Source organism: Pseudomonas sp. IT-P12 (assembly GCF_949767465.1).
GTDB lineage: Bacteria > Pseudomonadota > Gammaproteobacteria > Pseudomonadales > Pseudomonadaceae > Aquipseudomonas.
This window is the reverse complement of the sequence record NZ_CATKPY010000011.1, coordinates 169189-226459: the sequence shown is the minus strand read 5'-3', so window position 1 is coordinate 226459 and position 57271 is coordinate 169189. Positions and strand designations below refer to the sequence as shown.

Genomic DNA, 57271 nt, shown 5'->3' with positions numbered 1-57271 from the left:
TTATCGCCCGCGCCGTTCTCCCTACAGTCAGGTGAATAACCGTCAACGAGGCGCCATCGATGCACACCCCACTGGACAAGTCCCTGAACGCTTTTGCCCGAGCCGACCTGCTGCAAGGTTCGACGCCCATTCAACGGGCCGAACGACTGGAACGGCGGCTGGGTCTGGATTCACAGGGCATTGGCCTGTTTCTCAAGCGTGACGACCATATGTCCCTGGGCGGCGGTGGCAACAAGCTGCGCAAACTTGAATTTCATCTCGGCGCGGCGCAGCAGGGTGGCGTCGATACGATCATCACCGTCGGCGGCGTCCAATCCAACCATGCACGCCTGACTGCCGCCGCCTGTGCCCGTCTGGGCATGGCCTGCGTATTGATCCTGACTCGCTCGGTGCCCAAGACCGATGTGGACTACGAACTCAACGGCAACGTGTTGCTCGATCAATTGTTTGGCGCCGAGCTCCAGGTGCTGAACGCGGGCGCCGACGCACTCGCCCTGGCGGAAACACGGGCCGCGCAGCTGCGTGACGCTGGGCGCCAGGTACGGGTGATTCCCATGGGCGGCTCGACCCCGCTGGGCAGTCTGGGCTATGCCCGCTGTGCCGCAGAGATTGCACGCCAGGAGAGCGAGCTCGGCCTCACCTTCAACCAGGTCGTGGTGCCCAACGGCAGCGCCGGCACCCACGCCGGGCTGGCCGCCGGTTTCCAGTTGCTGGGACGCGGCACATCGATCGTCAAGTCTTATTCGGTGCTGTCGGACAGTCAGTCTTCGGCGACGCGCACCCTGAACCTGACCCGGGACACCCTGGCATTACTGGACAGCCATGCCAGCCCGACGGCCGAGGAGATCGTCATTGACGGCAGCCAATTGGGCGCCGGTTACGGCCTGCCGACCCACGCCATGCAGGACGCCGTGCGCCTGATGGCCCGCGCCGAAGGCTTGCTGATCGACCCGGTGTACTCCGGCAAAGCCTTTGCCGGCCTGCTGGCCGACCTACGGCAAGGGCATTTCCGCGCCGGCGACAATGTGCTGTTCGTCATGACGGGCGGCACCCCGGGGCTGTACGCCTATCGGGAAACCTTTCAGGCCTAGGGCTCAATCATCCCGCGTCAGCACTTCGAGCAATTCAATCTCGAAAATCAGGTTCGAATTCGGCGTGATCTTGCCCATGGTGCGTTCGCCATAAGCCAGATGCGCCGGCACCAGCAGTTTGCGCTTGCCACCGACCTGCATGCCCATGATGCCCTGATCCCAGCCCTTGATCACCCGCCCGGTGCCAATCACGCACTGGAACGGTTTGCCCCGGCTGTAGGAAGAATCGAACTCGGTGCCGTCTTCCAGCCAGCCGCGGTACTGGGTCGTGATCAGCGCGCCTTTGACAGCGGTTTTGCCGTCACCCGGCTCGATGTCGATGATGTGCAGTTCGTCGCTCATGTTTCCACTCATTCTCTGTCACCCAGCTACGGGCTGCGGACGCAGGTTTTCGCAGAAATTGCCTTCGAAGGCAATCCATCGAGCCGAGGCCGTTGCGCCTGCGCCCATGGCCGGCGACCTGTCGCGCTCACTCGCGGAGCGGATTGTGTCAGGGCCGTTGCTGCAATTGCGCGGGTGTCTGGTCTACCATAAGCGCAATGACCCGCAATGATGGCTCGCCATGATGGCACCTGTTTTCATCTGGATCAGCGCAGCACTCGCCGCAACGGTGTTGTTCCTGGTCGCCCTGTTGATCTGGCGCGAGCGTTCGCTGCGCAAGCAGTTGGCCGAATGTAGAGCGCTGCTTGCCGGTTTTCCCGAACGCCAGGCCAGCCCGGAGAAAGGCGACGTCGAACGCTACAAGCGCAGCCAGTATTTCGCCCGCATCGGCACCTGGGACTGGGATGTCGACACGGAGCGCCTGTACTGGTCCGACGCGATCTTCGGCATGTTCGGGTTCAAGATCGGCGAAGTCGTGCCCTCCTACGCCCTGTTTTGCAGCTGCGTGCACCCCGAGGACAGGGAAAGGGTGCGGGCCGGTGAACTGCGTTGCCTGGAAACCGGCGAGAATCATGACGAGGAGTACCGCGTCATCTGGCCCGACGGCACCATTCGCTGGCTGCGCGAAACCGGTAATGTGGTGAAAAACGCCCACGACGAAACGATCAAGATGATGGGGGTGGTGCGTGACATCACTGAAGAAAAAGCCTCCGCCAGCTACTTGCAGCACCTGGCCCACTTCGATCCGTTGACCGGCCTGCCCAATCGCCTGGTGCTCGAGGAGCGTCTGTCCAGTGCGCTGGAACAGGCGCGAACCAGCAACACGCGGGTGGCGCTGGTGTTCATCGACCTCAACGGTTTCAAGGCCATCAACGACCGTTACGGCCATGCGGCCGGCGACCGCGTGCTCGTCACCATGGCCACACGCCTGAAACGGGTATTGCGCTCGACCGACACCGTCGCCCGCATCGGTGGCGACGAGTTCGTGGTCATCCTCCAGGGTCTGCCGCAGGCCGGCAGCCTGCAAGACGAGGCGCGCGTGATCTGCCAGAAGATCTTCGTCGAACTCTCACCCCCCATCGCCATCGGCAGCGAGCACCGCCACATCGGCACCAGCCTCGGCGTCGCCGTGTTCCCGGACCATGCGCCAAGCATGGACCGCCTGATTCACATTGCCGACCTGGCGATGTATGAGGCCAAGCGCAGCGGGAACAACCAGTATCGGCTGGGTGGGCAGACGGTCTGTTGACGTCGCTCCGAGTGAAGTGCCTGACCTGGCAACCTGGCTGACGCGCAGTCCATCGCGAGCAGGCTCGCGTTGTTCGAAAGGGCATCGGCTCTCAACCATTGATCCGCCTTGCGCATCAATGCATGCCAACAATGCACTTATCATATCGATCTCCCTGTTCCACCATTCGCCTCAATAAGAACCGTGCGCCGCGACCAGGTGGTGCACGTCATAACAGCGGTGGAGTACAGGTCAATGACTGCAGCAATCCCTTCCGGGCGTTCCCGCGCCGGCGCCATTTTCCGAGTGACATCGGGCAATTTCCTCGAACAGTTCGATTTCTTCCTTTTCGGCTTCTACGCCACACAGATCGCCGCCGTGTTTTTCCCGGCCAGCAGCGAATTCGCCTCGTTGATGATGACCTTTGCCGTGTTCGGCGCGGGCTTCCTGATGCGACCGCTGGGCGCGGTGGTGCTCGGCGCCTATATCGATGACGTCGGTCGACGCAAAGGCCTGATCGTCACGCTGTCGATCATGGCCAGCGGTACGATCCTGATCGTGCTGGTGCCCGGCTACGAAACCATCGGCCTGTTCGCCCCGGCCATCGTGCTGGTCGGCCGCTTGCTGCAGGGTTTCTCGGCCGGCGCGGAAATGGGGGGCGTCTCGGTGTACCTCGCGGAAATCGCCACGCCCGGCAACAAGGGCTTTTTCACCAGTTGGCAGTCGGGCAGCCAGCAAGTGGCAATTATCGTCGCGGCAGCCCTGGGTTACGGGCTGAACCAGTGGATGGCGCCGGCGATGATTGCCGATTGGGGCTGGCGTATTCCGTTCTTCGTGGGTTGCATGATCGTGCCGTTCATTTTCTTCCTGCGTCGCAACCTGGAGGAAACCGAAGAGTTCGCCAAGCGCAAGCACCGGCCGCGCATGGGCGATGTGTTCCGCACGCTGGCGCAAAACTGGGCGCTGGTGCTGGCCGGGATGATGATGGTCGCCTTGACCACCACGGCGTTCTACCTGATCACCGTCTACGCCCCGACCTTCGGCAAGACCGTGCTGCACCTGAGCACCTCGGATGCGCTGCTGGTGACCCTGCTGGTCGGTGTGTCGAATTTCTTCTGGTTGCCGATTGGCGGGGCATTGTCTGACCGTGTCGGCCGACGCCCGGTGCTGATCGCCATGGCGCTGCTGACACTGGCCACGGCCTACCCGGCGCTGACCTATCTGGTCAATGCACCCAGCTTCGTCAACATGCTGCTGGTGCTGCTGTGGCTGTCGTTCCTTTACGGCCTGTACAACGGCGCGATGATCCCGGCGCTGACGGAAATCATGCCGACCGAAGTGCGCGTCGCCGGTTTCTCCCTGGCGTACAGCCTGGCAACGGCCGTGTTCGGTGGTTTCACCCCGGCGATGTCGACCTTCCTGATCCAGTACACCGGTGACAAGGCCGCACCCGGCTACTGGATGAGTTTTGCTGCGCTCTGTGCCCTGTGCGCGACGCTGTATCTGTATCGCCGCGCCTCTGGCCGCCTGCAACCGGCGATGTCCTGAACCCGACCTTTTTCGAGAGACCGAACATGAAAAAACCATTCAACCTCGCCGCCCTGGCGCTGATGGCCAGCCTGGGCCTGAGCAGCCTGGCCCAGGCCGAAGAAATCCGCGTCATGACCTCGGGCGGCTTCACTGCCGCCTACAAGGTCCTCGGCCCGAAGTTCGCCGCCTCCACCGGCAATACCCTTGACACCGCCCTGGGCCCCTCGATGGGCAAGGCGCCGGAAGCCATCCCCAATCGCCTGGCCCGTGGCGAGAAAGCCGATGTGGTGATCATGGTCGGCTACGCCCTCGATGACCTGATCAAGCAAGGCAAGGTCGACCCGGCATCCCGCGTCGAGCTGGCCGATTCGCGGATCGGCCTGGTGGTGCGCGAAGGCGCGCCAAAGCCGGACATCAGCTCAGAGGCGGGCCTCAAAAAGACCCTGCTCGACGCGAAGTCCGTCGCCTACTCCGACAGTGCCAGCGGCGTGTACATCGAGAGTCAGTTGTTCAAGCGCCTGGGCATCGAGGAGCAGTTGAAGCCCAAGTCGGCGATGGTCCCGAAAATCCCGGTGGGCTCGGTGGTCGCCACCGGCGACTATCAACTGGGCTTCCAGCAGGTCAGCGAATTGCTGCCGGTGCCGGGGGTCAGCTTCGTGGCGAAGATTCCGGAGTCGCTGCAGTCGGTGACGCGTTTCGCCGCCGGCATTCCGGTCGGCGCACAACACCCGGCGCAAGCCCGGGCGCTGCTGGACTACCTGGCGTCCCCGGTGGCGCAAGCGGATGTGAAAGCCACGGGGCTGGATTCGGTCACTCGCTGACCTCGACCTTCATCTGCACCACCAGGCGCTCCAGTTCCAGCGCCGCCGGGGTCAACGTACGGCCCCGGCGCTTGATGATCCCGACACTGCGCATCACCTGCGGCTCGGTCAACGGCACCCGGGTCAGGATCGGGTGGTCCGCCGCCGGCATGGCCATCAGCGGCACTGCCGCCACGCCCAGCCCCGCCTCCACCAGACCGATCATCGTCGTCACATGCCGGGTCTCGCAGATGCTCTGGCGCTGCGGCACGATGCCCGTCAGCGCCTGGTCCAGCAGAAAGCGGTTGCCCGAGGTTTTATCCAGCGATATGTAATCCTGCCGGTAAAACTCGTCCCAGGTCACGCTGCTGCGGCCCGCCAGCGGATGATCGCGGCGGCAGGCAACGACATAGCCCTCCTGCACCAGCGGCTCGAAGTCCACTTCAGCCTCCAGGGTGCCCATGAAACTCAGGCCGAAATCCGCTTCGCCATTGACCACGGCGCTCAATACATCGTGGGCGCTGGAGTCGAGGACCTTGACTTTGATCCGCGGAAACTGGCGGTGGTAATGGGCGACGACCCGCGGCATGAAGTAATACGCCGCCGACGGGACGCAAGCGACCGTGACGTGGCCAAGCCGGGTCGAGGCGACTTCACTGATGCCCAGCAGGGCGACATCCAGGTCATCCAGCAAGCGTTCGACGCTGGGCATGAAGCCGCGACCGGCCTGAGTCAGGCTGACCTTGCGCGTGGTGCGTTCGAACAACCTGACGCCGAGGGCGTCTTCGAGCTTCTCGATGCGCCGGCTCAGGGCGGGCTGGGAGATGCGCACAGCGTCGGCGGCCTTGCGAAAACTGCCCTGTTCGACCACGGCGCGAAAGGCTTGCAGGTCATTGAGGTCGAAGTTGATGGCCATGCGGCAGGCTCGGGGGCGTTGGAAAGATTGATCAGCTTATCCTATGAATGTAACTTTTTAATGCAAAATGTAACTGAGTTTGTGACGTTTGCGTGGTCCTCATCGCGAGCAGGCTCACTTCCACAGGCCTGCGCCGGTCTCGTGGGAGCGAGCCTGCTCGCGATGGCGGTTGCTGACGCAAAGCGCTTCACCCTTTATTCTTCCCGCCCCCCGCCTCACCGAGTTCTGGAGTTTCGTCATGCCCCATGAAGGCAACCTGTTACAAGCCGCTGTCGTGTTTCTGTTCGCGGCGGTGCTCACCGTTCCGCTGGCCAAGCGCCTGCAACTGGGGGCGGTGCTGGGCTACCTGTTTGCCGGTGTGATTATCGGGCCGTCGGTGCTCGGGCTGATTGGTAACCCGCAGAGCGTCAGTCATATTTCCGAGCTGGGCGTGGTGTTGCTGCTGTTCATCATCGGCCTCGAGTTGTCGCCTCGGCGCTTGTGGGTAATGCGCAAGTCGGTGTTTGGCGTGGGCCTCGCGCAGGTATTGCTGACCGGTTCGGTCATCGGTGTCGTCGCGCTGTTCCTGTTTGGCCAGCCGTTGAACAGCGCCATCGTGCTGGGACTGGGCCTGGCCCTGTCGTCCACCGCCTTCGGCCTGCAAAGCCTGGCCGAACGCAAGGAGCTGACCAGTCCCCACGGACGGCTGGCGTTCGCGATCCTGTTGTTCCAGGACATCGCCGCAATTCCCTTGATCGCCATGGTGCCGCTGCTGGCGGGCGGCGATCACACCACCAGCGCTGCCGAGGACATCAACCATGGCTTGCGGGTGCTGGGCAGCATCGCTGTGGTGGTGATCGGCGGTCGCTACCTGCTGCGCCCGGTGTTCCGCGTGGTGGCTCGCACCGGGCTGCCGGAAGTCTCCACCGCCACCGCCCTGCTGGTGGTGATCGGCACCGCGTGGCTGATGGACCTGGTCGGCGTGTCCATGGCGCTGGGCGCCTTCCTGGCCGGGTTGCTGCTCGCCGACTCGGAATATCGCCACGAACTGGAAGCGCAGATCGAACCCTTCAAGGGCCTGCTGCTGGGCCTGTTTTTCATCAGCGTGGGCATGGGCGCCAATCTGAGTTTGCTGCTCAGCGCACCGATCACGGTGTTGGGGCTGACCCTGCTGCTGATCGCCATCAAGCTGCCGCTGCTGTTTGTGGTCGGCCGGCTGGCTGGCGGCCTGGGCAAGGTCAGCGCGATCCGCCTGGGTATCGTGTTGGCGGCGGGCGGCGAATTCGCCTTCGTGGTCTTCAAGATCGGTCGCGACCAGGGCCTGTTCGAACCACGTCTGTACGATCTGCTGGTGCTGACGATCACCCTGTCCATGGCCGTGACGCCGCTGTTGCTGCTGGTTTGCGCGCGTCTGGTCAGCCCTAAGGTGCAGCCGGTGGTGGTGCCGGAGAAATTCCGCGAGATCGACACCGACGAACCCCGCGTGGTGATTGCCGGCATGGGCCGGATGGGCCAGATCATTGCCCGTATCCTGCGGGCACAGAACATCAAGTTCGTCGCCCTCGACACATCGGTGGAAACCATCGAACTGTCGCGCAGCTTTGGGGGCGTACCGGTGTTCTACGGCGACCCGATGCGCCCGGAAATCCTCAGCGCCGCGAAGGTCGAACAGGCGGAGTATTTCATCATCGCCACCGATGATCCGGACGCCAACATCAAGACCGCCGAGGTGGTGCACCGCCTGTACCCGCACATCAAGATCATCGCCCGCGCCCGGAACCGTCAGCACGTGCACCGTCTGGTCGACCTGGGCGCCGAGGCGATTCGCGAAACCTATTACTCAAGCCTGGAAATGAGCCGGCGCACGCTGGTCGGCCTGGGCCTCACCCAAGCGCAGGCCGATGCCCGGATCAAGCGCTTCAAACACCACGATGAGCAGGTGCTGGAAGCCCAGCATGCGGTGTATGACGATGCGGCGAAGGTGTTGCAAACGGCCCAGGAAGCGCGGGCCGAGCTGGCCAAGTTGTTCGAGTCGGATCAGCTTGAGGAGCAGTCGGCGAAGAACTGAGGCATCCTTGAGGCCGCCATCGCGAGCAGGCTCGCTCCCACAGAGGTTTGCGCCGTCCTTGCTCGCGATGGCGTTCCGAGAAGCGTAACGATGAACCGACATTTTTCAAGGAAAACCCATGGCAACTGACCAACCCGCACCGGCTCTCAAGGAAATCTTCAACGCCGAGCGTCTCACGCACATCGCCACCGAGATGAGCGCGGTCTATCCCGAATTCAACGCCCGGGCCTTCCTGAAAATGGCCAACGACGGACTGTCCGAGCTGTCGATCATGCAGCGCATGGCGCGGGTCAGCGAGTGCCTGCATGCGACATTGCCGATGAGCTACGAAGCTTCGCTCGAGGTGTTGCGCGCCCTTGCCCCGCGCCTGAACAGTGGCTTCGTCAGCGTCTCGCTGCCGCATTACGTCGCGACCTACGGCCGCCATGCCTTCGAGTTGTCCATGGAGGCGCTGAAGTACTTCACCACCTTCGGCTCGGCGGAATTCGCCATCCGTTTTTTCCTGCGCAGTGATTTCGAGCGCACCCTGGCCGTCATGCAGGCGTGGTCGCTGGACGAAAACGAACACGTTCGGCGCCTCGCCAGCGAGGGTTGCCGGCCGCGCCTGCCGTGGTCGTTTCGGCTCGAGCAGGTTCAGGCCGACCCACGCCTGGCGGCCGCGATACTGGACAACCTCAAGGCCGACGACAGCCTCTATGTGCGCAAGTCGGTGGCCAACCACCTCAACGACATCACCAAGGATCACCCCGACTGGGTGCTGGACACCCTCGAAGGCTGGTCACTGGACAACAAACACACCGCGTGGATCGCCAGGCACGCGCTGCGCAGCCTGATCAAGCAGGGCCACCCGCGTGCATTGGCAATCATCGGCGCCGGTGGCAAGCCCGAAGTCGAGATCATCGACGTCAAGGTCGAACCGGCGGTCATTGCGCTCGGGGAAAAAATCACCCTGTCGTTCACGGTCAGGTCCACGGTCGAGAACAGCCAAAGGCTGGTGATCGACTACGCCATCGACTACGTGAAAGCCAACGGCAGCACCTCGGCGAAGGTGTTCAAGCTCAAGGCCTTGACCCTACCGGGCAAGGCCCGCGAGTTCCTCACGCGGGGCCAGCACATCAAGGAACTGACCACCCGCCGGCATTACGCGGGCCGACACGCGGTGCATGTCCTGGTGAACGGCGAGCGGCTGGCGAGCACTGCGTTCGAGATCCTTCCCTGAATCCCGCCTTTGCAGGAGCGTCGACCGGCGCCGCCTAAGGTTGATCGGCGCCCAGCAGTAGCGCCTGTTCGCGCTCACACAGCTCGACCACGTAATCCCACATCACCCGCAGCCGCACGGACTTGTGCAGTTCGCGGCGGGTACTGATCCAGTAGCTGCGCAGGATGCTTTCCTCCGGGAACAGCGGCACCAGTTGCGGATCGCCACTGACCATGTAGCACGGCAGCACCGCAATCCCCATGCCTGAACGTGCCGCCTGTTGCTGGGCGATCACGCTGGTGCTGTGAAAGACCACCTGCGGGTTGCGGCAGAAGCTGTTGAGAAACATCAGTTCCTGGCTGAACAGCAAGTCATCGACATAACCGATCCACGCCTGTCGGCCGAGGTCTTCACGACTGCGCAGCGGCGGTGCGCGGTCGAGATAGGCCTGGCTGGCGTACAGCGCCAGCCGGTAATCGGTCAGTTTGCGCGTGACCAGCATGTCGGCCGACGGGCGTTCGAGGTGGATGCTGATTTCCGCCTCGCGGTTGAGGATGCTGACGAATCGCGGCACCGCCACCAGTTCCACCTCCAGCCCCGGGTAGCGTTCGAACAGCCCGTTCATGCGGCTGGTGAGGAACATGATGCCCAACCCTTCGGTCACACCGACGCGAATCTTGCCCAGCGGCGCGGTGGATTGGGTGATCTCTTCCTGGGCCAGCAGCGCGACGTTTTCCATCGCTTCGGCATGCTTGAGCAGCGCCTCGCCCGCCGGCGTCAGCTCATAGCCCTGGGCATGCTGGACGAACAGTGCGGTGCCGAGGCTCTTTTCGATGGCCTCGATATGCCGGGCCACGGTGGCGTGGGTGGTGTGCAAGCGGCGTGCGGCAGTGAGCAAACGCCCGCTGCGCTGTAGCTCGAGAAAAAACCGCAGGTCATTCCAGTCGAACATGAAGCGTCCCTCAGGCGCACGCTGTTTAAAAACGAACAACGGCTGCGCAAAAACAAACATTCTTTTAACGAAAGCTAACAACTAGGATGACCGATAACAAGAACAACAACAGAGGTCAGGGATGCAGACTTCCCTTGATGAATTCGACTACATCGTGGTCGGGGCCGGGCCGGCCGGTTGCCTGTTGGCCAATCGCCTGTCGGCCAACCCGCAACATCGCGTGCTGCTGCTCGAAGCCGGCGGGCGCGACAATTACCCCTGGATCCACATTCCCGTGGGCTACCTGTTCTGCATCGGTAACCCGCGCACCGACTGGTGCTTCAAGACCGAAGCGCAACCGGGCCTGCAGGGCCGGGCCCTGAGTTATCCGCGAGGCAAGGTGCTCGGCGGCTGTTCCTCGATCAACGGCATGATCTACATGCGCGGCCAGAGCGGCGACTACGATGGCTGGGCTGCCGAAGGCAACCCCGGCTGGAGCTGGAACGACGTACTGCCACTGTTCAGGAAAAGTGAAAACCATTTCGCCGGTGATTCGCCCTTCCACGGTTCCAGCGGCGAATGGCGCATCGAACGCCAGCGCCTGTCGTGGCCGATTCTCGATGCCTTTCGCAGCGCGGCGGAGCAGAGCGGCATTGCCAGCGTCGACGACTTCAACCAGGGCGACAACGAAGGGTGCGGCTACTTCCAGGTCAATCAAAAAGGCGGGGTTCGCTGGAATGCCGCCAAGGCGTTTCTCAAACCGATCCGCCAACGGCCCAACCTCACCGTCCTGACCGAGGTTGAAGTCGACCGCGTGTTGCTGGAAAACGGCCGCGCCTCGACGGTGAGCGCCCGCTGGCAAGGCCAGGTCAAGCGCTTCAGAGCCCGCCAGGAAATCATCCTGTGCGCCGGCGCCGTCGGCTCACCGAGCATCCTCCAGCGCTCCGGCATCGGCCCTCGCCCGCTCCTGGAAAAACTGGGGATAGGCGTGGTTCACGCACTGCCGGGGGTGGGCGGCAATCTGCAGGACCACCTGCAACTGCGGCTGATCTACAAGCTGGAAAACGCCCGCACCCTGAACCAGATTGCCGGCAGCGTGTGGGGCAAGATGGGCATGGGCCTGCGTTACCTGTACGACCGCAGCGGGCCGCTGTCGATGGCGCCGAGCCAACTCGGGGCGTTTGCACGCTCGGGGCCCGAGCAGACGTCGGCCAATCTTGAATACCATGTGCAACCCTTGTCGCTGGAGCGCTTCGGCGAACCGCTGCACCCCTTCCCGGCCTTCACCGCGTCGGTCTGCGACCTGCGCCCACAAAGCCGCGGGCGCGTGGACATCCGCTCGGCCGATCCGCAGCAGGCGCCGCTGATTCAGCCCAACTACCTGAGCCACCCGCAGGACCTGCGCGTGGCGGCCGATGCGATCCGCCTGACTCGGCGCATCGTCCACGCCCCCGCCCTGCAGGCCTTCAAACCGGTGGAATACCTGCCCGGCGAAAGCCTGCAGAGCGAAGAACAACTGCACGAGGCGGCCGGCCGCATCGGCACGACGATTTTCCACCCGGTCGGCACCTGTCGCATGGGTCACGACAGCGATGCGGTCGTCGATGCGCAACTCAAGGTCCACGGCATCCCCGGCCTGCGTGTCGCCGATGCCTCGATCATGCCGCGCATCACGTCCGGCAACACCTGCTCGCCTACGCTGATGATTGCCGAAAAGGCGGCGCAGCTGATCCTTGACCCCACCACGAGGAGAACCCCGTCCCCCATGGAACTGGCGACAAATCCCTGAACCAAAGGACAGAACACTGTGGGAGCGAGACCGGCTTGGCGGTCTGGCTCCCACAGGGGTACGACAACAGCGGCGCCCGCCCACAAGGCAGGCGCCGACAGTGGAACAACAAAAACAATCACTGTGAGGGAACCGATATGTCAGAACACGTTCAGCCGCTCAACATCACGCGCAGTGCCGAGATCGGCCGCGACACGCGCAAGGTCATCTTTGCCTCATCGCTCGGGACAGTGTTCGAGTGGTACGACTTTTTCCTCTATGGCGCCCTCGCAGCGGTGATCAGCAAGCAGTTCTTCGCCGGGGTCAACGACACCACCGCGTTCATCTTTGCGCTGATGGCCTTCGCCGCCGGCTTCATCGTGCGGCCCTTCGGTGCACTGGTGTTCGGTCGCCTCGGCGACATGATCGGCCGTAAATACACCTTCCTCGCCACCATTGTCCTCATGGGCCTGGCCACCTTCTGTGTCGGGCTGCTACCGACCTATGCCAGCATCGGCATCGCCGCGCCGATCATCCTCGTGGTGCTGCGCATGCTGCAGGGCCTGGCCCTGGGCGGCGAATACGGTGGCGCCGCAACCTATGTCGCCGAACACGCGCCCATCGACAAGCGCGGCTTCCACACCAGCTGGATCCAGTCCACCGCCACCCTCGGGCTGTTGCTGTCGCTGCTGGTGGTGCTGGGTTGCCGCTACTTCACCGGGGACCAGTTCGAAGTCTGGGGCTGGCGCATTCCGTTCCTGTTTTCCATCGTGTTGCTGGGGATTTCCACCTGGATCCGCCTGAGCCTGCACGAGTCCCCCGCGTTCGTGAAAATGAAAGAGGAAGGCAAGCTCTGCAAGTCGCCGCTGCGCGACTCCTTCGGCAAATGGGAAAACCTCAAGGTCGTGTTGATCGCGCTGTTCAGCATCAATGCCGGCCAAGCAGTGACCTTCTATGCCGCGCAGTTCTACGTGCTGTTTTTCCTCACCCAGTTCCTGAAGATGGACCCGGCACTGGCCAACAGCCTGCTGATCATCAGCGTGACCATCGGCGCACCGTTCTTCATCTTCTTCGGCTGGCTGTCGGACAAGGTCGGGCGCAAACCGGTGCTGATGCTCGGGCTGCTGCTGGCCACCGTGCTGTACTTTCCGATCTTCAAGACCCTGGCCCACTACGCCAACCCGGCCATCGACCAGGCCAGCCGCCAGGCCCCGATCACCGTACTGGCCGACCCGGCCACCTGCACCTTCCAGTTCGACCCGGTGGGCAAGGCCAAATTCGACAGCCCTTGCGACAAGGTCAAGACCTTCCTGGTCAAGCAGGGCCTGCCCTACAGCAGCGCTGCAGCACCGGCCGGCAGCGGCGTGCAGGTCAGCATCGGCGACGTGAAAATCGAAGGCTATGACGAAGCGGCCCTGCGTGGCGCGGTGACGCTGGCCGGGTATCCATCACAAGCCGATACCCAATCGATCAACAAGACCATGATCGTGGCGCTGATCGTCGCGCTGATCATCATCTCGGCCATGTGCTACGGCCCGCTGGCGGCGTTGATGGTCGAGCTGTTCCCGACGCGCATCCGCTACACCTCGATGTCCCTGCCCTATCACATCGGCAATGGCTGGTTCGGCGGGTTCCTGCCGACGGTGTCGTTCGCGCTGGTGGTGTACACCGGGGACATTTTCTATGGACTCTGGTACCCGGTGGTGATTACGGCGGTCAGCCTGGTGGTGGGGCTGATCTGTCTGCGTGAGACCAAGCAGGTGGATTTGAACAACAACTGATCCATCGGGTGCCGCTCGCTCTGTGGGAGCGGCTCGCTCGCGAAGTGGACGTGTCAGCCAACGAAGAGGTCAACTGACAGTCCGCTTTCGCGAGCACGCCCACTCCCACAAGTGGTCGGCTTTTCGCTACTCTGACACCCCGCACCATCGCCCCGCCCTCCACCCGAACGAGGCCCCATGATCATTTCATCCGCATCCGACTATCGCGAGGCAGCCCGTCGCAAGCTCCCCAGGTTTCTCTTCGACTACATCGACGGCGGCGCGTATGCCGAGCACACGCTGAGGGCCAACAGCGCCGACCTGACCAGCATCAGCCTGCGCCAGCGCATCCTGAAGAACGTCGAGACCCTGAGCCTGGAAACCCGCCTGTTCGACCAGCCGCTGTCGATGCCCATCGTCCTCGCCCCTGTCGGCCTGACCGGCATGTTCGCCCGGCGCGGTGAAGTGCAGGCGGCCAAGGCTGCGGAAAACAAAGGCATCCCGCTGTGCCTGTCGACGGTCTCGGTGTGTTCGATCGAGGAAGTCACCCGCCAGACCGAGCAAACCATCTGGTTCCAGTTGTATGTGCTCAAGGACCGCGGTTTCATGAAAAATGCCCTGGAACGGGCCAAGGCTGCCGGGGTGAAAAACCTGGTGTTCACGGTCGACATGCCCACCCCCGGCGCACGATACCGTGACGCGCATTCGGGGATGTCCGGACCTTTCGCCTCATCGCGCCGCCTCCTGCAAGCCATGACCCGGCCTGACTGGGCGTACAACGTCGGCCTCATGGGCCGCCCGCACGATCTCGGCAACATTTCCAGGTACCTGGGCAAAGCCGTCACCCTGGAAGACTACATGGGCTGGCTGGCCAACAACTTCGACCCGTCGATCAGCTGGAGCGACCTGCAGTGGATTCGTGACTTCTGGCAAGGCCCGATGATCATCAAGGGTATTCTCGATCCCCAGGACGCCAGGGATGCGGTGAGCTTCGGTGCCGATGGCATCGTGGTATCGAACCACGGCGGACGGCAGCTGGACGGCGTGCTCTCCACCACCAAGGCATTGCCGCCGATCATGCAGGCGGTGGGCGATGACCTGACCGTGCTGGTCGATTCGGGCATCCGTTCGGGGCTGGATGTGGTGCGGATGCTGGCACTGGGGGCCAAGGGGGTCTTGCTGGGACGTTCAATGGCCTATGCGCTGGCCGCCGATGGCCAGCGGGGCGTGGAAAACATGCTGGATATCTTTGCCAGGGAAATGCGTGTGGCGATGACATTGACCGGGGTGACGTCGATTGCGCAGATCGATGAATCAACGCTGGTGCAGGCCCTGCGCTGAGTGCAACCCTCCGAATCTGAATCGCCGCGCCTGGACGCGGCGATTTCAGGCGGCCTGGAAACTCGCTGTGAACGACACCATCAAGTTGCGCGGATCACCGTCATTCGGTGCGGTCCGCGTCTTGATGACACGCACCAAGGTGTCCTGTGCCAGGCCAGCGGCATCGGACGCATTGCCCGGACGCTTGCGCAGCCAGCCGTTGAGCCAAGCGTGGTGGACCGGCAGCAATCACTCGACATCCTTGAGGATTTCGAACGTCACCTGGTCGGGATAGAACGCGACGTAATTCTTGATCTGCTCGACCGAGATCTTCGGCGATTCATAGCTCCACACCGCATTCGCGCCCTCATGCCCCGGAATCTGCAGGCTGAAGTAGCTCGCGTCGCCCTTGTACGGGCAATAGCTGGTGTGATCGGTGCGGGCGAAATATTGCTCGTCGATGTCCTCACGCGGCACGTAGTACACCGGCGGATAATTGGCCTCCAGCAGCACCAGCGCGCGCGTGGACGCGGCGACCTGAATACCGTGGAACTTCACCAGCAGGCAGCCGGGCTGCTCGGCGATGGTAATGACGGGGCTGGGGCCGGAGTTCTTCATGTAATGCATTCCTCGGCAGGATGATGGACCGGTGGGAGCGTGCCTGGTCTTATCGTCGCACCGCTGCGATGGGTCAGGCCGCCGCCCCGAAACTTGAGACGGCACCTGTCAGGTATAACCCAATTTTCGCCATCGCGACGGACGTACAGCCGAACGGGACGGTAATGATCGGAAATACGGAAGCTGTACATCCATACAGATAAAGATTGCTCCTTCGCCCATCACACGCCATCCTGTGCACCTCCCGGCAGTTGATGAACGATGGTGGTTATGCGGCTGTTCCTCTGTGAAAAACCTTCCCAGGCCAAAGACATCGCGGCCGTACTCGGCGCACGCCGACGCGGTGAAGGATGCTGGCTGGGTACGGGCGTCACGGTGACCTGGTGCATCGGCCATCTGCTGGAGACCGCCGCGCCGGATGCCTACGACGCGCGTTACAAGCGCTGGGTGCTTGCCGACCTGCCGATCATTCCCGGCACATGGAAAATGACCGTCAAACCGCGCACGGCCAGCCAGTACAAGGCGGTCAAACGCCTGCTCGGCGAAGCCGATGAACTGGTGATCGCCACCGACGCCGACCGTGAGGGAGAGATGATCGCCAGGGAGCTGGTGGATCACTGCCGTTATCGCGGGCCGATTCAGCGCTTGTGGCTGTCAGCCCTGGACGATGCCTCGATCCGCAAGGCACTGGCGGCATTGAAGCCCGGGGCCGAGACCTTCAGCCTCTACCATTCCGCGCTGGGCCGCTCGCGGGCCGACTGGCTGATCGGCATGAACATGAGTCGGCTGTTCACCCTGCTCGGGCGTCAGTCGGGCTATCAAGGGGTATTGCCGGTGGGCCGGGTGCAGACACCGACGCTGCGACTGGTGGTGGATCGCGATCGCAGCATCGCTGACTTCGTCCCCGTCGCCTATTGGGCCATCGACGTGCAATTGCTCCATCAGGGCACCTCGTTCACCGCACAGTGGCGCGCCCCCTCCGAGGCGTGTGACGACCAGGACCGCTGCCTCAACCAGGCCCTGGCCCAACACGCCGCCACGGCACTGGCCGGCGCGGCGAGTGCCTGGGTGATCAAGCTGCGCACCGAGCGCCTGCGCGAAGTGGCGCCGCTGCCGTTCGATCTCGGCACGTTGCAGGAGATCTGTTCGAAGAAGCTCGGCCTCGGTGCCCAGGAAACCCTCGACATCGCCCAGGCGCTGTATGAAACCCACAAGCTCATCACCTACCCGCGCAGCGATTGCGGCTACCTGCCGGTCAGCCAGCACAGTGAAGCGCCGGCGATCCTGGCGGCGTTGAGGCAGGCGGATCCGACGCTCGACGCCTTGCGCGACCACCTGCTGCCCCAGCGCCGCTCCCGGGCGTGGAACGACGCAAAAGTCAGCGCTCACCATGGCATCATCCCCACCGCTGCAGCACAGAACCTCGGCCGGCTCGCGGGCAAGCAGCGCGCGGTCTACACCCTGATCCGTGCACGCTACCTGGCGCAATTTCTGCCCGATCATGAATACGACCGGACCCAGGCCGACTTCGACTGCGCCGGCCAAGCCCTGCGCGCGGTCGGCAAGCAGATCGTCGAGCCCGGTTGGAAACGCGCCCTGCCCGAGGCTCTCGCACCGGCCAGGGGACGCGAAGCGCCGGCGCCGCAGACCTTGCCGAGACTCAGCGAAGGCGCTGAATGTGCGGTGGCCGACGTGAAGCTCAAGGACCTCTGGACCCAACCCCCCAAGCCGTTTACCGAAGGCGACCTGATCAAGGCGATGAAGAACGTCGCCAAACTGGTGCAGGACCCGGTGCTCAAGCAGAAACTCAAGGACACCACCGGGATCGGCACCGAAGCGACCCGCGCCTCGATCATCCAGGGCCTGCTCGACCGTGGCTACCTGGTCAAGCACGGCAAGGCGCTGTCCGCAACTCCGGCCGCTTTCAGCCTGATCGATGCGGTGCCACGGGCGATTGCCGACCCTGGCACCACGGCGATCTGGGAACAGGCGCTGGACATGGTGCAAAGCGGTGAAATGAGCCTGGAAGAATTCGTCACCAAGCAAGCCGCGTGGATGAGCAAGCAGGTCGCCCGCTGCGCCGGCCTTAACCTGACCATCAGCGGCCCGGCAAGCCCCGCCGGGCGCGGTGCCACGCCGTGGAAAAACAAGCGCAAGACGGCCAAGCGCAAGCCTGCCAACGGTAACAAACGCGCGGGCAAACCGGCGGGCAAGGCGTAATGCACTGCCCCGCGCCGAAGCTGCACTGAGTTCCCCTGCTCATTCCAAACAGCTTTGTCGGACAATATGTAGTGACCGAAAATAATCACTACAAAACCGTTGACGCCTTCGATTTGCCCTTGCATGATGCAGCCATCTCCCCGATCGGGAGTAAGGCAACACGTTTGAGCAAGCTCGTCTGACCGCCGAGCTGTTTTTCCCGGATACACGCTGCCCACAAGGCAGATTGAAGAAGCTGACCTGGCCTGAACGTCCAGTACAAGGACGAGAAGCGCTGGCGATCAATCCTCATGAAGCTTGTGGCCGACCTTGAAACGTCGGTAGTGGCCTGAAGGTTATCGCTGCTTCTCTTCGTTGTGACGCAATTGCGTAGCAGTTATTCAACACGACTACATGCAACAGACGCGGGACCCCGCCCTTTCTGGTGGACGAACGCTGACGTCCTGGTTTCGGTGCCAGGGATCAACTAACCGATGGGCTACCTGTATTAGCGAATCAACTTTGAAAGATTACCAAATGGTCAAGGGGGCTTTAATGATGAACCTGAACAATCAACCAACCATCGATGAATTGGCTCGTATGTTCGCTGCGCAAAAAGACAGCCATGACAGCCATATCCTGTGGGTCAGCAAGTCGGGCCAGGTTCAGATCGACTGCCTGGCGCCGCATGCCCACGAAGCCGAGTTCGACCAGAACCACCAGAACCTGGCGGCCCGCCTGAAGATGTACCGTCGCGGCCAGGGTTATGTCGGCAAGAAAGCCGCAGCCGACAAGGACTACATCGGCAGCGTCCTGCAGACACTGAAACAGGCCTGGGAATCGATGCAGAACAAGAACGAAGTTCAGGTGATTGACCGGTTCTATTAATTAATCGCCACAGACAAGGCCCCGCTCGACTGTTCGAGCGGGGCCTTTTTGTTTGCCGCCTGTTTGCCAAACAACGCTATCGTTAAGCACACGCGATGTTGTTCATTGGAGGCATGCAATGAGAAGTAAGCTGATCGTTCCGATGTTGCTGCTGTTGGCGAGTAGCGCCCAGGCAAACAGCGTTCAAGGCATCCCGTCATTCGCCGTGGAGTGCCCCGGCAAGTTCCTCGTCCAGGCGGATCAGGACGGGCCGGTGCTGATCAACAGCAAGGAAGCCGACACCAAGGCCATCACCGACCGCCGCTTCGAGGCCAAGGGCTCCGGTATCACGCTGTCAATCGTACTCGCCGATGACGACTCGGTGGAGGTGTCCTCGACCGGCAAGGCCAATGGAATGTGCCAGTCAGTCGACGATTGACGACTCGTCGGACGGCTCACGCCCAGGGTCGGTTGGGACACGGGAGCGCCTCGGCGACCTGGGCGAATCCGCCGTGATCGGCAACCGCCAGCAGATAGCGAAAATGTCGCAGCTGCATGAGGCGATCGCCCATACGCCGAGCTTTAGCGTTTGACCGACAGATCGGACTGGGTCATTCGACTGCGCACGGTAAAGACGCCGTCACCGGAGAGAATCGCACTGCGGGCGAACAGGCGGCCGCTTTCCCAGTTCGAAAGCCCCAACTCCGGCTTGTTCAGCGCGTACTGCCCGTCGACCCAGCGAGTGATGCCGTTACCCACAAACGGTGCGTTGACCGCATTGTAGAAACGCTCATGCGCTTCGGGCGTCTCACTGATCAGCGACACGGTGAATTGCGGGCTGTAACGATTGAACAAGGCGATGGCACTGTCCAGGTCGTCGACGATCTTCAGGCTGACCTCCGGGGTTTCTTCCCATTCCCACTCGCGGCCCAGTTGGTCCTCCGGCAGCGGCTCGGCCATGGCCTCAGTCTGATAGCCTTCGGCGCGGCAGACGTCGACGGTCGCGTGCCGCCAATCGTAGGGCAGGCAGGACTCGCTGCCCTCGACGATGTGCAACTTGCAGCTCTCGTCCCGCGCGGCGCCCGCCTCTTTCAGTGCGTGCAGGAACAGCGGCACCAGTTCTGCGGCGCGGTCGCGGTGGATGAGGCAGACGTTCAGGGTGTTGCAGACCTTGCGATCCAGGGAGTTGCGCACCACAGCGGCAAAACGTGTGGCATCGGCGTCCTGGTCGGCGATCAGCCAGGCGCCACCGGTGCCGTGCAGGCTCACGGCGGTGCCGGCCTGTTGCGCAATACTGCCCAGTTGGCTGACGGCACGTCCCGACCCTCGGGCCACCGCCAGTGACAGGCGGCGGTCGGCGAACATCGCCCAACCGGCAGCGTGGTTGATGCTTTCCACCAGAGACACCGCACCAACGGGCAGGCCAGCCGCCTCCAGCGCCGGGTTCAGTGCATGGGTGACGATGGCCTGGGCCGTGCCCAGGGCATCGCTGCCAATGCGCAGTACGGCGGTGTTGCCGGTGCGCAATACGCCTGCGGCATCGGCGAAGACATTCGGCCTGCCCTCGAAGACAAAAGCGACGATGCCCAGGGGAGAAACCACCTGCTCCACCTTCCAGCCTTCATGTTCGACGCAACTGATGACTTTGCCGCGGGTGGCCGGAGCATCGCGCCAGGCCCGAAGGCCGGCGATCATGTCGCGACGCATGCGCTCATCGGCCAACAGGCGCGTGGTCGAACGCCCCCGTGTCTTGGCCCACTCGATGTCGGCCAGGTTGGCGGCCTCGATCAGGTCCCAACAGTCCTGATTCTCGAGGCGCTGGGCGAACAGGTCGAAAAACTCGCTGATCGCCTGGTCCGAAACGGCCGACAACGCGGTAAAGGCCGCCTCTGCCCGTTCGATCGCCAGCGCCGCCGCTTTCTGGTCAGCCACGGGAATCAGCAGCAATTCGCCGCTGACCTGCTCGACCAGCAGATGGTCCCCGGGCTGGAAGCGCAAGGCCAGTTCGGGGCTGACCACGGTGACGCGGTTGCCGGCGAATGGGATTGGCGTACCAGCGATTAGACGTTCGAGCGCAAGAGACATGAAACGGTTTCACCATGCAGGGAGCGGTTGGGAAAGGTATAGCAAAATCCCGCCGGGGTAAAAGCGCCAATTGGGTCTCGTTTGCAGGCTCGCTCTGAATCTTGAATGTGGGAGCGAGCCTACTCGCGATGACGGTGTATCTGACACGCTGAATGTGATGCTGCCGATGTCATCGCGAGCAGGCTCGCTCCCACAGGGGGACGTGTGATCGCCCGAGTTCTGTATCGCACTGTGTACACGCCCGTCCCCGACACACCGCGCCGACAAAACCCCGCACCGAAGACACATCGCGGATACACCCGATTGATGAAATGTGCCTGTCGGTCGGCTCAGCCGGTCACTGCACTCAACTCACTCAATGCACGGGGTATCACCATGTTCAAACTCTCGACGTCCTCCCTGACACTCGGCCTGATCGTTGCTGGCGGCCTGGCCCTGGCCAATGTCGCATCCGCCTCCGAATCCGAAGCGTTCAGCATGAAACAACTGGCCCACGGCTACAGCCAGGCCCAGGCCGACAGCGCCGAGAAACCGGCTGAAGGCAAATGCGGCGAAGGCAAGTGCGGCGCCGGCGAGTAACCCCTGCGCGGGGCTGCCCGGCCCCGCATCCCTGACTGAATGGAGACCCAGTCCATGAACGCTGCAATTTCATCGGCCGTCAAAGGCCTGCACCTGAATCTCGACCGCGCCGGTGCCTGGCTCGCCCCCCTGACCCTGAGGCTGTTCATCGCCTGGGAATTTTTCGAGTCCGGCCTGGAAAAATGGAATGGCGAAAATTGGTTCGCCGATATCCAGGAGCGCTTCCCGTTTCCCTTCGATCAACTGCCGGCCACGCTGAACTGGGAACTGTCGATGTGGGCCGAATTGATCTGCGCCCTCGCCATCCTGGTCGGGCTCGGCACACGGATTTCGACCCTCGTGTTGATTGTGGTGACCGTGGTCGCGACCGCTGCCGTGCACTGGCCCGCCGATTGGTCGAGCCTGAGTGAACTTGCCCGGGGTTATGCCATCACTAACAAAGGCTACGGCAATTTCAAACTGCCGCTGATCTACCTCGCCGCGATGCTGCCACTGCTGCTGTCCGGCCCCGGCAAGCTCAGCCTGGATGCCTTGCTCAGCCGAATTTTCTGGCGCCGCGCCGCGCACTGAAATGTTAACGTGGCAGCCTGTATGTTCCACCTCACTTGTGCAGTACACAGGAGCCACCATGAGCGTGACCACCCAATGGATCGAGATCGACAGCGCCGAAGGTAAATTCGGCGCTTACCTGGCGATTCCGCATACCCGCAAAGGGCCCGGGATCGTGCTGATCCAGGAGATTTTCGGTGTCAACGAACACATCCGCTCCGTCGCCGAGCAATACGCCGCGGACGGTTACCTGGTGCTGGTGCCGGACCTGTTCTGGCGCAACGGCCACCGCATCGAACTGACCTACGACGAGGCCGGCTGGAAACGCGCCGTCGAATTGATGAACGCCACCGACATCGACAAGGCACAGAAGGATATCGAACTGACCATCGACGCCCTGAAAGCCCAGCCGGGCCTGGACGGCGGTATCGCTTCGATCGGCTACTGCTTCGGCGGCCTGCTGTCCTACCTCACCGCCGCCAACGGCCTGGTGGACATGGCCATCGCCTACTACGGCGGCGGTATCCAGAATCAACTGGACCGCGCCGATGAAATCCAGGTGCCGCTGCTGATGCATTTCGGCGAAAAGGACAGCCACATCCCCCTCGAAGCCGTGGAGCAAATCGCTGAACGCTTCGAGAACAACGAAAACGTGGAAATCGTTGTGTACCCGGAGGCCGAGCACGGTTTCAACTGCTCGCATCGCGACAGCTACAACCAGCGCGCGGCGGCCGAGGCCCATGGCAACTCGTTGATCTTCCTGGGGATGGAGTTGCCGTAAGCAGGCTGCGACCGTAACGCTGACGCTGACGCTGAAACTGTAGGAGCGAGCTTGCTCGCGAAGATCGTCAATGATGACGCTGAGTGCCTGACACCCAGCGGCGCTTTCAAGATCTGCGCGAGCAAGCTCGCTCCCAAGTTCGGGGCGTGATTAACGGGCTTCGCCCCCCTTGGGCTTATAGAAGAGAAACATCTCCGTCTCGGTGGTCTTGAGGTACTTCTTCGCCCAATCGGGTTTCACGTTGCGGTCGTGAAAGTACATCGCACCGTTGGTTCGGTCGTTGAGTTGTTTGTTCAGGGCCTTGCGCGCGATTTCCTTGGCGATCGCGTATTGGGTGGCCTCCTGGACGGTGTCGGGACGCCCGTCGCACCACCAGGAAAACTGGCAGTTCTTGCTTTCCGACCCTTGCTTGACCACCGCGCACACCGTGTCCGGAAAGCCTTCGTGCCCCAGTCGATTCATCACCACGCTGGCGACCGCTTCCATGTCGGCGGACGACTTGCCTTTGGCTTCCCAATAAATGGAGCGCGCCAGGCAGGTGATTGCATCGTCCAGGGGGGCCACACCGGCGGGATCGACCGCCTGCACTTCCGAGGTGGTGATGGCTTCGGATTTGGCGACCGGTAAATCACCGCCCTTCTCCGCCGCCTTCTCTTCCAGCACTTCGGCCTTGTTTTCTGCGGCTTCCTTCTGTTCCTGTTCAGTGGCCGATACCTGGCTGCTGAGTAGCGTGATTGCAATGCAAGCGGCTAGACAGATAAATCGCATGATCAACCCTTCCAGTTGAGTCCGATTCAATCAACACAATGTCGGCACACAGCAGTCGTTCGGGCGACATGGCATGAGTGTAGTTGCCAAATGCCATTCCGCTTGAGGGCCCACCTGCTGTATTTCTCGCGAAAGGCATTGCGCAAACGGGGGTGTCATCGCGCATCATGTGCGCAGTCTGATCGAGGGAGATTTCCATGCCTGTCCTGCCATCCGCTTTGCGTCTTGCCACGTTGTCGTTGAGCCTGTTGTTCGCCGGGAAGGCGCTGGCGGTCGACGAAAAACAACTGATCGATTCGATCAACGATTACCGCAGCCAGGTACAGCGTTGCGCCGGCCAGGTGTCCTCGGAACTGCCGCCGCTGGCGGGCGACCCTCGACTGGCACTGTCTGCCACCAGCATCGGCAACCTGCAACAGGCCATGGTGAGCGCGGGCTACCCGATGAAAAACGTGCAGGCGATCAGCTTGTCCGGCCCACGGGATGCGGCGTCTGCGATGAAAGCGATCCAGGAGAGTTTTTGCCAGATCGTGCTCGACCCGCAATTTGTCGACATCGGCGTGAGCCGCGATGACCGCGACTGGCGCATCGTGGTCGCCCGTCCGCTGTTGAGTGCGCGCCTGGGCACCTCCCAGGCTGAAGGCCAGAAGCTGCTGGCCGAGCTCAATGCCGCCCGCAGCCGGCCACACCAGTGCGGCACTCAATCCTTTGCCGCCGCGCCGCCGCTGACCTGGAACCCGACGTTGGCATCCGCCGCCGAAGAGCACTCGCGCTCCATGGCCAACAACAACTACTTCGACCACAAGGACCGCGACGGCCGTACGCCGGGGGACCGCGCTGAGCTGGCGGGCTACAGCGGGGTACAGGTCGGCGAGAACATCGCTGCCGGCCAGGACACCGCGTCGCGGGTGGTGGCGGGCTGGGTGGCCAGCCCCGGCCATTGCGCCAACCTGATGAATCCGCAGTTCCAGGAGCTGGGCGCGGCTTATGCAGTGGACCCCAAGAGCGACTCGGGCATCTACTGGACCACGATGTTCGGGGCGCCACAATGATCGTCCGCCCCAAACCCAACCTGATCAACATTCTCACGTCGCTCAAGGGTTCGATTTTCAAGAAGATCGTGCTGCGCTGCCTGATGGTGACGCTGCTGGCTTCCGTCATCGTGCTGGTGGAAACCCTGCAACCGAATTATTTCGCCAAGGTCAACGCAACGCCGTTCACTTTGCTCGGTTTGTCGCTGTCGATCTTCATGAGTTTTCGCAACAACGCCTGTTACGACCGCTGGTATGAAGCGCGCAAGGCCTGGGGCGACATGATGGTTGCGATCCGCTCGATGATCCGGGAAACCCAAGCGATCAAGGACGTGACGCAGCGTCAGACCCTGCTGCGCAACCTCTGCGGATTCACCCACGCATTGAATGCCAGGCTGCACGCAAAGAATGAACTGCAAGCGGCTGGCGACTGGCTTGAGCCAAGGCCGGACGCCAACGTACCCAACATCAGCGCACGCATTCTTGATCACGTCGGCCAGCAGTGTTCGGCACTCGGCGAGGCCGGTGCGATCAGCGAATGGCGCTACACGGTCATGGCCAGCCACCTGACGAGCCTGACCCACGCTCAAGCAGTGTGCGAACGGATCAAGCACACGCCTTTACCCTTCGCCTACACCCTGTTGCTGCACCGAACCACCTACCTGTTCTGCATCCTGCTGCCCTTTGCCATGGCCGAATCCCTGGGTTGGCTGACGCCCCTGTTCACCGCCATCGTCAGCTACACCTTCTTCGGCCTGGACGCGATTGGCGATGAGCTGGAGGACCCGTTCGGTCGCGACGAAAACGACCTGCCAACCGAGGCACTCGTGCGCAACATCGAACGCGAGGTCCTCGCGACGCTGGGCGAAACCGAGCTGCCGCCGGTCCTGGAACCCGTAGACTTCGTGTTGAGCTGAAGGGTTCAGACCTGAGCCTGGATGACCTCGACACCCAGCTTCCGGTAGTCGTTGATATCGCCCGACGCCACGTGACGCTCGGTGATCAAGGTCTGAATGCGGTTGCAGGGCGCCACCACAAAGGGTTCGACAGCGCCCAGTTTGTCCGCCGTAGTGACCGCTATCACCTGGGAGGCGCTGTCGATCAGCGCCTGTTTGACCGGCACTTCATCGAAATGCAACGAACTGATACCCACCTCCGGATGGATCGCGCAGACCCCGGTAAAAAGCACGTCAGCCTTGATCCCCTGCAACAGCCGCAGGGTCTCGTGACCGCTGACGGACATCGTCGCGAGGTTCAGTTGCCCGCCCGCCAGAATCACTTTGATACCCGGGTATTCAGCAAGAATGATCGCAGTCATCGGCGATGGAGTGATGGCGGTCAGGGTGATGTCCGGACGTAGCGAGCGGGCGATCTGCAAGGTGGTGCTGCCGGAGTCGAACATCACGATCTGGCCGTCCTCGACCCGGCTGGCGGCGATCTGTGCCAGGTGGGTCTTGACCTCATCGGTCTCGCTGACCCGGGTAAAGTAATCCTTGCCGGTGTCCTTCGGCCGGGGCAGCGCCCCACCGTGCACACGCTGCACCAGACCAGCGGCGGCCAGTTCCGAGAGGTCGCGGCGGATGGTGTCTTCGGAAACATCGAAATGCTGACTCAACTCGCCGGACATGACCTTGCCGTCACGTTCCAGAATCAACAGGATTTTCTGCCGACGCACAGGCGGCAGCTCGGTGAGGGAATGCGAATCTTGCATGTTTATGCCTGAGAGTGCGGGTTTGTGCGAGATTAGTCAAACCCTTTCACAAAGGCAATCGAACCGCTGTGCTCAGTTGCTGGCGACCTGGGCGACATTGCCTGAAGTCACCAGCGCCTTGAGCGATGCATCGAACTGTTGCAGCGCGTTCACTTGCAGCGCAGTCTGCTGTTCGATCTGTGCAGCGATCTCCGGCGCGGCCTTGCCCTGCACCCACACCGATGGCATCTGCTGGGTGCGCGAGCCTTCGGCCTTGCCGATGTACTGCAGGTTCGAATCATAGAACTTCGCCATGAACCGCGCCTCGACCTGGTCGTTGCGCTTGGACACCAGCCGGCTGTAGGTGTCCAGCATCACCACCACGTCCGGGTGCGCCTGCACCAGTGCGTCGAGGTTGTCGTAGACGGTCACCGAAGCGAACTGCTGGTGCAACGAACTCAGCAGCCAGTTGATCGCCCGTTTCGGGTCGGAACTGCTGACGAAGGCGTTGCTGATGCGCGCGTCCAGTGCCGGGTTGCTCGCGCCCTTGAGCGCGACCGAATGGTATTGCTCAAGGTAGTCGAGGGTATTGAGGGTGTTTTCGCTGTAGAGCACGCCCACCGATTGGCCCGACTGGAAACTGACGGCGCTGTCGGCGACCGGCAGGAAGTGACAGGACGGTTCGGCAGCATTGACGGGCGTGGTGACAGCGGCACTGCCAGTCAACACAGCAACAAGGGCCAACCAGGTGGGAATTCTCATCGCGCAGCTTCCTTCGGGAGCGGATTCGGTATGCGCCTATCTTCCTCCCTTGCCGGAAAAACAGAACTTGCGTTTATTGATGGTCGCCATCAACTAAACGAATGATTGGGCGCATCCGGTCACGAAACGACAGGACAAAACTATTTTCCGACATACAGCAGGTGTTTTTCAGGCTCCTTGCTAACCTTTTATTCCGGGCAGCCGATGGCTCTGCATCAGGAAAAGGAGCAACACAGATTGAGAAACAACCAACCAGTAACGCAGCACGAAGTTGCCCTGGGACCTCAGCAGAAACTCATCTCGACAACCGACGCACACGGGGTCATCACCTACTGCAATGACGCCTTCGTCGAGATCAGTGGTTTCAACAGGTCAGACCTGATTGGAGCGCCCCAAAACATTGTTCGACACCCCGATGTGCCCCCTGCCGTCTTCGCCCACATGTGGAGCGCGCTCAAGCAAGGCAAACCCTGGATGGGCATCGTCAAGAACCGCTCGCGCAACGGTGACCATTACTGGGTCAATGCCTACGTGACGCCCGTGTTCGAAGGCAGCAGGATCGTCGGTTACGAATCGGTCCGGGTGAAACCCGACGCCGACCAGATACGCCGCGCCGAACAGCTCTACAAACGCATCAGCGACGGCAAGGCGGTGCTGGGGGCCAGCGATAAATGGCTGCCTGCCCTGCTCGACTGGCTGCCCGTGCTGGCGATGGGCGCGGCGGGCACACTGGGTGGCGCGCTGCTGGGCACCACACCGGCCATTGTTCTCGCGGTCGCGGTGTCGGTGCCGATCGGCCTGCTGGTGTCGCGTCGGCGCAATCAAGGTGCGCTGCAGGTGTTGCAGATGACGGAAGCCACCACGTCCGACGCGTTGATCGCAAAGATGTACAGCGACGCCCACGGCCCGCAGGCACGCCTGGAAACGGCGTTCGTCAGCCAGGCCTCGCGCCTGAAGACCTGCCTGACCCGCCTGCAGGACACCGCCGAACAGCTGAACGGGCTGGCGGGCAGGTCCGACGGGCTGGCCGCCGACAGCTCCCGTGGCCTGGAGCGCCAACGGGTCGAGACCGAACAGGTGTCGACGGCCGTCAACCAGATGGCCGCGACCACCCAGGAGGTGGCCAGCCATGTCCAGCGCACGGCGGATGCCACCCAGGAAGCCAATGTGTTGACCGGACGTGGGCGCGATGTTGCCCGCGACACCCGCGAAGCCATTCAGCGCCTGTCGGCGGTGGTCGGCGAGACCGGGGAATCCGTGGCGCAACTGGCCAGGGACAGCAATGAAATCGGCATGGTGGTCGATGTCATCAAAGGCATTGCCGATCAAACCAACCTGCTGGCCCTGAATGCTGCGATCGAAGCCGCCCGAGCCGGTGAGATGGGGCGCGGTTTTGCCGTGGTCGCCGATGAAGTCCGGCAACTGGCCCAGCGCACCACCGAGTCCACGGCGCAGATCCACGGTTTGATTTCCAAGTTGCAGCACTCTTCCAGCAACGCGGTGAAGACCATGGAACACGGCCAGCGCCAGGCCGAAGAAGGCGTGAGCTGGGTACTCGAGGCGGACAAGGCGCTGGTGGGCATCAGCGACGCTGTCGCGAACATCACCGAGATGACCACGCAAATCGCCGCCGCGACCGAAGAGCAAACCGCCGTGGCCGAGGAGATCAGTCGCAACATCACCACCATCGCGACCCTGGCCGATCAAACGTCAGAGCAGGCCCGCCACTCTGCCGACCTGAGCAAGGAGCTGACGCAAACGGCGCAGACGCAGTACTCGCTGGTGGAGCGGTTCAACCGGTAAAAACGGCTGGCTCCTGCAGGAGTGAGCTTGCTCGCGATGACCGTCAACGATGACGCTGGAGACCTGATGGCCCGCAGCGTTCTTGAGGCCATCGCGAGCGGGCTCGCTCTCTCAGGGGCCGCGGTGGGTCAGACCACCCGTTCCAGGGTATCCACCCCGGTTTTCTTCTTCCCCCGGCTCCACAACATCAGCAGAATCCGCACGCCCTTGTTCCACGCGTAAGCCACCGCGACACCGCCGACGATGGCCAGCACGACGCCCAACACCGGCTGCTCGGCGATACGACGCGCCACGGACCAGAACTGGAAATGGGTCAGGTAGATGAACAGCGTCGACGACGCGATCAGGGCCAGCCCCCGTGAAAGGAGCCCCGGCACGGGAATCGACTTGATCCAGATCAGCGCGAGAACGCCCGGAACGGCGATGTCGATGTATTCCCTGGCGACCGATGCGTGCCGGTACAGGTACAGCAAATCCTCCCCGCCCATGACAATGACGGCCAGCGCACTGACCACCCACTTCTGCACGCTGGAATGGGCGTAGTGGATGGCCATGCCGAGGACCATGGTTGCCAGATAGTGTTGCGGCACCCGGTTGTACAAGGCGCTCGCATCGAACAGCCAGGCACTGATCGCAAGGTCCATCACGGCCAGTGTGCCGGCAGTGACCACCAGGTTCTGGAACGGGTTGGCCATGATCACGTGTCTGACCCGTTCGAACGACAGGGCGAAGCCGATGATCACGATCATCTGCACCAGCACTTCGATGTACCAGTAGGTGAACACGCCGATGACACTTTCGGGAAACCAGTTGGAAATGAGCAACAGGGTTTGCCAGTGGAACTTGTCGAACATCACCTGCACCAGTATGGCGTAGAGGATCGTCGGCGCAGCGATGGCGGCAATCGACTTGCCCAGCGAACGTGCATTGCCGCGCTCATTGATGGCTTGCAGCTGAAAGCGTGCCAGGGCGATCCCGGAGACGATGAACAGCACCTTGGTCTCGCCCACGATCGGCCATCTGGCAAAGACATGAAGATGACCGATGACAATGAACAGGATGGAAATCACCCGCAACAGGATGGGCAACTCCATGGCGCGTATGGAAAACCTCGAAGACCGGGTTTTCTGTGTCAGTGCGCACAATTCGCGCACCGGCATCAGCTCCCAGCGATCCGGCAAATGGCCGATCAGTTCTTCAAGCACCATCGAGGCTTGCACAAACGACAGCGAATCCCCGCCCAGTTCGACGAACGACAGGTTGGCATCCAGCTGCGGCACTTCGAGTATTTCCGACCAGGCCGTCGCCAGTTTCAGGGTCAGTGGCGACAGTTCCTGGCTGGTCACTGGCGCTGCGCCCTGGTGTTGGGCCATGGCGGGCAACGCGCGCTTGTCAATCTTGCCGTTGGGGGTCAGCGGAACGCTGTCGATGAACACGAACTGCGCCGGCACCATGTAGTCCGGCAACGCCTGGCCGAGGTGCTCGCGCAAGTGCAGCGGGGATACGTCTGCGGTGGCCACACAATAGGCAACCAGCCTCTGGTTTGACGAGTCCGCCTGGGCCAGCACCACCGCCTGCTTGATTCGCGGATGCCGTGCAAGCACGCCCTCGATTTCGCTCAGTTCGATCCGGTGCCCGCGAATCTTCACCTGACTGTCCCCTCGGCCCAGGAACATGACACTGCCATCAGCCTGATAAGTGCCGAGGTCGCCGGTCTTGTAGCAGATGTCCTGCCCGATCCGGGTAAACGGGTTGACCACGAATTTGTCACGGGTCAGCGCCGTATCGTTCCAGTAGCCCAGGGACAAATAAGGGCTGCGGATCAGGATCTCGCCGACCTCGCCCTCGGCGGCCAGTTGACTGGATTCGTTCACCACCAGCAGTTGCGCACCCTCTATGCCCTGGCCGAGCGGGATCCTGTCATTGCCTGCTTGCGCATCGATGCGGTGGTGGGCCATGGCCTGCGGCGTTTCGGTGGTGCCGTAGAAGTTCACGTTGCCAGCCTGGGGAGCGATCAGGCGAATTTGCTGGTAAAGCGTTTTGCTCAGGGCGTCCCCGCCCCAGAAAAACCAGCGCAGGGCGTCGAACGTCAGTCCGCCGAGCTTTGCCCCGGTTTCAATCAGTTTGCCCAGCGGCGGCGTAAGGTGGATGACGGAAATCCGCTGGTCCCTTATCCAGGTGGCCAGCGCCAGCGGATCGATGAGGGTCGACTGGGCCGGGCAAACCACCGTTGCACCGATCGACAGCGGCGTGAACACGTCCCGGTAGACCGGGTCATGACCAAGGCCGGACAACAGGGAGAAACGATCGTCCCTGGAGAACCCGTGCTGCCGGGTGTGCCATTCGATGAAATGCACCAGCGGCGCATGGTGGGTCACGACCCCTTTCGGTTCGCCAGTACTGCCCGACGTGAAGGTGATGTAGGCCGCTCGGCCCGGATCGACGTCCGCCAGGGTCTGATCGCCGGCGAACGCCTGCAAGGCGTCGGCAGGCAGTTCGGGAATACGGATGACCGGCGTCTCGAGCTTGAGATCAACGGTGGCGTCGCCGCACAGCAGCACGAAGGCAGGTTCGAGCGTGCGAATGATCTGATCCACCCGCGCCGCCGGATAGGCGGCGTCGGCCACGGTGAAGGCCAACCCACCACGCAAGGCGCCCAGCATGGCGTAGACCAGCCCTGCACAGCGACTCGCAACGATCACCACTCGGTCGGTTTCGGTGGCGCCCCTTTCGATCAGCAGGCCCGCCAGGCCTCGGCTGATCGCCTCCAACTGGGCATAACTGCATTGCGCCCCGGCAGAAATGACCGCCGTGGCCCCGGGCGCACGGCTCGCTTGCTCGAGGAAGTCGGCGAATATCGGACGTTCAGCACAGTAATCCAGGCTGAGTTCAGGGTTGGGGCGAAGGTCATGCATTTGGTTTTTTTGCTCCGCGTGATCCATACGAGGTCAACATCGCGCCCCGATAAGCCTGGGTGAACTGACGCGGAGTGTAGCCCAAGCCGAGCCGGGACAAACAGCTCAGTGCCCGCTCAATCGGCGGCTCCCGGCCGCCCGGCGAGCGGCGCGTGCCGGGCCAGCAACTCGGCCACCCAATCGATGAACACCCTCAGCTTGAGGCTGATGTGCCGGTTCGGCGGGAACGCGATGTAAAGCGGCATCGTCTCCAGGCGCCAGTCTTCGAACAGCGGCACCAGCTCGCCGCTGGCCTCGAACGCCCTGGACATGTACCGAGGCAACCAGAGGACGCCGAGCCCGGCCAGACCGGCGGCCAGGTAGGCGTTGCCATCGTCGACCGCCAGCGCGTAGCGGCCTTTGACCTGCACCCTTTCGCCCTGTTTTTCCAGGGCGTAGGGCACCGGTTTGCCGGTGCGTGCCCACAGGAAGCCGACAATCCGATGCCCGGACGCCTCCAGGTCGCGCGGATGCGCCGGCCTGCCCACCCGGTCCAGGTAACCCGGCGCGGCAAAAATCCCCAGCGGCAAGTCGGCGATCCGACGGGCCATCAGTGACTGATCCACCAGTTCACCGCCGCGCACCACGCAATCGACGTTTTCATCGATCATGTCGACGATGCGGTCGCTGACCCCCAGATCGATCTGGATATCCGGATAACGCGCATAGAATTCGGGCAATGCCGGCACCAGGATCAGGCTCGCCAGCGGGCTCGGCACATCCACCCGCAACCGCCCGCGCGGCAGCGACGAAGCGGCGGACAGGCTGGTCTCGGCATCGTCCATGTCGGCCAGCAGCTTGATCGCCCGCTCATAAAACACCGCGCCATCGGCGGTGACGTTGACTTTGCGCGTCGTGCGGTTGAGCAGCTTGACCCGCAGCCGCGCCTCCAGCTGCTGCACCAGCTGGGTCACCGTGGTTTTGCTCATGTGCAAGGTGTCGGCCGCCTTGGTGAAGCTGCCCGCCTCCACCACCCGCACAAAGGCTTGCATCGCATCGAAACGGTCCATCACAGCCCCTCGTGGCAATCGGATTGTTTGGTTTTCCCAAACAGTGATCGCCAAGGTTGCTCGTTTATCGCTCCGGTGCAAGCCCCTAGAGTGCTCCTATCGCAGGTTTCGGGTCGCATCAGACCTTTTCTGGAGGCACTGTATGACACAGCGTGATGTTGTTTTCCCGCCTGGACGCCAGGCACTTTATGAGCGCAACCGTTACTCGCCGGCCGTCAGGTCCAACGGTTTTCTGTTCGTATCGGGGCAAGTGGGCAGCCTTGAGGACGGTTCAGCCGAACCCGATCTGGAAGCCCAGGTCAGGCTCGCGTTTACCAACCTGGACGCGATCCTGGGCGCGGCCGGTTGCGCCTTCGACGATGTGGTCGATGTCACCGTCTTCATGGTCGACCCGCAGTCGACGTTCGAGCGCATCTGGAAGATCGTGCCGGAATTCTGGGGGCACGCGCCGCACCCGACACTGACCGGAATCGGTGTCACCTGGCTGTACGGTTTCCAGTTCGAGATCAAGGTGATTGCCAGGCTGCCACAAGCCATCGACGAGTGATCTGTCGCCGACGACGGTTTTTACGCTGCTCACCCCGGGCTGTTCAGCGTTAGAATCCATGGGGTTCGGTTCACTTCAAGGATGCCCGGTATGTCCAGCCACGAGACTTCCCTGCAAGACAGCGCCGCGCCGGAGGGTGTGTGCTACGGCTGCGGCGGCAGCAACCCCCACGGACTGCAAATCAAGAGCCATTGGCATGAGGACGGGGTGCATGTCATCGCCGAGCACCTGCCCGAGGCGAAGTATTGCGGCTGGCCGGACCTGGTCTACGGCGGGCTGATCGCAATGCTGGTGGATTGCCATTCCAACTGGACGGCGATGGCCTATCACTACCGCCAGGAAAACCGCGAGGCCGACAGCTTGCCGCGCATCAACTGCGTCACCGGCCACCTGGGCATCAAGTTCATCAAGCCGACGCCCATGGGCGTGCCGCTGATCCTCAGCGCGAAAGTGGAAGGTGAAGTGGGACGCAAGACCCGGGTCATCTGCGAGGTGTACGCGGGAGATGTGCTGACGGCAGTCGGGGATTCGGTTTTCGTGCGTGTGGACGCCGGGCAGTTGGCGGCCCAGGCGCATGCCCGGTAAACGGAAGAAGGCGCCCGCGGCGCCTTCGACTCGATGGCGACCGGCTTAAAGGTCAGTGATTTCCTTGTGGCGCGGCACCAGCACTTTCATCACGCTCCACGCCACCAGGTAGGCCAGCGCGCAGATGGCAAACATGATCATGTAGCCGGTATGGATGTCGTTGATCGATTTGTAGTAGTCGAACACCCAGCCACCGATCTTGGTCATTACCACGCCACCCAGGCCACCGGCCAGACCGCCGATACCGACCACCGAAGCCACGGTTTTCTGCGGGAACATGTCGGACACGGTGGTAAAGATGTTGCACGACCAGGCCTGGTGCGCCGAGGCGCCCACGCCGATCAACAGCACCGGCACCCAGAAACTGATGTAACCCAATGGCTGCGCGAGCAGGACCAGCAGCGGGAAGAACGCAATCACCAGCATGGCCTTCATGCGACCGTCGTACGGCGCATCGCCACGCGCCATGAAGTAGCTGGGGAACCAGCCACCGCCGATGCTACCGACCATGGTCATGCTGTACAGCACCGCCAGCGGCCAGACAATCGCCTGCCCTTTCATGCCGTACTGCGCCGACAGGTAGGTGGGCAGCCAGAACAGGAAGAACCACCACACGCCGTCGGTCATGAACTTGCCGAAGGCAAACGCCCAGGTCTGGCGGTAGGTCAGCAGCTTGAACCACGAAACCTTCTTCTCCAAAGCACCCGGCTCGGGGGCGGTGAGGGTCTGGGCGTCACTGCGAATATAGGCCAGTTCCTCGGCGGAGAGGCGTTTCTGCTGGTCCGGTTTTTCGTACAGTGCGATCCACAGGATCACCCAGACGAAGCCCAGCATGCCGATCACGATGAACGCGGCTTCCCATCCCCAGAGACCGGCAATCAGCGGTACGCAGATCGGCGCCAGAATAGCGCCGACGTTGGCACCCGAGTTGAAAATACCCGTGGCGAACGAACGTTCCTTTTTCGGGAAGTATTCGGCCGTGGCCTTGATCGCGATCGGGAAGTTACCCGCTTCGCCGATCGCCAGCACGGCGCGGGACAACATGAAGCCGGCAATGGAAACCGGGATGACCGCCAGGCCGAATGCGCTGCACATCGCGGCGATCCCCTCGCCCATCGGCACGGAAAACGCGTGCATCATCGCGCCGGTCGACCAGATGCTGATCGCCAGGATGTAGGCCTTCTTGGTGCCGATCCTGTCGACGAAACGCCCGGCGAACAGCATGGAAATCGCATACACGAACTGGAACACCGAGGCGATGTTCGCGTAATCGCTGTTGCTCCAGCCGAACTGCGACGACAGATCCGGCGCCAGCAGGCTGAGCACCTGGCGGTCCAGGTAATTGACGGTGGTGGCAAAAAACAGCAGCGCACAGATGGTCCAGCGGTATTTACCGACGGCCTGGCCGACACGTTGCGCATTAATGGGCTCGTTCAGATTCATGGCATCACTTTTATTGTTGGAGTTGGGTGATGATCGCTCGGGGTCAAGCGAGATCGGTGCTCACGCGCAGCACGCCGATGGGCGCGTCGCGTCAGGCGAACAACAGGTGCATCAGGCGATGGGCGCAGCAGCCAGGGATAACGGGAATGAAACGGGGAAAGATCGAGCGGTCGATACCGGACCACAGGGAGCGAGGTCGAGGGAGATGCAAAGGCGGAGTGTGTTCATGATGAGGCCCGGTTTTTTGTTATGGGGGTTTGTAACATCATATGTCGTCGTACAACTGTGCCTTTTATAGCGATTCCCCTACCCGCCGTCAATCAGCAAAATTACCGTTCGTCTCCGCATTCACCTTTGCCTGAGCGCGACACTGCAAGCCATGGCGCGTTGCGCCCGGGCAATTGACGTGTGGGGAGATCGAGCCTAGAAAAGTCGTACGACAACGCATGTCGCCCGATAGGAGAGTCGATCAAGCGTCACCGACTCAGGAAACCATCATTTGACCAGGCGCTTTTCCTTGGACGGGCGATAGCCGAAATACGAGCTGTAGCACTTGCTGAAATGGCTCGGTGAAACAAAGCCGCACGCCACCAACACATCGACCTGGGACAGCTCCGTGTGCTGCAACAGGCGCCGCGCCTCGGTGATCCGCAATTCCATGTAATAGCGCTGCGGTGTGGTGCCCAGTTGTTCCTTGAAAAGGCGCTCCAGCTGTCGACGGGAACGCCCGGCGTAGACGGCCAACTGTTCCAGCTCCAGCGGTTCCTCGAGGTTGGCGTCCATCAGCTTCACCACTTCGCGCAGGGGCGCGCTGACGCAGATGTTTTCCGACGGTTTGATCCGCCGGTAGCGTGATTCCTCGAACGCCAGGATGTCTTCGATGCCCTCGACCAGCGCCTTGTCGTGCAGGCCCTTGATCCAGTCCAGCGCCATGTGGAAAGCCCCCGACGGACTGGACGCCGTGAGCCGGTCGCGATCGATGACATAGGGTTCGCTGGTGACGTGCGTGCCCTTGGCGATTTCCGCCAGGGCGGGCCGATGTTCCGGGTGGATGGCGCACCGATAACCGTCGAGCAAACCGGCGATCCCCAGGAACCACCCGCCATTCCACAGGCCGGCCAGGCTGACGCCTTGATCGGCCGCCGTTCGCAACAGGTTGACCAGCTCATCGCTGGCCTTCAGTTCGGTGCGGTAGCCGCCGCAGATGACCAGCAGGTCGAGGTCGTGGATCGCCGCCGCATCGATCCGCGCATCCGGACGAATGACCAGTCCCAGGTCACTGACCACCTCGCTGTCGTTCAAGCCGAACGTACGGGATGAGAACAGTTTGGGTCGCAGCAGGTTCGCGGTGACGATGGTATCCAGCGCCTGAGTAAAGGCCGGCAGGGAAAAATGCTCGAGCAGCAAAAAGCCTGTGCGTGTCAATTGAACAGGCTGGTTGGGGTTTTCGTTCAGATAGCGAAGGTTTTTCCCCTTCATGCCTCCGCTGAATTGGCGACGTTCGATCAAGGTTCAGGGCACTCGGTTACGTTAACGAACAGGCAATCAGGATATCGCAAATCCTCAGGTGTTCACCGATCTCCTGCAGGCGCGAGACCGCCCTACTGGCAAATCGAATGGAACCTCGCGTCTTGCGCTGTTTTCGAAGGGTTATGAGCGCTGATCCTTTCCTGGGCGAGGCGCCATTGAAGAGGAAGATCCGATGAACACTCGAGTTCTGCTTCTGATCGCCAGTTTCAGCCCGACCCTGGCGTTCGCCGAAGGCTGTGACGTGTTGACCCGCTCCCAAAGCCCTTCGGTGCCGGTGGTCGAGTCCCACAGCTGCTATGAGTACGAAGGCATGCCGGTCAACGCCATAGACTGGTCGTGCAGCAATGAAAGCAAGGAAATGCTGACCAGCACCAAGAAAAAGGTCGCACAGTGCGACGATCACTACCAGGCCAGTTGCGTTGCCACCCTGACCCAGGAGTCGTTGGCCAACCCGCATTCAACGAGCAAGGACAAGAACGCCAAGTCGCCGAACATTCCCGACAATGCCCAGGTCACCACCTACTACTACGACGCCGAGCACTTGAGTCAGGTGAAGGCGGATTGCGAATCGGGCGGCGGGCATTGGAAAACCCGATGAGGTTTTCAGGTCCGCGTCAATATTCGAACCGCTCGACCAGGGCCTCCGACATGCGAACCAGGTCGGCAAACGACTTGGCATTCATTTTTTTCATGGCATGCCCGCGGTGAATCTTCACGGTGATCTCGCTCAGGTTCATCTGGCCGGCGATCTGCTTGTTCATCAGGCCTTTGACGGCAAGGGCCATGACTTCTTTCTCACGTGCGGTCAACGTTTGATAACGGCTGTGCAGATCAGAGAATTGCTGTTCGACCTCCCGGCGCTTGACGTCCTTTTGCAAGGCCGCCGATACGGCGTCCAGAAGATCCTGCTCGCGAAACGGTTTTGCCAGGAAATCCACCGCCCCGGCTTTCATCGCCTTGACGGACATTTCGATATCGCCGTGGCCGGTGATGAAGACAATCGGAATGTTGGAACTGCTGCTGGTCAACTGGCGTTGGAACTCAAGGCCACTGGCGCCTTGCAGCCGGACATCGAGGACCAGGCAACTGGCACTGTCGCCCTGGGGTTGCTGAAGGAATTCTGCAGTCGATGCGAAGGTTTCAACATGAATGCCGGCTGAGCGCAAAAGGTTGCTCAATGCGTTGCGCATCGACGCATCGTCATCCACTACAAATACCGTGGGGCTATTGCTGCCCTGCTTGTTGGATGGTGGATTCCCGCTCATGCACAGCCCCCGAGTAAGAAAAAGTGTATCCCACCACTTTATCTCACATTGGCAAGCACACAAGCCTGGATGAACCCACTGACATTCAGGCAATGAAATACAGTTGCAGGGCTGCAACAAGTGAGAGCAGATAACGTGGGCCACGCAGCAGCGCCCTGACCTGAGCACTGCAACTTTTGCCGTGGATGCACCAACTGCAGAAGTGTTCACAGTTGTTGGACAGCACGCTGTATCGGCGCTCACCAAGCCTTGACCGCGCACGACTGACCACTTCGTCGGCGGGATACTCGCCGGGCTCCTGCACGATCCAGACCGGCCGGCCACTGGCGAAATGCTCGAGATCGATCACCTCGACCGGGCCCGCCATGAACGAGCCGCTGAACCCGGAATAATGAATGACCTCGCCCCTGCCCAGATGAATGCCATGGTGCAGATAGAACCCCCGTGGGCTCACCAGGTGCGCACCTGTGGGCAGAAGGTCTGCCTGCCCTGCGATACCTGCCAGGTTCAGGGGGATGTTCAGGAACGCCGCTTCACCGGATGGCTTGCCAAACGCATGACGTGCAAGCCCCACAAGGTTCAAGCGATTGCAAACTTCGTTGGCTGCCAGCGTCATGCCAACCGCGACGGTCGACCGAAACGCTGCACACCCATGTGTCAAAGTCATAGCCAGAGTCTTCACGATACGTTCTCCGCAAGCCTTGAAACGACTATATCGCCCGGCTTGCGAAGCTTCATTTGTACCTGTGACTACTTCAAACGACCATTGATATGCCTCTGCTAAAACCTAAGTATTAGGCCTCGGCCTGCTCCACAGGCAGGGTGAACTGGACAATCGCGCCGCGTGGACGATTGACGCTGGCCCACAGGCGGCCGCCATGGGCCTCGATGATCGAGCGGCAGATGGATAACCCCATGCCCATTCCCGTGGGCTTGGTGCTGTAGAACGACGCGAAGATCAGCTCGGTGTTTTCCGAGGAGAACCCTGGCCCGGAATCGCGGACACTGACCAGCACACCACCGGTGTCATCCCGACGCGCGCTGATGTGCAACTGGCGCTCGCCTTCGCCCACGCCATTCATGGCTTCGAGCGCATTCATGATCAGGTTCAGCAGCACCTGTTGCAGTTCGACACGGTCGCCTTCGATCGCGGGCAGGCCATCTTCGATCTCGGTCTGGATCGACGCGCCATTCTTGGTGACCTGGCCACGGGTGAGTTCGATCATTTCGCCAATCGCCCCGTTGATGTCGACCGGGCCCTTTTGCGGTGGGGCTTTGCGGATATGCTGGCGAATTCGACCCAGCACATCGGCGGCACGCTTGGCGTCCAGGATCAGGCTGCCCAACACGCTACGAACTTCATCGATTTGCGGCGGTTGCTGGCTCATCCAGCGCAATGCGGCGTCGGCATTGAGAATGGCCGCGGCGATCGGCTGATTGACCTCGTGGGCAATCGACGCCACCAGTTGCCCCATGGTCGCGACACGGTTGGCGTGGGCCAGCTCGGTTTGCACCTCGCGATAGCGCCGCTCGCTCTCGCGGATTTTTTCTTCCGCCTGCTTGCGCTCGGTCAGGTCCAGGACGAACGCCACCCCTTCCTTGCTGTCGGCTTCGAACATGGCGAGGCCGACGATCACCGGCACGCGCCCGCCGTCCTTGGTGAAATATTCCTTTTCGTAAGGTTGCGCATAGCCGGTGCGCATCGCCTGGGCCAGATGATGCTCGCTGATCTCGCGAAACGGCGGCGTGGTCAGGTCTCGCCAGCGCAGCTGGCCCGAGGCCAGGTCGTCACGTTCGTAGCGCACCATGCGCAGGAAGGCATCGTTGGCCTCGATGATATCGCCGTTGGCGTTCCATACCAGAATGCCAATGATGTTGGCGTCCACCAGGCGACGGATCTTGCCTTCGCGTTCCGCGACTTCGCGGTACAACCGCGCATTCTCCAGGGAAATGGCCGCCTGGGAGGCCACCAGTTTCAACACGGCAATCCGCGCGGGGCTGAACACGCGCGCGGCCAGGTTGTTTTCGAGGTAGAGCGCGCCGGTCAGCTTGGCCTGGTTCATCAAGGGCAGGCACAGGATGGAGCGAGCGTGGTGCTGACGAATGTAGGGATCATCGGCGAACGACGGCTCGGTCATTGCGTCGTCGAGCGAAACGCTCTCCCCGGTACGCAAGACATGGTAAAGCAACGACTCCGGCAGCATGGCCGATGTCATGGGCTGGTCGCGCAATTGCATCGAGTCGCTGCCCGTGGTCACTTGCGCGGCGATGCGATGTTCGCCCGTGTCGGAGAGAATCAGCACGCCCCGCTCGGCACCGGCCTGCTCGATGGCGGTGCGCATGATGACGTCGATGAGCTTGTCCAGGACGATCTCACTCGACACCGCCTGGGATACCTTGATGACGGTGGCCAGGTCGAGGTGCTCGACGGGCGCATCCATGGTCGTGGTCGGCGCGAGCGCCTGCGTCTCAGTGCGCAGCGACGGACAGCGAGCCTCGAGCTGGCGCACCTTGCCGTCGGCGCCCCAACGCAGATAACCATACCGGGCGTCCTGCATGTAGACGCTGGCGACCTTGCCAAGACCACGGGCCGCGTAGAAGCGCGACGCCAGCTCGTTGGCCAGCGCCTCGATGTGCACGAAACCACTTTTTTGCGCCGAGTGGATGGCCTGCTCGAACAGCAGTTCGGCCTCGATCATCCGGCCTTCGACCCGGGCAATTTCGGCTTCCACCAGTGCGGCGCGGCTGGCGAAGTTTTCCGGGCACTGTTGAGCCCAGGTCTGCAATTTTTGATGAGCCTCGGCCATGGCGCTCATGTGCTGTTTACGCTCGCCGATCTGCAGCATGTCGCACCAGCGGGCGCGAGTCAGCGCGTCGAAGAAATAGTATTCGGCCTCCTCGAAGAACAGGTACGAGGTCCAGAGCAACTGCTTGGCCTTGCCTGCGGCCTGCATGGCGGCCGCCAGGTCGTCGGCCATATAGCGTGCCTGGAGTTTGCGCACCCAGTATTTGCTCTGTGCCAGTGCCAGGTCCGGGTTACTGGCGAAGTGCGCCTCGATGCTCGCCTCGTCGAACTTGCCGGCATCCAGGCAGCCGAAGACGGGTGCCGCCCCTCGCAGCATTCTGATCAGGGCCAATTGTGTGCGTATGAAATCGCTGACCAGGCCGAACCGGACCTTGCGCGCGTAAGCCAGACCGCGCTCGGCCTCAATCTGAACCTCGGGCAATGGTTCGCCGGCGAAAAGCGAATCGGAGGTGAGACTGTTGCCGGCATAAGCGCCGTACGGCAGGTTACCGATCCGGTTGGCCGCCACAAATGAATGACGCAGCAGATCGCGACATTGACTGACGGGCTTCATCCAGCGCACGGCAAAATTGGAAAAACACAGGTAGGTACTGGCCTCGAAGCGTTTCAGACCACGCTGCTCGACGAGCGTACAGCCCAGCTGGCCGAATCGGAACCCAGCCTGGTAGTCACCGAAGCGCCGCCCGAAGACCCTGAAGGCGTTGGCGTAGTGCATGCACGAGGCATCGCAATTGCCCTTCTCCAGGCACAGGCTGATTGCCCGGCAGATCGACAGGCACGCCAGGTTCGCATCCGTCTGCAAGGCGGGCGGAAACAGCTTGCCCAATGCGCTGACGGTCATCAGCGAAGCGGCATCTTCCATCAGGGGCAAATCGACCAGGGACTCGATCTCGCGATCGCCGAGCAACGACCAGACATAGTCGTACTCCTGGCGCACTTCATCGTCGCTCGGATGCGCCGACCATTCGATGCCGACATGCCGCAGGTAGTCGAGACACACCCCGACCGCGCTATCGCTGCGATCCATCAGCAGGTAGTCATCCATTTGCAGACACACGACATTGCCCCGCTCAACCGTCGTCGTGGCACGGCTCGACAATGCCGCCAGGCGCTTGTCCGCCACCGATAACTGCCCGGTCAGCAGTTCGCATTCGGCCCGGTTCAACTCCAGCGCGAAGCTCAGGTCATGCAGACGGTCCCAACAATCGTCGTCCAGCAACTGCGCGCCCGTGGTCAGGTAGTTGTGCGCCGATGCGTAGGCGGTCGAGGCCTTGGCGCGCTGGCCGGCCATCAGGTTGAACCCGGCCAGCTGCTCGCGCTCCGCCGGGTCGGTCAGCAGCGCTGCCCCTCGATTGAGTTGACCGACAATCTCGAAGATCGCCTCTTCGCGCTCCTGTTCGGGGGTGTGCGCCGCCAGCAGTCGGCCGATGCGCAGATGCGCTTCGGCGCGCTCCGCCTTGGGTATCAACGAGTAGGCGGCCTCATGAATGCGGTCATGCACAAACCCGTAGGCGCCTTCGAGCCGCTGCACCAGTTCCTGGCGGATGGCGTCCCAGAACACCGCACGGACCTGCGCCCTGGTCATGCCCAGCACGGTCGAAAGCGCCGCCGTCCCGGCCACGTTCCCCAGACAGGCCAGTTGTTGCAGCGCCTGCTGGGTTGCCGCCGGCAGGCGGCTCAGCTTGCCGACCATCAGGTCGACGATATTGTCGGTGTAGCCCTTGGCGTGGATACGGTCCGGGCTCCAGCGCCACTGCCTGGCCTGATGATCGAAGGTCAGCAGTTTTTCGTCGGCGAGGGTATGCAGAAACTGGATCACGAAAAACGGATTGCCGGCGGTTTTTTCCAGCACCAGTTGTGCCAGGGGCTCGATGTGCGCCGGCTCGTCATGCAGTGCATCGGCAATCAATCGCTCGATGTGCACCTTTGCCAGCGGCGCCAGGGTGATTTCATCGATGCGCCCGCCCGCACTGCGGATGGCCTGGAGTTTGCCTGTGAGGGGATGCGCGTCATTCACCTCGTTGCTGCGGTAGGCCCCCACCAGTAACAAGTGCTGCACATCGGAACTGGTCAACAGGTCTTCCAGCAGGTCGAGCGTTGCCGCATCGATCCATTGCAGGTCATCCAGAAACAGCGCAAGGGGATGCTCCGCCTTCGCAAATACCCCGATAAAACGCCGGAACACCAGAAGGAAACGCCGTTGCGCCTGCTGCGGCTCCAAGGCTTGCACCGGTGGCGGCTCGCCAATGATCAGCTTCAGCTCGGGAATCAGATCCGTCATCAGCCCGGCTTCGGCATCCAGGGCGTTTTTCAATGCATCGCGCCATTGCGCCAGCTCGGTGTCGTTCTTGCCCAGCAGCGTGCGAACCAGGCTTTGAAACGCCTGGACCAGAGTCGCGTAGGGAATATCACGGCGGTACTGGTCGAACTTGCCGGCGGCGAACAATCCACGCGGTGGCACCAGCGCCTTGTGCAGCTCATTGACCACCGAGGATTTGCCAATGCCGGAATAGCCGGTGACCAGCATGAGCTCCGGCGTACCACTGGCGATGCTACGGTCGAACGCGGCAATCAGCGCAATCACCTCCTTCTCGCGCCCGTAGAGTTTTTCGGGGATCATCAGCCGGTCAGATATCCCCTGCTCGCCCAGTGCGAAGGCATCGATGCGCCCATGGGCCTGCCAATCCGCCAGGCATTGCCGCAGATCCAGTTCGACACTCGCGGCAGTCTGGTAGCGTTCTTCGGCGGTCTTGGCCAGCAGCTTCATGACGATCCGGGACAGCGCCTCGGGGATGGTATTGACCCGCTCGCTCGGTGGCTGCGGCTTCTTCGCGATATGGCAGTGCACCCACTCGATCGGGTCGGACGCCATGAAGGGCAGCGATCCGGTGAGCATTTCGTAGAGCGTGACGCCGAAGGAATAGAGGTCGCTGCGCAGGTCGATCGAACGATTCATCCGCCCGGTCTGCTCCGGTGCCATATACGCCAGTGTGCCGGCAATGGTCTCCGGCGCCTGGCGCTCACGGGGCAGCCACGAGCTCAGTCCGAACCCGGTCAGCCGGGCCTGGCCATCGGCGCAATTGACCAGGATATGCGAGGGCTTGATGTCCTTGTGCACCAGCCCGCGCTGGTGCAGCTTGCCCAGTGCCTGGGCGATGCTGATGGCCAGGTGCAGAAATGTCGCGGTGGCCATCGGAGCATTCAACAACTGGAGCAGTGGTGTGCCACCCGCATCCTCCAGCAGCAGATACATTTGCCCGTTTTCTCGCACCAGCTCCAGAGGACGTACAGCCCAGGCGCCATCGAGTTCATCCTTGAGGGCAAACTCGTGGGCGAAGCGGCCAAGGCAGGCCGGAAGCGGTTGTTCGGCAGTCGGTCGCGCAACGAGCACAGGACGGTCGCCTTGCGCACCCGAGACAGATTCCCGACAGAAAGTGCGCTCGCCATCGTTCCAGAGTATCTGCATGTGGTCATCCATCGGAGCGGGAACAATAGACAGGTTGTTGAGTGCCGCACAGTGCCGTCATGCCTTGATGATGTCGGCAGAATCGTGGCCGGACGTGACGCCCATCTCCAGAGTAGCTGTTAAGTGAGAACAGTACGCATCAACCCCGCATGCGATACAAAAAATAATCATTCCACAGCGGTTCCCGGAACAACAACGACGCTTTGGTCTTAGCCACTCATACGTAGGTATACTTCTACCCCCACTCACTTCGCGTATGTTGTACTAACGATAGAAAACTTCATGAGCACCCCTGATGAACCAAGATTCGCAAACAGGCAATTTTATGATTGTTGCAATCGTCGATGATGACGATTCGGTTCGGGGTGCACTAGAAAACTTGCTACGTTCCAGCGGCTACAAGATCAAGACTTATTGCAGCGCGTTGGCCTTTCTCGAGACCAATGATCCCGCCCATACCCACTGTCTTATTTCCGATATCCAGATGCCCGGAATGAGCGGCCTTGAGCTGCACCAGCAACTTATTGCCATGGGCTATCGCATCCCCACGATATTCATCACCGCTTACCCTGAAGCCCTTCCCCCGGCGATCTCCGATTCACCGACGCTGATTGCCTATCTGCCCAAACCCTGTGAAACCAATAAACTTCTTAGCTATATAGAAACGGCTCTGCACGCGCCGCACTAAGCGTGTTTTTACTCGGCCCTGCGTGCCTGATTAAACTTTCGTATACCCCCATGCCACTGACGTATGGTTTTTCTGAACCGAGGTAGAACTGTGCTCGGGGTCATCCGCCAATAACATGAATTCACAGCAGACAATCTGCTGCTTTCATAAAAAGCCTGAACTTGCGGACTGTGTTAATCGCGCCGTTGATGAGGCGAGTAACTAACAACACAGCCGTCGGGTAGCGGAAAAATTTCAGCGGAAGTTTTGCCCCATACATTCGGAGACCGACCATGACCTTGCACCTGGATACCCACCCCCACGTCAGTGAACCCACCAGCGCTTTCAACCCGGGCAAAGCCGGGTTCGAAGAACTGGTTCCGTCTCGCTATGCGCTGCGTGTCGGCGAGATTGACGTACTGGTGGTCAGCGATGGCGTGCTGCCTCTGCCGACCTCGACCATGTCGACCAATGTCACCCCGCAAGAGCGCGCTGCATGGTTCAAGAGCATGTACCTGGGCCCCGATGCATTCGACTGGGCACTCAACGTGCTGGTCGTGCGCAGCGGTGATCAGACCATCCTGGTCGACGCCGGGCTGGGCGGCCAATTCCCCGGTTTTCCACGGGCCGGTCAGTTCCCCAAGCGTCTCGAGGCGGCGGGTATCGAACTGTCGTCGGTGACTGACATCATCATCACTCACATGCACATGGACCATGTCGGCGGCCTGCTGGTCGACGATGTGAAGAAAAGCCTGCGTCCGGACGTGCGCATCCACGTGACCGCCACCGAAGTGGCGTTCTGGGAATCACCCGACTTCGAACACACCGACATGCCGTCGCCGGTTCCGGACGTCTTGCGCGCGACCGCCAATCAGTTCATCAACGATTACCGCGACAACGTGCGCACATTCGACGATGAATGTGAAGTGGCGCCGGGTGTGGTCGCCAAACTCACCGGCGGCCATACCCCTGGGCACTGCGTGGTGTATGTGAATTCCGCTGGCGAAAAACTGACTTTCGCCGGTGATGCCCTGTTCCCCGTCGCCTTTGAACACCCGGACTGGCACAACGGCTTCGAACATGACCCCGAGGAATCGGTCCGTGTCCGCGTCCGCCTGATGCAGGAAGCGGCGGCGAGCGGTGAGCTGTTCGTGGCCACCCACCTGCCATTCCCTTCTGTCGGGCGGGTGGCCGTGGACGGTGACGCCTTCCGCTGGATTGCGGCGATCTGGGATTACTGATCCGTTCTGATCCGTTGCGAAAACAACAACGCCCCCGGCCAGCAGGTCGGGGGCGTTTTCGTTCGGCGACCCATCCCCGTGGGAGCGAGCCTGCTCGCGATGGCCGCGGGTCAGGTGACCGCCTGGGTGGCTGGAAGTCCGCTTTCGCGAGCAGGCTCGCTCCCACAGTTGATCGAGGTGAACACTGGCATTGCGTCCACCGGAAATTCCCCCGTGGGAACGACGTGAACCCAGGCTTTGGCATTCACTGGAACCGGGACAAAAAAAAGGCCCCACATCCGATCAGGTGTGGGGCCAAGGAATTGGTTGGTTGCGGCCAACCAAAGGAGCTCAGGGAAAAACGTTTACAGATTGAGTCAGATGCAATCCTGTGCGGCGCGTCCAAAACTTGAAGGCAACAGGTTCGAGGCCAGCAGATGCCGTTCGTAGATGAACACCTTGCCGCCATTTCCGGCCTTGTAGGCTTCCACCACGTTGTCCGCCGAGATTTTGCTCGGTACCACAATCCGGTAGCTGCGCTGGGTCTGCGAGACCGTCGGGTGCATCGCATCGCCCTGCAATTTCGGTACGACGCAGTCCGCGTATTGCGCCGGGGTCTTGCTGGTCTGCAAGGTCAAGGTCGGATCATTGGGTGCCGAGGCACAACCGGCGAGTAACAAAGGGGCAAACGCCATGGCCGACAAAAATAAACGACGCATTGGTCCAATCCTGAAAAAAAGTTCCGGTTGATCAGCAGGGAAACTGCGCCATCGGCGGGGTTAGCCGAATGGGATTCTGCAACTTCCTGGCCTGTATTCGATGGGGGCCATTGTCCGGCTATTGCCAACAAAGTAGAACTTGCGTTTGGTGATGGTCACTATTACCTCTAACGATAGTTGCCCTGGAACGGGGGCGTGGGTGGTGCTCTAGCCGGCCGTTCTGGCGCTCAGAACGCACTGCACGCGGGTCATCAGCTGCTGTCCATTGAAGGGTTTTCTGAAGTACCCGGCAGCGCCGAGGTCGCGCGCCTTGTGCTCGGTAGTTTCACGCTGGCAAGCGGTGATGAAGATCACCGGAAAACACTTGCCCCCGGCCTGCAACGCTTCGAACAACTGAAAACCGGTCATGCCGGGCATGCGCACGTCGGAAATAAGACACGCGGTCGAGTCAAGCGCGCTGCACGCCAGATAATCTTCGGCACAAGCATATGTCCGAGCGCTGTAACCCATTGACCGGACAAGACTATCCAGCGAAATACGGACAGTATCGTCGTCATCAACGATCGAAATGATTGGTGTATTTAACAATTAGCTCAACCTTCAATGCGTGGGAGCCATCTGATAAAGCCCCGCCTATTTGAAGACTGTCATTCGCCCCCACTCGTTACAACATACATATGTATAGATCCAAGCATAATAATAACCAGACTTAAAACCTTCACTAAATAGACTTAGAGCCCCCTGCCGACCGCCATTAATACTTAGGTGTGAGTCACTCATACGAAGATACCTGCACTCAAACCCTACGCATAAGTGACGTGCGCGCTCAGTCCATTACTATTAAGTCAGTTCCGGCAAAACCCGATTTCCTGCAGTTCTATCCGCTCGATAACATGAATAGTGCATCGACCTCCGGGATATTCATGGAAGAGCTAACCGACCACTTAGGGTGAATATAATGAAGACTTCCGACCTTGGCCTGGCCATCGCTTTTCTTGCTGCGACGGGTTTGATCGCCGGGCACTCCGTTGCCAGCGACACCTGCATCGAACCGAATGTGGTCGCCGGACGAGAGAACAACGCACACGATGACACTGCGCCGCCGGAACAACAGTATCGACCCCGATCGGCTCCCACCCGCATTGCCGAAGGCGGTGCCGATAGGCTGAACGAACGGCGTGTCGCCGAGGGCGGATCGGATCGCCTGATCGAACGCCGTGTCGCCGAAGGCGGATCGGATCGCCTGATCGAACGCCGTGTCGCCGAGGGCGGGTCGGATCGCCTGATCGAACGGCGTGTCGCCGAAGGAGGATCGGATCGCCTGATCGAACGCCGTGTCGCCGAGGGCGGGTCGGATCGCCTGATCGAGCGGCGTGTCGCCGAAGGCGGATCGGATCGCCTGATCGAACGGCGTGTCGCCGAAGGCGGGTCTGATCGCCTGAACGAACGCCGTGTCGCCGAAGGCGGATCGGATCGCCTGATCGAACGCCGTGTCGCTGAGGGCGGGTCGGATCGCCTGATCGAGCGGCGTGTCGCTGAGGGCGGGTCGGATCGCCTGATCGAGCGGCGTGTTGCCGAAGGCGGGTCTGATCGCCTGATCGAACGCCGTGTCGCCGAAGGCGGATCGGATCGCCTGATCGAACGCCGTGTCGCCGAAGGCGGATCGGATCGCCTGATCGAGCGGCGTGTCGCCGAGGGCGGATCGGATCGCCTGATCGAGCGGCGTGTCGCCGAGGGCGGATCGGATCGCCTGATCGAACGCCGTGTCGCCGAGGGCGGATCGGATCGCCTGATCGAACGCCGTGTCGCCGAGGGCGGGTCGGATCGCCTAATCGAGCGGCGTGTCGCCGACATTGGATCGGGATACGACTCGGCCATGTACGTCAACGCACACTTTTCCATGGACTGACCGAGGCGGGCTTCGTCGCGATCAAAACCAACACCCGGCTTGGCCACTCCTTACCAAACGGGTTTTTAGCGCTCTTTCTCAAAGAGCGCTTTTTTTATCTGCATCCCGGCTACTCGAATTCCTATCGTCATTACCCATTTGTTTATAGAAGGCGAAAACATGATGCTCACCCGACTGTGCAAACGTTTTCTGGCGTCAGACCGGCTGGCGTTTATTGCCTCATTTTCCGCGGCGATCACTATTTCCTCCATCAACCTCATGCTGGATTCCGACCTGGCGCATGCCGTGCTCTACATCACATTGTTGTTCATGTCGGCGCATATCTTTTCAATCCGGGTCGTCCTTGTGGTTGCCCTGTTCTGCTACGTCCTGATTACCGGCGGCTTTATCGTCGAGTACTTCTATGAGGCGACAGGCTCCATTGCCGGCTATGTCAGGTGCGTCGTTTCGCTGATTACCATCACCTTGCTGACCCTGCGCAGCAAATGGTCCACCGACGAGCTGCGCCGCAACCAGGCCTTCCTCACCAGCGCCCAGCGCTTGAGCCGCACGGGGAGCATCGGCTGGCGCTTCGACAATGGCCAGTGCAAGGAAATTCGCTGGTCGGATGAAGCTTTTCGCATCTATGGCTACCCACAGGATATCGAGCCCTCCTGGGCACTGATGACCGCCCGGTTGCACCCCGATGACCGCTCGATGGCCGACGACCTGTTTGTCCGGCTGGCCGCCGGAGAGCTGGACATCGACATGGAGCAGCGCCTCATCATGCCGGACGCAAGCCTGCGCTACGTGCACATGGTGATCAATGCCATTGATCCCGACAGCAACGCCCACAGTCGCGAATACGTGGCGGCGCTGATGGACATCACATCGGAACGCAAAGCCGAACAGGCGCTGTTCGATTCCCAGGCACAACTGGCCCACGTCACCCGCATGACCTCGCTGGGTGAACTGGCCGCGTCCATCGCCCATGAGGTCAACCAGCCGCTGGCAGCCATCGTGTCCAGCGGGGAGTCCTGCCTGCGCTGGATGGACCGGGAAAAACCCGACCTGCTGGAGGCGAAGCTGTCGGTACAGCGGATCATTCAGAGTTCACAGCGAGCCAATGAAGTCATCACCTGCATCCGCGCGCTGTCGAAAAAGTGCGTGCCGCAGCGCCAGGAGCACGTGTTCGACAGCATTGTGACCGACGCCCTGGTCCTGATTCAGCAGGAGATGAGCCATAAACACATCAAGCAGCACCTGTCGCTGGGGACTGGCAACGCCCGCATCAACGGCGACCGTGTGCAATTGCAGCAAGTGATCATCAACCTGGTGATGAATGCCTGCCAGGCGATGGGCACGCTGTGCGAAGGCAAACGCTCGCTGGACATCAGCACCTGGGTGGAGCGCAACGAAGTGCTGATCAAGGTCGAAGACAGTGGCAAGGGCATCGAAGAAGGCCAACTGCCGTCGCTGTTCAACCCGTTCTACACCACCAAGGCCGAGGGTCTGGGCATGGGACTGTCCATTTGCCGCTCGATCATCGAGTTTCACGAAGGACGAATCTGGGCGACCAGCATCAAGGGACAGGGCGCTGCGTTCATGTTCGCCTTGCCATTGCTCAAACACCAGGCCGAGGTGAAAACCCGTAGCGACCGGCTCAACCCGGTGCAACCTTTACCCAACCTCAGCTTCGGTTGAGAATACGACACGACGCTCGACCGCAATTTAACCCTTAATGTCGCCCATGCCTGGCGATAACCGAGCATGCCACCATGAACTCAATCGCCCCCAACTTCGACCGTTCGACCGCCGCCCTCTCCCACCCCCGCACCGTGGTGTTCCTGGCCTACCCGCAAATGGGCCTGCTGGACCTGACCGGTGCACAGACGGTGTTCTGGGCCGCTTCCAAAGCCATGGCCGAGCGCGGCCTGCCAGGCTACGCCATGCACACCGCGAGCCTCGAAGGCGGGTTGATTCCCACCGCCGAAGGGCTGTCGGTGCACACGACGTCGCTGCAAGACTTCACGGACAGCCCGGTGGATACACTGATCGTGCCGGGTGCTCCGAACATTCGCCAGGCCATGATCGACGAGGTCGCGCTGGTCAACTGGTTGCGCCAGGCGGCGGTGAACGCCAGGCGTACGGCGTCGGTATGCAGCGGCACGTTCCTGATGGCCCAGGCCGGTTTGCTCGAAGGCTTGCGTGCAGCCACGCATTGGGCAATGTGCGACATGCTCAAGAGCGGTTTCCCGACGATCGAGGTCGATATCGATGCCATTTTCATCCAGCAGGGCGCCGTCTGGACCTCGGCGGGCGTCAGCACCGGCATCGACATGTCGCTGGCGCTGGTCGAGGCCGATTGCGGTCGCGACGTGGCCCTGGAAGTGGCCCGGGAGCTGGTGGTGTACCTCAAGCGCCCGGGCGGCCAGGCACAGTTCAGCCACCTGCTGCAATCGCAGATGGACGACGGTGGCAGCTTCGACGATCTGCACTTGTGGATCAGCGCCAACCTGGGTGATGCCAACCTGACCGTCGAATCGCTGGCCCGCCAGGCGCAGATGAGCCCGCGCAACTTTTCCCGCGTCTACAAGCGCAAGGTCGGACGCACGCCAGCCAAGGCCCTGGAGATGTTTCGCATGGAAGCGGCGCGGCGGATGCTCGAAGACTCCGAGCGCAACATCGATCAGATCGCACAGTTATGCGGGTTTGGCGATGAGGAGCGCATGCGCTACACCTTCCACCGTCACCTGTCGATTTCGCCGCGTGAATATCGCAGCCGGTTTTCACGCTGACGGCTGGCGCTTTTTCTGCAACCAGCCCAGAAGACCGCTGCGCTTGATATGCACCGGTTTTTTCGCCACCACGGACTCGCGGATCTCTTCGCGCTGATGCACCAGATTATCCAGAGCGAGGTGCAGATCGCTGCTGTGTTCCAGTTGCGCGCCCAGTATGCAGCGCTCGATGCGAAACAGACGTCCACTGGTGAGGCTGCGAAACTCGCCTCGCGAGCGCCCCTCGGAAAGAATGCCTTCCTCGCCCAGCACCTCGCCCGGCCCCATGCGCCCGGCCTCGATGAAGCGCTCACCGTCATGGATCGACACCGAAACCACGCCGGTGCTGATGATCATCAGGCAATCGGACACGGCATCGAACGCCAGCAGCACTTCGTTGGCCTGGTAGTCCACGGCCGTCATGTGCTCGGCAAGCCGGTCGCGATCGTCGACGCTCAATGAGCGAAACACCCGGACGTCTTCCAGCAAACGCCGGGGTCGGCTCCACGCCTGAACGTCCGGCGCCACGCACCAGCTGACACCCGCCGCCTCGAGGTGACGATGGGCAAGGTCGAACATCAGGTTGCGCACTTCGGTCCTGTGCGACAGCGACTCGACGAACCCCTTGAGTTCGTACTCGTTGTATTCCAGGTGCGAGCTTTTCACCGAGACCTTGGGGGTGAAGCCGGGGAGCAAGGCGCGGGTGCCCTGCAGGGCTTTTTCCAGGGCATCGATCGCACGTCGCGGGCGCACGCTGCTGGGAATGGCCATCAGCACACTGACACCGTAGGCATTTCCGGGGCGACTGACGTTGATGATCTTGGCTTTTGCCGCCAGCGAATTGGGGACCACGGCCATGCTGCCCAGCTTGGTCAGCAAATGGGTCGAGCGCCAGTCGATTTCCATCACTCTGCCCTCGACGCCATCGATGACAATCCAGTCGTCCACTTCGTAGGGTTTGGTGGTATTCAGCACAATGCCGGAGAACACGTCGCTCAGCGTGCTTTGTAACGCGAGACCGACAATGATCGCCATCGCCCCGGAGGTCGCCAGCAGCCCCTTGACCGGCAACTGCAAGACGTAGGCGGCGGCCCCGACGATGGCCAACAGGAAAATCACCGCGCCCATCACATCGTGCAGCAAGCGTGCGGTGTGCCCGCCGCGTGAGGTCAGGCCATTGCCCAGCACCACCGTCAGGGTCCTGGCCGCAAACAGCCACCAGGCGATCCCCACCATCGTCGCCATCAGGTTGAGAATCGCGTCTTCCGGCCACAACGGCGGCTGCAACGGGCTGATGCCGGCGGCCATCAGCCCCCAGGAAAAGGCCACGAACACGGCAATGCGTGAAAACATGCGCGACACCGGCCGGCTGGCGCCCAGCCAACGCCAAAGCGACAAGTCCAACAGCAGCAGAACCGCACCGATGATCAAGGGGTGAGTCTGGAAAAACATCAGCATGGTCTATTCCCGGCCATTGGCGCCCGCTCAGGCGACGGATGAAAGGCTGCTGCGGACAGGCACCTGGCGTACCGAGGCGCCGTCCTGCTCACCCAGAAAGGCACTGCACCGCGAGCGCAACCAGCGCTCGGCCGGATCGTTGTGCGTTGCCCCGCGCCAGACCATCGACAGTTCCTGCTGCGGCAGATCCAGCGGCACGAACTCGGCGCGCAGACCGTCGATCATGGCCATGGAGCGCGCAACGTAGTCCGGGACGATGGCGATCATGTCGCTGTCGGCCAGCAGCACCGGCAAGGCGCTGAACTGCGGCACCGCCAGCACCACTTTGCGTTGGCGTCCGATCTGGCCCAGTGTGCGATCCGCCTCTTCAATGACATTGCCCATGGAGGACACCACCGCGTGAGGACGCCGGCAGAACTCGTCGAGCCCCAGCTCGCCGGGCTGCGAGTCGGCGCGCAAGAGCATCGGACGAATCGGCAGCAGTCCCTTGCGCCGCGCATTCGCGGGCAGGTCCAGGGTGTGGCTGATGCCCAGGGAAATTTCCCCCGAGGTCAGCAGTTGTGACATTTGCCAGTGGTCCGCGCGGCGCACCACCAGGGTCATGTTGGGCGCCTCGACCCTCAAGCGACGCAGCAAGGAGGGCAACAGCGCGTACTCCACATCGTCCGAGAGACCGACGTGAAACGTCGCCTCGCTGGTTTCGGGATTGAACGCCTGGCAGCGGCTCAGCGCTGCGGCGATGCCATCGAGTGCCGGCGCCAGGTTGGAAAAGATCTCCTCGGCCCGTGACGTGGGCTCCATCACGCGTCCGGAGCGGATGAACAGCGGATCGTCGAACATCTGGCGCAAGCGCCCCAGCGCACTGCTGATGGTGGGCTGGCCAAGGAAGAGCTTCTCGCCGACACGGCTGACATTGCGCTCGTGCATCATCGACTCGAAGACCACCAGCAGATTGATGTCAGCACGACGCAGGTCATTTCTGTTCATCATATAAACCGCCCGGCGATTAGGCCTCAGAAGTTGGAAAGTTGGCGTGCCACCTCGCCCCCTTTCAATGGTCCGGAGCAATGGTGCGCGATGTATGAACAGATTAAGCCGCTGATCGGCAAACGTATGTCGTACCTGAGGACAACGCATTCATCCATGGGTGTGGCGTTTCATACCTGAGTATGGGGTTGGGCCTGTGGACGCCCGCGGCGAGGCGTGGCTCGACGCAGATGGCTGTTTTTCAGGGATTTATGTCCTATCGGATGAGAACCGTTGCTTTGTAGGATAGATCCCCATGTCCGTCCCCCCGCTATCAGATGTGCAGGGTCATAATGAAAAACAATCGGTCTGCGAGTGCGCGCAAAGCGTCGCCCTTTTTCTTCAACCTCTTTGCCAGACCCTCGCGCAGCCCGAACATCGTCGACGCCGTCATCAGCATCAGCCCCAGTCCGTGGATCAACGCCCTGGGGTGGGTGATCGGGCTGGTGGTGGCCTGCGGAATCGTGGTGATCAACTCCGAAACCCACAACGACCTTGCCCCGACGATTCTGTACATCACCCTGTTGCTGATGGCCGCCAATCTGTTCTCGATCAACGTCGTGATCTCCATCGCATTGATGTGCATGTTGCTGCTGACCGCGACCTATCTGTACAACGGCGGCTATCAACACTGGGAGTCGACCACCGGTTTTTTCCGCTGCCTGACGGCGCTCTCGGCCATCACTTTTCTCGCGCTGCGCAGCAAATATGCCGCCGAGCGCCTGCGCCACAATGAGTTGTACCTGCTCGGTGCCCAGCGCCTGAGCCGTACCGGCAGCATCGGTTTTCGCGGCGACGGCAAAGCCATTTCCTGGTCTGAGGAAGCGGCGCGAATTTTCGAATACCCTCCGGGCGAACTGCCGACCAGCGACAGGGTCCAGGAACGCACGCACCCCGATGACCTGCACCTCGTCCAGGAGGTGTTTGCCAAGGCGGCGCGCCAGGACACCCTGATCGAAGTCAAACACCGGCTGCTGTTTCCCGACGGCCGCATCAAGCATGTGCACATGATTGCCAGCCCGCTGCTCGAACAACACGGTCGCTACGACTACATCGGCGCGCTGATGGACATCACCGCCAGCAAAGAGGCCGAGTCGGCGCTGTTCTGTGCGCAAACGCAGCTGGCGCATGTCACCCGTGTGACCTCTCTGGGCGAGCTGGCCGCATCGATTGCCCATGAGGTGAACCAGCCGCTGACCGCGATCACCAGCAGCGGCGAGGCCTGCCGTCGCTGGCTCGACCGACCACAGCCCGACTTGCCCGAAGCGCTGCAATCGCTCGACCGGATCATTGCCTGCGCGGGCCGGGCCAGCGATGTCATCAGCCGCATCCGGGCGCTGTCGCGCAAGAGCGATCCACTGCGCCAGCGCGAATCGGTGAATGACATCGTCAGCGAGACCCTGGGCCTGGTCCGGCAGGAACTGGCACATCACGAAATCACATTGAAGGTCGAACTCCTGGCCCTGACGGGCGAAGTCAATGTGGATAGGGTCCAGCTGCAGCAGGTCATCATCAATCTGATCATCAATGCCTGCCATGCCATGGCGGGGGCCGAAGCGCGCAACCGCGTGCTGTATGTGCGGACCTGGGTCGTGGGCGGCGCAGCCGTGGTGGAAGTGGCGGATCAGGGCCTGGGCATCGCACCTGAAGTGCTGCCTTCGCTGTTCACCCCGTTTTTCACCACCAAGGAAAACGGCCTGGGCATGGGCCTGTCGATCTGTCGCTCGATCATCAATTTTCACGACGGGCAGATCTGGGCCACCAGCGCCGTCGGCCGCGGAACCTCGTTCAAATTCTCGCTACCGGTGATGGGCAGCGGTAAACGCACTCAACTGACCACACCGAACGGCCATGCAAGGATCACGCACTCTATGGACGTCCCATGAACGAACAGCACCCCATGAACAAAGTCGCCAATCATGACCCTCTGGTGTTCATCGTCGATGATGATGCGCCCCTGCGAGAGGCACTCGGCAGCCTGTTGCGCTCGATCGGCTTGCAGGTGGAGCTGTTTGGCTCCGTCGCCGAGTTCATGAACTTCTCCCGGCCCGACATCCCCAGCTGCCTGGTGCTGGATGTGCGCTTGCAAGGCACCAGCGGACTGGATTTCCAGCATGAATTGCTGGCGGCCAATATCAACCTGCCCATTGTGTTCATGACCGGGCACGGCGATATCGCCATGACCGTGCGGGCCATGAAGGCCGGTGCCGTGGACTTCCTGGCCAAACCGTTCCGGGAACAGGACTTGATCGATGCGGTATCGGCCGCTCATGCCCGGGACAAACATCGCCGCGAATCCGAGCGGGGTAATGAAGAACTGCGCAACCGCTACGCGACGCTCACACCCCGCGAGCAAACGGTGATGGCGCTGGCGGCATCCGGACTGATGAACAAGCAGATTGCCGGCGAAATAGGCCTGAGCGAAATCACGGTGAAGATCCATCGCGGCCAGGCCATGCGCAAGATGTTCGCGCGTTCGTTTGCCGACCTGGTGCGCATGGCCCAGGCACTCGGGGTCGATCAGCCGCAATGACCGTTGCTCCCGCTGGCACTCATACTTTGGTTTATCCGACTCACACCTAGGCGTGTCGGCAATGACCCTATGTAGAAGTGATCTCACGGCGTCCGCTCGATAGCATCTCATCACAGCGAATCGAACCGTCCTGCGGTTGTTCACGGGAGCCGCGGCTTCGAACATCCCGGCACCGGTCACGCTTGAACAGACAACCCGTTAAACGATCGTTTTTTCTTCAGGAGTCTTCCAATGAAGCAGCAAATTCTAGTTATTGGCGCAGGGTTTGGTGGCGTCTGGAGCGCGTTGAGCGCAGCCCGTCTGTTGGACAAGCATGACCGCAACGACGTGCAGATCACGCTACTGGCCCCCCAGGCCGAGCTGCGCATCCGCCCACGTTTCTACGAGCCCGACGTCCATACCATGGCAGCACCGCTGGGTGACCTCTTCGACGCCGTGGGCGTGAAATTCGTCAAGGGCACCGCCGACAACATCGATACCGACAAGAAGCAGGTCAACTACAGCGACGTGTTCGGGACCCAGGGCACACTCAGCTATGACCGACTGGTCCTGGCCGCCGGCAGTCGCCTCGTCCGCCCAGCCGCCCTGCAAGGCATCAACGAATACGCGTTCGACGTCGATGAAATCGAATCGGCGGCGCGCCTCGAAGCCCATATCAAGGCATTGAAGAATCAG

48 protein-coding genes and 3 pseudogenes (1 of these 51 cut by a window edge) are annotated in these 57271 nt (G+C 61.6%); 30 read left to right on the top strand and 21 right to left on the bottom strand.

The window, feature by feature from the left end:
- The first annotated feature begins 59 nt into the window (after nucleotides 1–59).
- Nucleotides 60–1091 (top strand): D-cysteine desulfhydrase family protein, encoded by a 1032-nt coding sequence (locus tag ACM6IM_RS04295; RefSeq protein WP_414864290.1) that lies wholly within the window; start codon nucleotides 60–62, stop codon nucleotides 1089–1091.
- 3 nt (nucleotides 1092–1094) lie between these two features.
- On the opposite strand, the gene ACM6IM_RS04290 is transcribed toward ACM6IM_RS04295, so the two are convergent.
- A complete protein-coding gene (locus ACM6IM_RS04290) occupies nucleotides 1095–1433 on the bottom strand; it encodes an FKBP-type peptidyl-prolyl cis-trans isomerase (protein WP_414864289.1) in 339 nt (112 codons plus the stop codon).
- 220 nt (nucleotides 1434–1653) lie between these two features.
- Between ACM6IM_RS04290 and ACM6IM_RS04285 the strand changes: the two genes are divergently transcribed.
- The 3 genes from ACM6IM_RS04285 (at nucleotide 1654) to ACM6IM_RS04275 (ending at nucleotide 5051) form a co-directional block, all read left to right on the top strand.
- A complete protein-coding gene (locus ACM6IM_RS04285; protein WP_414864288.1) occupies nucleotides 1654–2721 on the top strand; it encodes a diguanylate cyclase domain-containing protein in 1068 nt (355 codons plus the stop codon).
- Nucleotides 2722–2955: 234 nt separating this feature from the next.
- Entirely contained in the window at nucleotides 2956–4248 is a 1293-nt protein-coding gene (locus ACM6IM_RS04280) for an MFS transporter (protein WP_414864287.1), read from the top strand.
- Nucleotides 4249–4274: 26 nt separating this feature from the next.
- The gene (locus ACM6IM_RS04275; RefSeq protein WP_192303193.1) at nucleotides 4275–5051 is read left to right on the top strand and encodes a substrate-binding domain-containing protein; all 777 of its coding nucleotides are present in this window, start codon (nucleotides 4275–4277) and stop codon (nucleotides 5049–5051) included.
- On the opposite strand, the gene ACM6IM_RS04270 is transcribed toward ACM6IM_RS04275, so the two are convergent.
- A complete protein-coding gene (locus ACM6IM_RS04270; RefSeq protein ID WP_192303195.1) occupies nucleotides 5041–5946 on the bottom strand; it encodes a LysR family transcriptional regulator in 906 nt (301 codons plus the stop codon). The genes ACM6IM_RS04275 and ACM6IM_RS04270 overlap by 11 nt on opposite strands.
- Before the next feature lie 238 nt (nucleotides 5947–6184).
- Here ACM6IM_RS04270 and ACM6IM_RS04265 point away from each other — a divergent pair, with 238 nt between their 5' ends.
- The gene (locus ACM6IM_RS04265; protein ID WP_414864286.1) at nucleotides 6185–7993 is read left to right on the top strand and encodes a monovalent cation:proton antiporter-2 (CPA2) family protein; all 1809 of its coding nucleotides are present in this window, start codon (nucleotides 6185–6187) and stop codon (nucleotides 7991–7993) included.
- A gap of 118 nt (nucleotides 7994–8111) precedes the next feature.
- The gene (locus tag ACM6IM_RS04260; RefSeq protein ID WP_414864285.1) at nucleotides 8112–9212 is read left to right on the top strand and encodes a DNA alkylation repair protein; all 1101 of its coding nucleotides are present in this window, start codon (nucleotides 8112–8114) and stop codon (nucleotides 9210–9212) included.
- Between the two features lie 34 nt (nucleotides 9213–9246).
- Here the strand turns inward: ACM6IM_RS04260 and ACM6IM_RS04255 are convergent, their stop codons facing one another.
- Nucleotides 9247–10143, bottom strand: coding sequence for a LysR family transcriptional regulator (locus ACM6IM_RS04255; protein ID WP_414864284.1), 897 nt, complete (start codon nucleotides 10141–10143; stop codon nucleotides 9247–9249).
- Nucleotides 10144–10264: 121 nt separating this feature from the next.
- On the opposite strand from ACM6IM_RS04255, the gene ACM6IM_RS04250 reads away from it, so the two are divergent.
- From ACM6IM_RS04250 to lldD, 3 genes are all read left to right on the top strand, one after another.
- Entirely contained in the window at nucleotides 10265–11911 is a 1647-nt protein-coding gene (locus ACM6IM_RS04250; protein WP_414864283.1) for a GMC family oxidoreductase, read from the top strand.
- 137 nt (nucleotides 11912–12048) lie between these two features.
- Complete coding sequence (locus ACM6IM_RS04245) at nucleotides 12049–13671, top strand: MFS transporter (RefSeq protein WP_414864282.1); 1623 nt, start codon at nucleotides 12049–12051, stop codon at nucleotides 13669–13671.
- 177 nt (nucleotides 13672–13848) lie between these two features.
- Nucleotides 13849–14991 (top strand): FMN-dependent L-lactate dehydrogenase LldD, encoded by a 1143-nt coding sequence (gene lldD, locus ACM6IM_RS04240; RefSeq protein WP_414864281.1) that lies wholly within the window; start codon nucleotides 13849–13851, stop codon nucleotides 14989–14991.
- Between the two features lie 45 nt (nucleotides 14992–15036).
- Here lldD and ACM6IM_RS04235 read toward each other — a convergent pair whose 3' ends face one another.
- On the bottom strand, nucleotides 15037–15219 hold the full coding sequence (locus ACM6IM_RS04235; RefSeq protein WP_414864280.1) for a hypothetical protein: 183 nt from the start codon (nucleotides 15217–15219) through the stop codon (nucleotides 15037–15039).
- On the bottom strand, nucleotides 15220–15588 hold the full coding sequence (locus ACM6IM_RS04230; RefSeq protein ID WP_201190068.1) for a DUF427 domain-containing protein: 369 nt from the start codon (nucleotides 15586–15588) through the stop codon (nucleotides 15220–15222). It lies immediately after the preceding gene.
- Between the two features lie 270 nt (nucleotides 15589–15858).
- Between ACM6IM_RS04230 and ACM6IM_RS04225 the strand changes: the two genes are divergently transcribed.
- From ACM6IM_RS04225 to ACM6IM_RS04215, 3 genes are all read left to right on the top strand, one after another.
- Complete coding sequence (locus tag ACM6IM_RS04225; protein WP_414864279.1) at nucleotides 15859–17808, top strand: DNA topoisomerase III; 1950 nt, start codon at nucleotides 15859–15861, stop codon at nucleotides 17806–17808.
- A gap of 537 nt (nucleotides 17809–18345) precedes the next feature.
- The gene (locus ACM6IM_RS04220) at nucleotides 18346–18675 is read left to right on the top strand and encodes a hypothetical protein (RefSeq protein WP_192304820.1); all 330 of its coding nucleotides are present in this window, start codon (nucleotides 18346–18348) and stop codon (nucleotides 18673–18675) included.
- A 118-nt stretch (nucleotides 18676–18793) separates the two neighbouring features.
- Nucleotides 18794–19093, top strand: a complete 300-nt coding sequence (locus ACM6IM_RS04215; protein WP_192303219.1) for a hypothetical protein — start codon at nucleotides 18794–18796, stop codon at nucleotides 19091–19093.
- Between the two features lie 23 nt (nucleotides 19094–19116).
- Here the strand turns inward: ACM6IM_RS04215 and ACM6IM_RS04210 are convergent.
- Together ACM6IM_RS04210 and ACM6IM_RS04205 are read right to left on the bottom strand one after the other, a co-directional pair.
- Nucleotides 19117–19211: pseudogene (locus ACM6IM_RS04210) on the bottom strand (LysR family transcriptional regulator); the annotation flags it as partial.
- A 25-nt stretch (nucleotides 19212–19236) separates the two neighbouring features.
- A complete protein-coding gene (locus ACM6IM_RS04205; RefSeq protein ID WP_414864278.1) occupies nucleotides 19237–20739 on the bottom strand; it encodes an aldehyde dehydrogenase family protein in 1503 nt (500 codons plus the stop codon).
- Between the two features lie 375 nt (nucleotides 20740–21114).
- On the opposite strand from ACM6IM_RS04205, the gene ACM6IM_RS04200 reads away from it, so the two are divergent.
- From ACM6IM_RS04200 to ACM6IM_RS04190, 3 genes are read left to right on the top strand one after another with little or no spacing between them, the layout of a single operon-like run.
- A complete protein-coding gene (locus ACM6IM_RS04200; protein WP_192303223.1) occupies nucleotides 21115–21318 on the top strand; it encodes a hypothetical protein in 204 nt (67 codons plus the stop codon).
- A 54-nt stretch (nucleotides 21319–21372) separates the two neighbouring features.
- Nucleotides 21373–21888, top strand: a complete 516-nt coding sequence (locus ACM6IM_RS04195; protein WP_414864277.1) for a DoxX family protein — start codon at nucleotides 21373–21375, stop codon at nucleotides 21886–21888.
- A 58-nt stretch (nucleotides 21889–21946) separates the two neighbouring features.
- Nucleotides 21947–22648, top strand: coding sequence for a dienelactone hydrolase family protein (locus tag ACM6IM_RS04190; RefSeq protein WP_192303227.1), 702 nt, complete (start codon nucleotides 21947–21949; stop codon nucleotides 22646–22648).
- Between the two features lie 150 nt (nucleotides 22649–22798).
- On the opposite strand, the gene ACM6IM_RS04185 is transcribed toward ACM6IM_RS04190, so the two are convergent.
- Complete coding sequence (locus tag ACM6IM_RS04185; RefSeq protein ID WP_192303229.1) at nucleotides 22799–23416, bottom strand: cell wall hydrolase; 618 nt, start codon at nucleotides 23414–23416, stop codon at nucleotides 22799–22801.
- A 197-nt stretch (nucleotides 23417–23613) separates the two neighbouring features.
- Here ACM6IM_RS04185 and ACM6IM_RS04180 point away from each other — a divergent pair, with 197 nt between their 5' ends.
- On the top strand, nucleotides 23614–24468 hold the full coding sequence (locus ACM6IM_RS04180) for a CAP domain-containing protein (protein ID WP_192303231.1): 855 nt from the start codon (nucleotides 23614–23616) through the stop codon (nucleotides 24466–24468).
- Entirely contained in the window at nucleotides 24465–25364 is a 900-nt protein-coding gene (locus ACM6IM_RS04175; RefSeq protein WP_414864276.1) for a bestrophin family protein, read from the top strand. The genes ACM6IM_RS04180 and ACM6IM_RS04175 overlap by 4 nt, the downstream gene beginning before the upstream one ends.
- Before the next feature lie 5 nt (nucleotides 25365–25369).
- Here the strand turns inward: ACM6IM_RS04175 and ACM6IM_RS04170 are convergent, their stop codons facing one another.
- Both ACM6IM_RS04170 and ACM6IM_RS04165 read right to left on the bottom strand, forming a co-directional pair.
- Nucleotides 25370–26158 carry a DeoR/GlpR family DNA-binding transcription regulator gene (locus ACM6IM_RS04170; RefSeq protein WP_414864275.1) on the bottom strand — a complete coding sequence of 263 codons (789 nt, stop codon included), beginning with the start codon at nucleotides 26156–26158 and terminating at the stop codon, nucleotides 25370–25372.
- Nucleotides 26159–26230: 72 nt separating this feature from the next.
- Entirely contained in the window at nucleotides 26231–26899 is a 669-nt protein-coding gene (locus ACM6IM_RS04165; RefSeq protein WP_414864274.1) for an ATPase, read from the bottom strand.
- A 204-nt stretch (nucleotides 26900–27103) separates the two neighbouring features.
- On the opposite strand from ACM6IM_RS04165, the pseudogene ACM6IM_RS04160 reads away from it, so the two are divergent.
- Together ACM6IM_RS04160 and ACM6IM_RS04155 are read left to right on the top strand one after the other, a co-directional pair.
- Nucleotides 27104–27403, top strand: a pseudogene (locus ACM6IM_RS04160) (PAS domain-containing protein); the annotation flags it as partial.
- Nucleotides 27404–27610: 207 nt separating this feature from the next.
- Complete coding sequence (locus tag ACM6IM_RS04155) at nucleotides 27611–28702, top strand: methyl-accepting chemotaxis protein (protein WP_414864828.1); 1092 nt, start codon at nucleotides 27611–27613, stop codon at nucleotides 28700–28702.
- A 128-nt stretch (nucleotides 28703–28830) separates the two neighbouring features.
- Here the strand turns inward: ACM6IM_RS04155 and ACM6IM_RS04150 are convergent, their stop codons facing one another.
- Nucleotides 28831–31617, bottom strand: a complete 2787-nt coding sequence (locus ACM6IM_RS04150; protein WP_414864273.1) for an amino acid adenylation domain-containing protein — start codon at nucleotides 31615–31617, stop codon at nucleotides 28831–28833.
- Between the two features lie 116 nt (nucleotides 31618–31733).
- A complete protein-coding gene (locus ACM6IM_RS04145) occupies nucleotides 31734–32666 on the bottom strand; it encodes a LysR family transcriptional regulator (RefSeq protein WP_201190086.1) in 933 nt (310 codons plus the stop codon).
- Between the two features lie 142 nt (nucleotides 32667–32808).
- Here ACM6IM_RS04145 and ACM6IM_RS04140 point away from each other — a divergent pair, with 142 nt between their 5' ends.
- The gene (locus ACM6IM_RS04140; protein ID WP_414864272.1) at nucleotides 32809–33213 is read left to right on the top strand and encodes a RidA family protein; all 405 of its coding nucleotides are present in this window, start codon (nucleotides 32809–32811) and stop codon (nucleotides 33211–33213) included.
- 90 nt (nucleotides 33214–33303) lie between these two features.
- Complete coding sequence (locus ACM6IM_RS04135) at nucleotides 33304–33798, top strand: PaaI family thioesterase (RefSeq protein WP_192303247.1); 495 nt, start codon at nucleotides 33304–33306, stop codon at nucleotides 33796–33798.
- A gap of 45 nt (nucleotides 33799–33843) precedes the next feature.
- Here ACM6IM_RS04135 and ACM6IM_RS04130 read toward each other — a convergent pair whose 3' ends face one another.
- Entirely contained in the window at nucleotides 33844–35241 is a 1398-nt protein-coding gene (locus ACM6IM_RS04130; protein ID WP_414864271.1) for an MFS transporter, read from the bottom strand.
- A gap of 495 nt (nucleotides 35242–35736) precedes the next feature.
- Nucleotides 35737–36750 (bottom strand): GlxA family transcriptional regulator, encoded by a 1014-nt coding sequence (locus ACM6IM_RS04125; RefSeq protein WP_201190094.1) that lies wholly within the window; start codon nucleotides 36748–36750, stop codon nucleotides 35737–35739.
- Between the two features lie 193 nt (nucleotides 36751–36943).
- Here ACM6IM_RS04125 and ACM6IM_RS04120 point away from each other — a divergent pair, with 193 nt between their 5' ends.
- A complete protein-coding gene (locus tag ACM6IM_RS04120; RefSeq protein WP_192303255.1) occupies nucleotides 36944–37369 on the top strand; it encodes a hypothetical protein in 426 nt (141 codons plus the stop codon).
- 16 nt (nucleotides 37370–37385) lie between these two features.
- Here the strand turns inward: ACM6IM_RS04120 and ACM6IM_RS04115 are convergent, their stop codons facing one another.
- From ACM6IM_RS04115 to ACM6IM_RS04105, 3 genes are all read right to left on the bottom strand, one after another.
- On the bottom strand, nucleotides 37386–38036 hold the full coding sequence (locus ACM6IM_RS04115; protein ID WP_414864270.1) for a response regulator transcription factor: 651 nt from the start codon (nucleotides 38034–38036) through the stop codon (nucleotides 37386–37388).
- An 85-nt stretch (nucleotides 38037–38121) separates the two neighbouring features.
- Complete coding sequence (locus ACM6IM_RS04110) at nucleotides 38122–38652, bottom strand: lecithin retinol acyltransferase family protein (RefSeq protein WP_414864269.1); 531 nt, start codon at nucleotides 38650–38652, stop codon at nucleotides 38122–38124.
- A gap of 178 nt (nucleotides 38653–38830) precedes the next feature.
- Nucleotides 38831–44308 (bottom strand): AAA family ATPase, encoded by a 5478-nt coding sequence (locus ACM6IM_RS04105; RefSeq protein ID WP_414864268.1) that lies wholly within the window; start codon nucleotides 44306–44308, stop codon nucleotides 38831–38833.
- Nucleotides 44309–44603: 295 nt separating this feature from the next.
- Between ACM6IM_RS04105 and ACM6IM_RS04100 the strand changes: the two genes are divergently transcribed.
- Together ACM6IM_RS04100 and ACM6IM_RS04095 are read left to right on the top strand one after the other, a co-directional pair.
- Nucleotides 44604–44996: a response regulator transcription factor gene (locus tag ACM6IM_RS04100; RefSeq protein WP_414864267.1), complete on the top strand. Its 393-nt coding sequence runs from the start codon at nucleotides 44604–44606 to the stop codon at nucleotides 44994–44996.
- A 272-nt stretch (nucleotides 44997–45268) separates the two neighbouring features.
- Nucleotides 45269–46216 carry an MBL fold metallo-hydrolase gene (locus ACM6IM_RS04095; protein WP_192303263.1) on the top strand — a complete coding sequence of 316 codons (948 nt, stop codon included), beginning with the start codon at nucleotides 45269–45271 and terminating at the stop codon, nucleotides 46214–46216.
- Between the two features lie 356 nt (nucleotides 46217–46572).
- Here the strand turns inward: ACM6IM_RS04095 and ACM6IM_RS04090 are convergent, their stop codons facing one another.
- Both ACM6IM_RS04090 and ACM6IM_RS04085 read right to left on the bottom strand, forming a co-directional pair.
- Complete coding sequence (locus ACM6IM_RS04090) at nucleotides 46573–46914, bottom strand: hypothetical protein (RefSeq protein ID WP_192303265.1); 342 nt, start codon at nucleotides 46912–46914, stop codon at nucleotides 46573–46575.
- Nucleotides 46915–47121: 207 nt separating this feature from the next.
- A complete protein-coding gene (locus ACM6IM_RS04085; RefSeq protein ID WP_192303267.1) occupies nucleotides 47122–47502 on the bottom strand; it encodes a response regulator transcription factor in 381 nt (126 codons plus the stop codon).
- Nucleotides 47503–48352: 850 nt separating this feature from the next.
- Between ACM6IM_RS04085 and ACM6IM_RS04080 the strand changes: the two are divergent.
- The 3 genes and pseudogenes from ACM6IM_RS04080 to ACM6IM_RS04070 form a co-directional block, all read left to right on the top strand.
- Nucleotides 48353–48763 (top strand): annotated as a pseudogene (locus tag ACM6IM_RS04080) (phage infection protein); the annotation flags it as partial.
- A 219-nt stretch (nucleotides 48764–48982) separates the two neighbouring features.
- Complete coding sequence (locus tag ACM6IM_RS04075; protein ID WP_414864266.1) at nucleotides 48983–50506, top strand: sensor histidine kinase; 1524 nt, start codon at nucleotides 48983–48985, stop codon at nucleotides 50504–50506.
- 74 nt (nucleotides 50507–50580) lie between these two features.
- Nucleotides 50581–51600, top strand: coding sequence for a GlxA family transcriptional regulator (locus tag ACM6IM_RS04070; protein ID WP_192303271.1), 1020 nt, complete (start codon nucleotides 50581–50583; stop codon nucleotides 51598–51600).
- On the opposite strand, the gene ACM6IM_RS04065 is transcribed toward ACM6IM_RS04070, so the two are convergent.
- On the bottom strand, nucleotides 51592–53037 hold the full coding sequence (locus ACM6IM_RS04065; RefSeq protein WP_414864265.1) for a mechanosensitive ion channel domain-containing protein: 1446 nt from the start codon (nucleotides 53035–53037) through the stop codon (nucleotides 51592–51594). The genes ACM6IM_RS04070 and ACM6IM_RS04065 overlap by 9 nt on opposite strands.
- 27 nt (nucleotides 53038–53064) lie before the next feature.
- Nucleotides 53065–54027 (bottom strand): LysR family transcriptional regulator, encoded by a 963-nt coding sequence (locus ACM6IM_RS04060; protein WP_318653493.1) that lies wholly within the window; start codon nucleotides 54025–54027, stop codon nucleotides 53065–53067.
- Between the two features lie 329 nt (nucleotides 54028–54356).
- On the opposite strand from ACM6IM_RS04060, the gene ACM6IM_RS04055 reads away from it, so the two are divergent.
- From ACM6IM_RS04055 to ACM6IM_RS04045, 3 genes are all read left to right on the top strand, one after another.
- Complete coding sequence (locus tag ACM6IM_RS04055) at nucleotides 54357–55949, top strand: sensor histidine kinase (protein WP_414864264.1); 1593 nt, start codon at nucleotides 54357–54359, stop codon at nucleotides 55947–55949.
- Complete coding sequence (locus ACM6IM_RS04050; protein ID WP_414864263.1) at nucleotides 55946–56596, top strand: response regulator transcription factor; 651 nt, start codon at nucleotides 55946–55948, stop codon at nucleotides 56594–56596. Before ACM6IM_RS04055 ends, ACM6IM_RS04050 begins: the two co-directional genes overlap by 4 nt.
- Before the next feature lie 231 nt (nucleotides 56597–56827).
- On the top strand, nucleotides 56828–57271 hold the start of the coding sequence (locus ACM6IM_RS04045; protein WP_192303278.1) for an NAD(P)/FAD-dependent oxidoreductase. Its footprint extends 762 nt past the window's final position; the window shows 444 of its 1206 coding nt (coding positions 1–444); its start codon is at nucleotides 56828–56830; its stop codon lies beyond the right edge, outside the window.

Coding starts and splice junctions, on each gene's coding strand:
- ACM6IM_RS04135 (WP_192303247.1), top strand. CDS start 33,304: ATGTCCAGCCACGAGACTTCCCTGCAAGACAGCGCCGCGCCGGAGGGT.
- ACM6IM_RS04185 (WP_192303229.1), bottom strand. CDS start 23,416: ATGCGATTTATCTGTCTAGCCGCTTGCATTGCAATCACGCTACTCAGC.
- ACM6IM_RS04295 (WP_414864290.1), top strand. CDS start 60: ATGCACACCCCACTGGACAAGTCCCTGAACGCTTTTGCCCGAGCCGAC.
- ACM6IM_RS04070 (WP_192303271.1), top strand. CDS start 50,581: ATGAACTCAATCGCCCCCAACTTCGACCGTTCGACCGCCGCCCTCTCC.
- ACM6IM_RS04230 (WP_201190068.1), bottom strand. CDS start 15,588: ATGAAGAACTCCGGCCCCAGCCCCGTCATTACCATCGCCGAGCAGCCC.
- lldD (WP_414864281.1), top strand. CDS start 13,849: ATGATCATTTCATCCGCATCCGACTATCGCGAGGCAGCCCGTCGCAAG.
- ACM6IM_RS04225 (WP_414864279.1), top strand. CDS start 15,859: ATGCGGCTGTTCCTCTGTGAAAAACCTTCCCAGGCCAAAGACATCGCG.
- ACM6IM_RS04270 (WP_192303195.1), bottom strand. CDS start 5,946: ATGGCCATCAACTTCGACCTCAATGACCTGCAAGCCTTTCGCGCCGTG.
- ACM6IM_RS04175 (WP_414864276.1), top strand. CDS start 24,465: ATGATCGTCCGCCCCAAACCCAACCTGATCAACATTCTCACGTCGCTC.
- ACM6IM_RS04145 (WP_201190086.1), bottom strand. CDS start 32,666: ATGGACCGTTTCGATGCGATGCAAGCCTTTGTGCGGGTGGTGGAGGCG.
- ACM6IM_RS04050 (WP_414864263.1), top strand. CDS start 55,946: ATGAACGAACAGCACCCCATGAACAAAGTCGCCAATCATGACCCTCTG.
- ACM6IM_RS04150 (WP_414864273.1), bottom strand. CDS start 31,617: ATGCATGACCTTCGCCCCAACCCTGAACTCAGCCTGGATTACTGTGCT.
- ACM6IM_RS04055 (WP_414864264.1), top strand. CDS start 54,357: ATGAAAAACAATCGGTCTGCGAGTGCGCGCAAAGCGTCGCCCTTTTTC.
- ACM6IM_RS04060 (WP_318653493.1), bottom strand. CDS start 54,027: ATGATGAACAGAAATGACCTGCGTCGTGCTGACATCAATCTGCTGGTG.
- ACM6IM_RS04260 (WP_414864285.1), top strand. CDS start 8,112: ATGGCAACTGACCAACCCGCACCGGCTCTCAAGGAAATCTTCAACGCC.
- ACM6IM_RS04220 (WP_192304820.1), top strand. CDS start 18,346: ATGAACCTGAACAATCAACCAACCATCGATGAATTGGCTCGTATGTTC.
- ACM6IM_RS04105 (WP_414864268.1), bottom strand. CDS start 44,308: ATGCAGATACTCTGGAACGATGGCGAGCGCACTTTCTGTCGGGAATCT.
- ACM6IM_RS04190 (WP_192303227.1), top strand. CDS start 21,947: ATGAGCGTGACCACCCAATGGATCGAGATCGACAGCGCCGAAGGTAAA.
- ACM6IM_RS04280 (WP_414864287.1), top strand. CDS start 2,956: ATGACTGCAGCAATCCCTTCCGGGCGTTCCCGCGCCGGCGCCATTTTC.
- ACM6IM_RS04250 (WP_414864283.1), top strand. CDS start 10,265: ATGCAGACTTCCCTTGATGAATTCGACTACATCGTGGTCGGGGCCGGG.
- ACM6IM_RS04130 (WP_414864271.1), bottom strand. CDS start 35,241: ATGAATCTGAACGAGCCCATTAATGCGCAACGTGTCGGCCAGGCCGTC.
- ACM6IM_RS04245 (WP_414864282.1), top strand. CDS start 12,049: ATGTCAGAACACGTTCAGCCGCTCAACATCACGCGCAGTGCCGAGATC.
- ACM6IM_RS04200 (WP_192303223.1), top strand. CDS start 21,115: ATGTTCAAACTCTCGACGTCCTCCCTGACACTCGGCCTGATCGTTGCT.
- ACM6IM_RS04140 (WP_414864272.1), top strand. CDS start 32,809: ATGACACAGCGTGATGTTGTTTTCCCGCCTGGACGCCAGGCACTTTAT.
- ACM6IM_RS04065 (WP_414864265.1), bottom strand. CDS start 53,037: ATGCTGATGTTTTTCCAGACTCACCCCTTGATCATCGGTGCGGTTCTG.
- ACM6IM_RS04290 (WP_414864289.1), bottom strand. CDS start 1,433: ATGAGCGACGAACTGCACATCATCGACATCGAGCCGGGTGACGGCAAA.
- ACM6IM_RS04170 (WP_414864275.1), bottom strand. CDS start 26,158: ATGCAAGATTCGCATTCCCTCACCGAGCTGCCGCCTGTGCGTCGGCAG.
- ACM6IM_RS04120 (WP_192303255.1), top strand. CDS start 36,944: ATGAACACTCGAGTTCTGCTTCTGATCGCCAGTTTCAGCCCGACCCTG.
- ACM6IM_RS04165 (WP_414864274.1), bottom strand. CDS start 26,899: ATGAGAATTCCCACCTGGTTGGCCCTTGTTGCTGTGTTGACTGGCAGT.
- ACM6IM_RS04090 (WP_192303265.1), bottom strand. CDS start 46,914: ATGCGTCGTTTATTTTTGTCGGCCATGGCGTTTGCCCCTTTGTTACTC.
- ACM6IM_RS04180 (WP_192303231.1), top strand. CDS start 23,614: ATGCCTGTCCTGCCATCCGCTTTGCGTCTTGCCACGTTGTCGTTGAGC.
- ACM6IM_RS04075 (WP_414864266.1), top strand. CDS start 48,983: ATGATGCTCACCCGACTGTGCAAACGTTTTCTGGCGTCAGACCGGCTG.
- ACM6IM_RS04275 (WP_192303193.1), top strand. CDS start 4,275: ATGAAAAAACCATTCAACCTCGCCGCCCTGGCGCTGATGGCCAGCCTG.
- ACM6IM_RS04285 (WP_414864288.1), top strand. CDS start 1,654: ATGATGGCACCTGTTTTCATCTGGATCAGCGCAGCACTCGCCGCAACG.
- ACM6IM_RS04215 (WP_192303219.1), top strand. CDS start 18,794: ATGAGAAGTAAGCTGATCGTTCCGATGTTGCTGCTGTTGGCGAGTAGC.
- ACM6IM_RS04095 (WP_192303263.1), top strand. CDS start 45,269: ATGACCTTGCACCTGGATACCCACCCCCACGTCAGTGAACCCACCAGC.
- ACM6IM_RS04265 (WP_414864286.1), top strand. CDS start 6,185: ATGCCCCATGAAGGCAACCTGTTACAAGCCGCTGTCGTGTTTCTGTTC.
- ACM6IM_RS04205 (WP_414864278.1), bottom strand. CDS start 20,739: ATGTCTCTTGCGCTCGAACGTCTAATCGCTGGTACGCCAATCCCATTC.
- ACM6IM_RS04110 (WP_414864269.1), bottom strand. CDS start 38,652: ATGACGCTGGCAGCCAACGAAGTTTGCAATCGCTTGAACCTTGTGGGG.
- ACM6IM_RS04115 (WP_414864270.1), bottom strand. CDS start 38,036: ATGAGCGGGAATCCACCATCCAACAAGCAGGGCAGCAATAGCCCCACG.
- ACM6IM_RS04100 (WP_414864267.1), top strand. CDS start 44,604: ATGAACCAAGATTCGCAAACAGGCAATTTTATGATTGTTGCAATCGTC.
- ACM6IM_RS04195 (WP_414864277.1), top strand. CDS start 21,373: ATGAACGCTGCAATTTCATCGGCCGTCAAAGGCCTGCACCTGAATCTC.
- ACM6IM_RS04255 (WP_414864284.1), bottom strand. CDS start 10,143: ATGTTCGACTGGAATGACCTGCGGTTTTTTCTCGAGCTACAGCGCAGC.
- ACM6IM_RS04155 (WP_414864828.1), top strand. CDS start 27,611: ATGGGCGCGGCGGGCACACTGGGTGGCGCGCTGCTGGGCACCACACCG.